Source organism: Vulcaniibacterium tengchongense (assembly GCF_003814555.1).
Lineage (GTDB): Bacteria > Pseudomonadota > Gammaproteobacteria > Xanthomonadales > Xanthomonadaceae > Vulcaniibacterium > Vulcaniibacterium tengchongense.
This window is the reverse complement of sequence record NZ_RKQN01000003.1, coordinates 326413-380743: the sequence shown is the minus strand read 5'-3', so window position 1 is coordinate 380743 and position 54331 is coordinate 326413. Positions and strand designations below refer to the sequence as shown.

General features: G+C 70.8%; 55 protein-coding genes, 3 pseudogenes and 1 riboswitch (1 of these 59 cut by a window edge). Of the genes and pseudogenes, 43 read left to right on the top strand and 15 right to left on the bottom strand.

Annotated elements, in window-relative coordinates; translation table 11 throughout:
- The 11 genes and pseudogenes from EDC50_RS12195 to hutG form a co-directional block, all read left to right on the top strand.
- Positions 1-95, top strand: partial view of a PoNe immunity protein domain-containing protein gene (locus tag EDC50_RS12195; protein WP_158635692.1) — the final stretch only. Its footprint begins 352 nt before the window's first position; 95 of the gene's 447 nt are visible here — the last part of the coding sequence; its start codon lies off the left edge, out of view; it ends in the stop codon at positions 93-95.
- Positions 55-366, top strand: a pseudogene (locus tag EDC50_RS16900) (PoNe immunity protein domain-containing protein); the annotation flags it as partial. The gene EDC50_RS12195 and the pseudogene EDC50_RS16900, both read left to right, overlap by 41 nt.
- Positions 367-639: 273 nt before the next feature.
- Positions 640-1052, top strand: a pseudogene (locus EDC50_RS16895) (hypothetical protein); the annotation flags it as partial.
- A 633-nt stretch (positions 1053-1685) separates the two neighbouring features.
- Complete coding sequence (locus tag EDC50_RS12180; protein ID WP_123770752.1) at positions 1686-2867, top strand: hemagglutinin repeat-containing protein; 1182 nt, start codon at positions 1686-1688, stop codon at positions 2865-2867.
- The gene (locus tag EDC50_RS12175; protein ID WP_123770751.1) at positions 2756-4060 is read left to right on the top strand and encodes a hypothetical protein; all 1305 of its coding nucleotides are present in this window, start codon (positions 2756-2758) and stop codon (positions 4058-4060) included. Before EDC50_RS12180 ends, EDC50_RS12175 begins: the two co-directional genes overlap by 112 nt.
- Positions 4057-4983, top strand: a complete 927-nt coding sequence (locus EDC50_RS12170; RefSeq protein WP_123770750.1) for a hypothetical protein — start codon at positions 4057-4059, stop codon at positions 4981-4983. The genes EDC50_RS12175 and EDC50_RS12170 overlap by 4 nt, the downstream gene beginning before the upstream one ends.
- A 21-nt stretch (positions 4984-5004) precedes the next feature.
- Positions 5005-5250 carry a hypothetical protein gene (locus EDC50_RS16420; RefSeq protein WP_123770749.1) on the top strand — a complete coding sequence of 82 codons (246 nt, stop codon included), beginning with the start codon at positions 5005-5007 and terminating at the stop codon, positions 5248-5250.
- A 502-nt stretch (positions 5251-5752) separates the two neighbouring features.
- Entirely contained in the window at positions 5753-6658 is a 906-nt protein-coding gene (locus EDC50_RS12160; protein WP_123770748.1) for a hypothetical protein, read from the top strand.
- A gap of 107 nt (positions 6659-6765) precedes the next feature.
- Positions 6766-7332, top strand: coding sequence for a DUF2145 domain-containing protein (locus EDC50_RS12155; RefSeq protein ID WP_277872346.1), 567 nt, complete (start codon positions 6766-6768; stop codon positions 7330-7332).
- 126 nt (positions 7333-7458) lie between these two features.
- The gene (gene gorA, locus EDC50_RS12150) at positions 7459-8802 is read left to right on the top strand and encodes a glutathione-disulfide reductase (RefSeq protein ID WP_123770746.1); all 1344 of its coding nucleotides are present in this window, start codon (positions 7459-7461) and stop codon (positions 8800-8802) included.
- A 63-nt stretch (positions 8803-8865) separates the two neighbouring features.
- Positions 8866-9642 (top strand): N-formylglutamate deformylase, encoded by a 777-nt coding sequence (gene hutG / locus EDC50_RS12145; protein ID WP_123770745.1) that lies wholly within the window; start codon positions 8866-8868, stop codon positions 9640-9642.
- A 182-nt stretch (positions 9643-9824) separates the two neighbouring features.
- Here hutG and parE read toward each other — a convergent pair whose 3' ends face one another.
- Positions 9825-11714 carry a DNA topoisomerase IV subunit B gene (gene parE, locus EDC50_RS12140; RefSeq protein WP_123770744.1) on the bottom strand — a complete coding sequence of 630 codons (1890 nt, stop codon included), beginning with the start codon at positions 11712-11714 and terminating at the stop codon, positions 9825-9827.
- A gap of 150 nt (positions 11715-11864) precedes the next feature.
- On the opposite strand from parE, the gene EDC50_RS12135 reads away from it, so the two are divergent.
- The 10 genes from EDC50_RS12135 to EDC50_RS12090 all read left to right on the top strand — a co-directional run bounded on the left by EDC50_RS12135 (position 11865) and on the right by EDC50_RS12090 (position 19854).
- Positions 11865-12125, top strand: a complete 261-nt coding sequence (locus EDC50_RS12135) for a hypothetical protein (protein ID WP_123770743.1) — start codon at positions 11865-11867, stop codon at positions 12123-12125.
- A gap of 243 nt (positions 12126-12368) precedes the next feature.
- Positions 12369-14030, top strand: a complete 1662-nt coding sequence (pyrG, locus tag EDC50_RS12130; protein WP_123770742.1) for a CTP synthase — start codon at positions 12369-12371, stop codon at positions 14028-14030.
- Positions 14031-14086: 56 nt separating this feature from the next.
- On the top strand, positions 14087-14329 hold the full coding sequence (locus EDC50_RS12125) for a hypothetical protein (RefSeq protein ID WP_123770741.1): 243 nt from the start codon (positions 14087-14089) through the stop codon (positions 14327-14329).
- On the top strand, positions 14326-15159 hold the full coding sequence (gene kdsA, locus EDC50_RS12120) for a 3-deoxy-8-phosphooctulonate synthase (protein ID WP_123770740.1): 834 nt from the start codon (positions 14326-14328) through the stop codon (positions 15157-15159). Before EDC50_RS12125 ends, kdsA begins: the two co-directional genes overlap by 4 nt.
- Before the next feature lie 125 nt (positions 15160-15284).
- Positions 15285-16571, top strand: coding sequence for a phosphopyruvate hydratase (eno, locus tag EDC50_RS12115; RefSeq protein WP_123770739.1), 1287 nt, complete (start codon positions 15285-15287; stop codon positions 16569-16571).
- Between the two features lie 20 nt (positions 16572-16591).
- Positions 16592-16945: a cell division protein FtsB gene (gene ftsB, locus EDC50_RS12110; RefSeq protein WP_123770738.1), complete on the top strand. Its 354-nt coding sequence runs from the start codon at positions 16592-16594 to the stop codon at positions 16943-16945.
- On the top strand, positions 16942-17625 hold the full coding sequence (ispD, locus tag EDC50_RS12105) for a 2-C-methyl-D-erythritol 4-phosphate cytidylyltransferase (protein WP_123770737.1): 684 nt from the start codon (positions 16942-16944) through the stop codon (positions 17623-17625). Before ftsB ends, ispD begins: the two co-directional genes overlap by 4 nt.
- 171 nt (positions 17626-17796) lie before the next feature.
- Positions 17797-18276 carry a 2-C-methyl-D-erythritol 2,4-cyclodiphosphate synthase gene (ispF, locus tag EDC50_RS12100; RefSeq protein WP_123770736.1) on the top strand — a complete coding sequence of 160 codons (480 nt, stop codon included), beginning with the start codon at positions 17797-17799 and terminating at the stop codon, positions 18274-18276.
- A complete protein-coding gene (gene truD, locus EDC50_RS12095; RefSeq protein ID WP_123770735.1) occupies positions 18255-19373 on the top strand; it encodes a tRNA pseudouridine(13) synthase TruD in 1119 nt (372 codons plus the stop codon). Before ispF ends, truD begins: the two co-directional genes overlap by 22 nt.
- A gap of 235 nt (positions 19374-19608) precedes the next feature.
- Positions 19609-19854 (top strand): hypothetical protein, encoded by a 246-nt coding sequence (locus EDC50_RS12090; protein WP_123770734.1) that lies wholly within the window; start codon positions 19609-19611, stop codon positions 19852-19854.
- A 22-nt stretch (positions 19855-19876) separates the two neighbouring features.
- Here the strand turns inward: EDC50_RS12090 and EDC50_RS12085 are convergent, their stop codons facing one another.
- Positions 19877-20431: a Smr/MutS family protein gene (locus EDC50_RS12085; RefSeq protein ID WP_123770733.1), complete on the bottom strand. Its 555-nt coding sequence runs from the start codon at positions 20429-20431 to the stop codon at positions 19877-19879.
- 307 nt (positions 20432-20738) lie between these two features.
- On the opposite strand from EDC50_RS12085, the gene surE reads away from it, so the two are divergent.
- The 4 genes from surE to EDC50_RS12065 are packed head-to-tail and all read left to right on the top strand — an operon-like array spanning position 20739 to position 23623.
- Positions 20739-21527: a 5'/3'-nucleotidase SurE gene (gene surE / locus EDC50_RS12080; RefSeq protein ID WP_123770732.1), complete on the top strand. Its 789-nt coding sequence runs from the start codon at positions 20739-20741 to the stop codon at positions 21525-21527.
- Positions 21524-22222: a protein-L-isoaspartate(D-aspartate) O-methyltransferase gene (locus EDC50_RS12075; protein ID WP_123770731.1), complete on the top strand. Its 699-nt coding sequence runs from the start codon at positions 21524-21526 to the stop codon at positions 22220-22222. The genes surE and EDC50_RS12075 overlap by 4 nt, the downstream gene beginning before the upstream one ends.
- A 34-nt stretch (positions 22223-22256) precedes the next feature.
- On the top strand, positions 22257-22874 hold the full coding sequence (locus EDC50_RS12070; RefSeq protein ID WP_123770730.1) for a YqaA family protein: 618 nt from the start codon (positions 22257-22259) through the stop codon (positions 22872-22874).
- A complete protein-coding gene (locus EDC50_RS12065; RefSeq protein ID WP_123770729.1) occupies positions 22850-23623 on the top strand; it encodes a peptidoglycan DD-metalloendopeptidase family protein in 774 nt (257 codons plus the stop codon). Before EDC50_RS12070 ends, EDC50_RS12065 begins: the two co-directional genes overlap by 25 nt.
- Before the next feature lie 171 nt (positions 23624-23794).
- Here EDC50_RS12065 and EDC50_RS12060 read toward each other — a convergent pair whose 3' ends face one another.
- Together EDC50_RS12060 and yhbY are read right to left on the bottom strand one after the other, a co-directional pair.
- Positions 23795-24175 carry an Mth938-like domain-containing protein gene (locus EDC50_RS12060; RefSeq protein ID WP_123770728.1) on the bottom strand — a complete coding sequence of 127 codons (381 nt, stop codon included), beginning with the start codon at positions 24173-24175 and terminating at the stop codon, positions 23795-23797.
- Between the two features lie 138 nt (positions 24176-24313).
- A complete protein-coding gene (gene yhbY, locus EDC50_RS12055) occupies positions 24314-24619 on the bottom strand; it encodes a ribosome assembly RNA-binding protein YhbY (protein ID WP_123770727.1) in 306 nt (101 codons plus the stop codon).
- A gap of 85 nt (positions 24620-24704) precedes the next feature.
- Here yhbY and rlmE point away from each other — a divergent pair, with 85 nt between their 5' ends.
- From rlmE to EDC50_RS12005, 10 genes are all read left to right on the top strand, one after another.
- On the top strand, positions 24705-25352 hold the full coding sequence (gene rlmE, locus EDC50_RS12050) for a 23S rRNA (uridine(2552)-2'-O)-methyltransferase RlmE (RefSeq protein WP_123770726.1): 648 nt from the start codon (positions 24705-24707) through the stop codon (positions 25350-25352).
- A gap of 94 nt (positions 25353-25446) precedes the next feature.
- Positions 25447-27348 (top strand): ATP-dependent zinc metalloprotease FtsH, encoded by a 1902-nt coding sequence (ftsH, locus tag EDC50_RS12045; protein WP_123770725.1) that lies wholly within the window; start codon positions 25447-25449, stop codon positions 27346-27348.
- A gap of 221 nt (positions 27349-27569) precedes the next feature.
- Positions 27570-28469 carry a dihydropteroate synthase gene (folP, locus tag EDC50_RS12040; RefSeq protein ID WP_123770724.1) on the top strand — a complete coding sequence of 300 codons (900 nt, stop codon included), beginning with the start codon at positions 27570-27572 and terminating at the stop codon, positions 28467-28469.
- Positions 28470-29097: 628 nt separating this feature from the next.
- Positions 29098-30075 carry a tRNA (adenosine(37)-N6)-dimethylallyltransferase MiaA gene (gene miaA / locus EDC50_RS12035; RefSeq protein ID WP_123770723.1) on the top strand — a complete coding sequence of 326 codons (978 nt, stop codon included), beginning with the start codon at positions 29098-29100 and terminating at the stop codon, positions 30073-30075.
- 171 nt (positions 30076-30246) lie between these two features.
- Entirely contained in the window at positions 30247-30525 is a 279-nt protein-coding gene (gene hfq / locus EDC50_RS12030; protein WP_123770722.1) for an RNA chaperone Hfq, read from the top strand.
- A 26-nt stretch (positions 30526-30551) separates the two neighbouring features.
- Positions 30552-31859, top strand: a complete 1308-nt coding sequence (gene hflX / locus EDC50_RS12025; RefSeq protein ID WP_123770721.1) for a ribosome rescue GTPase HflX — start codon at positions 30552-30554, stop codon at positions 31857-31859.
- Between the two features lie 186 nt (positions 31860-32045).
- Complete coding sequence (gene hflK / locus EDC50_RS12020) at positions 32046-33155, top strand: FtsH protease activity modulator HflK (protein WP_123770720.1); 1110 nt, start codon at positions 32046-32048, stop codon at positions 33153-33155.
- Positions 33152-34015: a protease modulator HflC gene (hflC, locus tag EDC50_RS12015; RefSeq protein WP_123770719.1), complete on the top strand. Its 864-nt coding sequence runs from the start codon at positions 33152-33154 to the stop codon at positions 34013-34015. Before hflK ends, hflC begins: the two co-directional genes overlap by 4 nt.
- Before the next feature lie 2 nt (positions 34016-34017).
- Positions 34018-34215: a DUF2065 domain-containing protein gene (locus tag EDC50_RS12010; protein WP_123770718.1), complete on the top strand. Its 198-nt coding sequence runs from the start codon at positions 34018-34020 to the stop codon at positions 34213-34215.
- A gap of 170 nt (positions 34216-34385) precedes the next feature.
- Positions 34386-35678: an adenylosuccinate synthase gene (locus tag EDC50_RS12005; RefSeq protein ID WP_123770717.1), complete on the top strand. Its 1293-nt coding sequence runs from the start codon at positions 34386-34388 to the stop codon at positions 35676-35678.
- A gap of 485 nt (positions 35679-36163) precedes the next feature.
- Here the strand turns inward: EDC50_RS12005 and EDC50_RS12000 are convergent, their stop codons facing one another.
- Positions 36164-36802: a glutathione S-transferase family protein gene (locus EDC50_RS12000; protein WP_123770716.1), complete on the bottom strand. Its 639-nt coding sequence runs from the start codon at positions 36800-36802 to the stop codon at positions 36164-36166.
- 97 nt (positions 36803-36899) lie between these two features.
- On the opposite strand from EDC50_RS12000, the gene EDC50_RS11995 reads away from it, so the two are divergent.
- The 3 genes from EDC50_RS11995 to EDC50_RS11985 all read left to right on the top strand — a co-directional run bounded on the left by EDC50_RS11995 (position 36900) and on the right by EDC50_RS11985 (position 39754).
- A complete protein-coding gene (locus EDC50_RS11995; protein WP_123770715.1) occupies positions 36900-37868 on the top strand; it encodes a helix-turn-helix transcriptional regulator in 969 nt (322 codons plus the stop codon).
- Between the two features lie 51 nt (positions 37869-37919).
- Complete coding sequence (locus EDC50_RS11990; RefSeq protein ID WP_123770714.1) at positions 37920-39263, top strand: DUF763 domain-containing protein; 1344 nt, start codon at positions 37920-37922, stop codon at positions 39261-39263.
- Between the two features lie 98 nt (positions 39264-39361).
- Positions 39362-39754, top strand: a complete 393-nt coding sequence (locus tag EDC50_RS11985) for a BON domain-containing protein (RefSeq protein ID WP_123770713.1) — start codon at positions 39362-39364, stop codon at positions 39752-39754.
- 65 nt (positions 39755-39819) lie between these two features.
- On the opposite strand, the gene EDC50_RS11980 is transcribed toward EDC50_RS11985, so the two are convergent.
- Together EDC50_RS11980 and gcvP are read right to left on the bottom strand one after the other, a co-directional pair.
- Complete coding sequence (locus tag EDC50_RS11980; RefSeq protein WP_123770712.1) at positions 39820-40290, bottom strand: MgtC/SapB family protein; 471 nt, start codon at positions 40288-40290, stop codon at positions 39820-39822.
- 102 nt (positions 40291-40392) lie between these two features.
- Entirely contained in the window at positions 40393-43278 is a 2886-nt protein-coding gene (gene gcvP, locus EDC50_RS11975) for an aminomethyl-transferring glycine dehydrogenase (RefSeq protein ID WP_123770711.1), read from the bottom strand.
- Positions 43279-43315: 37 nt separating this feature from the next.
- Positions 43316-43421: riboswitch (glycine riboswitch) on the bottom strand.
- Positions 43422-43685: 264 nt separating this feature from the next.
- On the opposite strand from gcvP, the gene EDC50_RS11970 reads away from it, so the two are divergent.
- Both EDC50_RS11970 and EDC50_RS11965 read left to right on the top strand, forming a co-directional pair.
- Positions 43686-44162 carry a VOC family protein gene (locus EDC50_RS11970; RefSeq protein WP_123770710.1) on the top strand — a complete coding sequence of 159 codons (477 nt, stop codon included), beginning with the start codon at positions 43686-43688 and terminating at the stop codon, positions 44160-44162.
- Positions 44159-45418: a multidrug effflux MFS transporter gene (locus EDC50_RS11965; RefSeq protein ID WP_123770709.1), complete on the top strand. Its 1260-nt coding sequence runs from the start codon at positions 44159-44161 to the stop codon at positions 45416-45418. Before EDC50_RS11970 ends, EDC50_RS11965 begins: the two co-directional genes overlap by 4 nt.
- A 63-nt stretch (positions 45419-45481) precedes the next feature.
- Here EDC50_RS11965 and EDC50_RS11960 read toward each other — a convergent pair whose 3' ends face one another.
- The 8 genes from EDC50_RS11960 to EDC50_RS11925 form a co-directional block, all read right to left on the bottom strand.
- A complete protein-coding gene (locus tag EDC50_RS11960; RefSeq protein ID WP_170167621.1) occupies positions 45482-45706 on the bottom strand; it encodes a hypothetical protein in 225 nt (74 codons plus the stop codon).
- Positions 45703-46290 carry a peroxiredoxin family protein gene (locus tag EDC50_RS11955; protein ID WP_123770708.1) on the bottom strand — a complete coding sequence of 196 codons (588 nt, stop codon included), beginning with the start codon at positions 46288-46290 and terminating at the stop codon, positions 45703-45705. Before EDC50_RS11955 ends, EDC50_RS11960 begins: the two co-directional genes overlap by 4 nt.
- A gap of 534 nt (positions 46291-46824) precedes the next feature.
- Entirely contained in the window at positions 46825-48819 is a 1995-nt protein-coding gene (locus tag EDC50_RS11950) for a M2 family metallopeptidase (RefSeq protein WP_123770707.1), read from the bottom strand.
- 112 nt (positions 48820-48931) lie between these two features.
- A complete protein-coding gene (locus EDC50_RS11945; protein ID WP_123770706.1) occupies positions 48932-49453 on the bottom strand; it encodes a hypothetical protein in 522 nt (173 codons plus the stop codon).
- On the bottom strand, positions 49450-49710 hold the full coding sequence (minE, locus tag EDC50_RS11940) for a cell division topological specificity factor MinE (RefSeq protein WP_123770705.1): 261 nt from the start codon (positions 49708-49710) through the stop codon (positions 49450-49452). The genes EDC50_RS11945 and minE overlap by 4 nt, the downstream gene beginning before the upstream one ends.
- A 2-nt stretch (positions 49711-49712) precedes the next feature.
- Positions 49713-50522, bottom strand: coding sequence for a septum site-determining protein MinD (minD, locus tag EDC50_RS11935; RefSeq protein WP_123770704.1), 810 nt, complete (start codon positions 50520-50522; stop codon positions 49713-49715).
- A gap of 26 nt (positions 50523-50548) precedes the next feature.
- A complete protein-coding gene (gene minC, locus EDC50_RS11930) occupies positions 50549-51310 on the bottom strand; it encodes a septum site-determining protein MinC (protein WP_123770703.1) in 762 nt (253 codons plus the stop codon).
- Complete coding sequence (locus tag EDC50_RS11925) at positions 51307-51918, bottom strand: GNAT family N-acetyltransferase (protein ID WP_123770702.1); 612 nt, start codon at positions 51916-51918, stop codon at positions 51307-51309. Before EDC50_RS11925 ends, minC begins: the two co-directional genes overlap by 4 nt.
- A 150-nt stretch (positions 51919-52068) precedes the next feature.
- Here EDC50_RS11925 and EDC50_RS11920 point away from each other — a divergent pair, with 150 nt between their 5' ends.
- The 3 genes and pseudogenes from EDC50_RS11920 to EDC50_RS11910 all read left to right on the top strand — a co-directional run.
- A complete protein-coding gene (locus EDC50_RS11920; RefSeq protein ID WP_123770701.1) occupies positions 52069-53271 on the top strand; it encodes a sensor histidine kinase in 1203 nt (400 codons plus the stop codon).
- Positions 53268-53909 (top strand): response regulator, encoded by a 642-nt coding sequence (locus tag EDC50_RS11915; protein ID WP_123770700.1) that lies wholly within the window; start codon positions 53268-53270, stop codon positions 53907-53909. Before EDC50_RS11920 ends, EDC50_RS11915 begins: the two co-directional genes overlap by 4 nt.
- A gap of 84 nt (positions 53910-53993) precedes the next feature.
- Positions 53994-54062: pseudogene (locus tag EDC50_RS11910) on the top strand (DNA-binding response regulator); the annotation flags it as partial.
- Positions 54063-54331 lie beyond the last annotated feature (269 nt).

Sequence of the window (54331 nt, the reverse complement as noted above, 5' to 3'; positions counted from 1 at the left end):
TGACGCTCAACATCCCCGACGACCAGTGGCAACGGTTGCTGGTCTTGATGGGCAATGAAGGCGAAGATGCTCTGCTGGGATCGGGTGATCGCTAGCCGTCAAGCAGATAGGCCTATAGGCGAAGAGCTTTGTTTTCCGAAGGCGTATCAGCGTTTATTGGAAGCGGTGAAGGCGCCGCCCGAAGAGAGACCGCAGTTGCTCCGCAACTATCTTGACGATTGGTTCTCCAGCTTAAAAGGCGCAGGCTCGCCAAACTTCCCTCGCGAACATCGCACGCCGTACTGGTGGGATTTCTGTGCGAATAAGGAACTAGGCATGAAAGGAGGCTACTTCGGCTGCTGGTGTATCGAGGCCGTAGTCGCCGCCAAGGTGTTCAATATCGACGACAGTCTGTGCCTTGATCATCCGAATTACCCTGGCGATCTGCTACAGGACGGGCGTGGTCCGCGCCATTCCAATCCCGCCGTGGCGCCGGGACAGTCACAGGATTCAGAACTGGAGTGGAGAGCTTCGACGATGGGCCGCACCGGTATCAAAGGGCTGGTTTGCTCGTATCTTTGGTGGGCGGTAAGGAGATCGCGAAGCGCGCTAAGGCATCGTGGAGGCGTCAGGTTGGGGCCGATGGGCGACGCGACGGCGGTACGCACCGCGGGCGATTCGCCCGACACGATCGTCATGGGCGCGGTGGACACGCGGGCGCCGACCGGCAGCCTGTTCACCGTCCGCCCCGGCGCGGCCAGTACCTGGTCGAGACCGACCCGCGCTTCGCCGACTACCGCAACTGGCTGAGCTCGGACTACCTGCTGGGCCGGATGGGCGTGGATCCCACCTACACGCACAAGCGCCTGGGCGACGGCTTCTACGAACAAAAACTGGTGCGCGAGCAGATCGGCCAGCTGACCGGCCGCCGCTTCCTGGACGGCTACGGCAGCGACGAGGACCAGTACCGCGCCCTGCTGGAGGCCGGCGCCACGTTCGCGCAGACCTGGAACCTGCGCCCCGGCGTGGCCCTGACCGCCGAACAGATGGCGCAGCTGATCAATGGGTTACTGGAGGTGGAAAGTGACATTGAGCTTGTTTGACGTTCGTCCTGATGACTCGATTGGTGCATGGTTCTTGGATACTCCTCATTATGAAAATGGGGAAGAGATCCTGGGTCTTGAGTTCAGGAGGGGGCAACGATGGGATCGTGAAAAGAGGCTGCGCACATCCGTCTATTCTGAGGGAGTGCGAGTGAGTTTTTGTCGCGGTGGTCGTGGAACTTTCTATATTGCATCGCATCTTATGAGGGTATTGCGGTCCGTAATTTCCGACGACCGCTTGGAGGGCATTCCTGTCGAGATATCTGGATGCAGTGAAGAGTATGAGATACTGAACGTTCTAGATATTGTCGATTGCGTCGATGAAGATCGATCTGAGTTTGGTAAGTGGACGGAATCTGGCGGTCGTCCTGAGATGATAGGCCGCTACCGCGGAATTCCGAAGATGGTGCTAGACGGGGGGGCGGTCGCAAGGGCATGACTTGTTTCTAGTGAAGAACTGGGAAGTCGCGATGATCTGCTCAGGGAAGATTCGCGATCTTTTACTCTACCACGGTGTGACGGGCATGCGGTTTTCTCCAGTTGAGACGAGTTGATAATTTCGCATATTGAGCGGCATCGGCAGCAATAAGTCCCCTCCTGGGGGTGAAGAATCACGAGCCCGCTTCTGGTTCCAGCCGGATGGAGTACGAGGCCAGCACCGCGCAGGGCAGCCGCATCGCCAGCGAAGGCGACGTGGCCATCGTGGCGCGCAGCGGCGACCTGAGCGTGATCGGCAGCCGGGTGGAGGGCGACAACGTCGCCCTCGCGGCCGCGCAGGACCTGATCCTGAAAAGCGCGACGGAGACGGCCGAGCAGCGCGAGCGCAACAAGGCGTCCAGCGGCGCGATCGGCGTGACGATCGGCTCGGAAGCGGGCATCGGCGTGTACGTCAGCGCCAACGCGGCCAAGGGCCAGGGCCAAGGCAGCGGCACCACCCATGCCGAGACCACGGTGCAGGCCGGCAATACCCTGACCCTGATCAGCGGCCGCGACACCACGCTGGAAGGCGCGCAAGCCCTCGGCGAGCGCGTGATCGCCGACGTGGGCCGCAACCTGAGCCTGATCAGCCAGCAGGACACCAACGACTACCGGCGCAAGGACCAGGCCGGCGGCATCGACGCGGCGGTCGGCACCGGCGGCGGGCAGGTCAGCGGCTACTACAACCAGCAGAAGATCGACAGCACCTACACCCGCGTGCGGGAGCAGACCGGGATCCAGGCCGGTGCGGGCGGGTTCGACATCCGGGTGGGCGGGCACACCGAACTGGTGGGCGCGGCCATCGCCAGTACCGCCGACCCGAGCCGGAACCGGCTGGACACCGGCAGCCTGTCGGTCGGTGACCTGCAGAACGAGGTGAGCTACCAAGCCAGCAGCGTGGGCGGAGGCTTCGGCAGCGGCGGTAGCGCCGGCAATGCCCTCAGCAACGGCATCGGTGCCGGCCTGAACCTGGCGGTGGGCCAATCGGGCGATGCCAGCAGCACCACGCGCAGCGGCATCAGCGCCGGCACGATCGAGATACGCGACGGCGACACCGCGGCGCTGGCGAGCCTGGACCGCAGCGTGACCCAGCTGCAGCAGGAGGGCCTGCAGGCGATCTTCGACGAACGCAAGGTGCAAGAGCGCCTGGAGATGGGGCAGGTGGCCGGGCAGGTCGGCATGCGTACGGCCGGCGCTTGGCCGACAAGATGGGCTGGGAAGAGGGCAGCAAGGAGAAGGCGATCCTGCACGGCCTGGTGGGCGCTGGCATCGCCGCGTTGGGAGGTGGCGAGGCCTTGCAGGGTCTGACCGGCGCGGCGGCCAACCAGCTGGCGACGAAGGCCCTCCAGGACTACTTGGTACACGACGCCAAGATCGATCCGGACTCGCCGGAGGGCAAGACGCTGATGGAGTTGGCCAGCGTGGCGATCGGCACGGCGTTCGGGGGCGGCAGCGGCGCGGCGACGGCGCTGTATGGCGAGCAGTTCAATCGGCAACTGCATCCAGACGAGTTCAAGTGGATCGACGAGAACGCAGAGAAATTTGCCGCGCAATTGTATGGCTGCGACCAGGCCTGCACGCCCGAGCAAATTCAGACCGCGAAGAACCGCTTGATCATTGAGGCGGGTGCCCGCGTCGATGCCGTCATGGCCGATCGCGCCGGCGGCGTGGACGAGGCGGCGCAGGCGTTCATCAATACCAATCCGGTCAAGTTCGCATGGGGCGAAGGTTTCACCGCCACCCGCGAGCAATACTACGACTTCAAGTACTTCGGCGACCTGCTGAGCCGGGACAAGCAGGCCTTCATTGACTTGGCGGAAGCGCTCGACAGCGCTGGCTGGGGCAAGCGGGAGTTCCAGGCCGCCTATCACGACCAGTTGCTGGCCGCTGCCGATCGGGCACGTGGCGAGTCCGGTCAGGCGATCATCGAGAACTTCACCGGCGATGTCGGGCTGGTGCTGGGTATCGTTCGCAAGTTGACCGAAGGCGACACCGATGGTGCGGCTACCGACAGCATCCTTGCAGCCCTGCCTTGGGGCATCAGCAAAGCGGTTGGCGGACTCCGCCCGATCGCGTCGGCGGGCGAGAACCTGGTCTCGCTCAATGGCAAGGCGATCAGCGACACCTGGGTCAGTGCCAAAGGCGAGTTGACGTGGATCCACCCGCTGACCGGCGCCAGGGAGGTGGTGCCGGACAATGCTCGCGTGCACGTGGATCACATCCTGCCGCAGAATGCGATCAAAGAGATCGACGGTTTTACAAGCTTGCCCAAAGACGTGCAGAAGCAGCTGCTGAATGACCCCGCCAACCTGCAGCCGATGATTGAATCAGCGAACTGCTCCAAGGGGTGCAGGGTGGAAATGGGGAGCGACGGCTGGATGACGTGGAATGGGCAGCCGGTGAGTGATGGATATAGGGAATATCTGGAAGACGCACAGCGCGAATTCCGTAACAAGGTGAACAAGACCATTGCGGCTTATATGGCGGGAGGCGATAAGTGAAGACGCTAGCGCAAGACATAGGCCACCTCATGGAGGTGAAAAGCGTTTCCACTGAGCAATACCTAGCCAAGATGGATGGGGGGGTCTATGTGCATTTCGAAGATGTTCCTGAGGAGTACCGACTTGACATTGAACTGGGGCGTGACCGAACAGGCACGTATGACTATGTGGGCATGCTGCAGCGTAGAAAGGATTGGGTCGTCGAACCACTGAAGGAACTGCAGCCGTACTCGTACCGCGCATTCCAAGAAGCGGTGGGGCCGCTGCTCCTTGGTGTCGTGTTAATCAAGAATTTGATCAGGCCTGAGGATCCGCCTCTGGTGCGGCCTATCATGTTCTTCGATGCCACTGGTCGCATGATCGAGGTGTTTCCTACTTTTCTAGGAGGTTCCTATGAGGACGGCCATGACACCGTTCGCGGAACGCTACAAAGCCTGCCCGCGGCGCTGGCCAGGTCCTGGTTGTGGCGCACGAATGGCTGGCGCATGCCCAGCGAGCCATTCCAAGGCCCCTTGATCAATCGTCGACTGGTATGCCACCCCATGCAAGGCTGGGCGTCGATTGAGGATGTACTCAAGACCTACGACCCAAAGCGCTGGAAGTGGATGATGAACACCATCCTGAAGCGCTTCCCGGACGCGGTGGTGACCCACTACCACCCCGATGACGGTAGCCCTTCGGAGTGGACCCAGATGCGTTGCTTCCTGGATACGCGCCCGCCGGGAGTGAGCGGCCCCGTCGGCGATCAATTCTTCGTGTTCGATGAACATCGCGATCAAACCGTTTACCACATCCATCGCGGCGACATCGACAACATCCGCATCCTGCGCGATCCGGCCGATGCCATCGACCGTTACTGCGCACATACGCTGCGTCGCCATCCCGGCGAGTTCGATTTCTCGCCATGGAGTGAACCGCTTTGAGCAGAGAGGATCCGGCAAGACGTGACCTTGGCAGGCCGGCGAGCCCATCACCGTCGCTGCCGGTCGCGACGTGAGCCTGACCACGGCCAGGAGTACGGCGAGCAGTTCAATCGACAGCTTCACCCGAGCGAGAAGCAGGTCATACGTGACGAGCTTGCGGAGGAGTATGCCAAGGCGCATGGCCCGACGGTCGAGAAGGCTCAGGAGGTCCTGGCAGCGCAGTTGCTTCGTATCTTCCTCAGAAATTCGGTTGGTCTGAGCCGCTGAAGCTTCCTTTCGATCCCGAGTACTTGGAAGCGTTGATCCCGCCAGCTAGGGGTCCCCGGCTCCTTGCGTGAGGCCGCTATCTCTGGAGAGGTCGAAGAGTTGATTAGAGATGGAAGGATGAGACTGTTTGGTGGAAGCGTAGTGGACGGCAGCGCGCCCACGGAGCTTGGTGGGTAGGTTGGCGTCAGACAAACGCGAAGCAAGTCCCGAGCACGCATTCGCGCATTGACGTCGTGGTTTATGAGTCACGCCCAAAGACGTACAGAAGCAGCTGCTGAATGACCCCGCCAACCTGCAGCCGATGATTGAATCAGCGAACTGCTCCAAGGGGTGCAAGGTGGAAATGGGGAGCGACGGCTGGATGACGTGGAATGGGCAGCCGGTGAGTGAACAATACAGGAAATACTTGCAAGAAGCTCAAGATGATTTCCGAGCCAAGATTAGCGAAGTTATCGATGCGTATCGCGCAGGAGGACGGTGAGTGAAAGCGCCAGTGCAAGAAATGAGCCACCTTCTGGAAACAAAGAGCGTCACTTCCGGGGAATTCCGAGCCGGTATGGATGGCGGAATATATGAACGGTACGATGATGTGCCAGATGCCTTTCGTCCGAGGCTGGAGCGCCGTCGAGATGGGGGAAAGACAGAGGACTATGCCGGCATGTTGCGGCGTGGAAAGGACTGGATCGTCGAGCCACTGAAGGAATTACAGCCGTACTCGTATCGCGCATTCCAAGAGGTGGTGGGGCCGCTGCTGCTTGGTATTGTGTTGATCAAGGATCTGAAGAACCCCGATGGACCGCCGTTGGTGACGCCGGTCATGTTCTTCGATGCTAGTGGCCGTATGGTTCAAGTGCGTCCGGCCTTTGCTGGGGGCACATACGAAGACGGCCGCGATACCATTCGCGGAACGCTACAAAGCCTGCCCGCGGCGCTGGCCAGGTCCTGGTTGTGGCGCACGAATGGCTGGCGCATGCCCAGCGAGCCATTCCAAGGCCCCTTGATCAATCGTCGACTGGTATGCCACCCCATGCAAGGCTGGGCGTCGATTGAGGATGTACTCAAGACCTACGACCCAAAGCGCTGGAAGTGGATGATGAACACCATCCTGAAGCGCTTCCCGGACGCGGTGGTGACCCACTACCACCCCGATGACGGTAGCCCTTCGGAGTGGACCCAGATGCGTTGCTTCCTGGATACGCGTCCGCCGGGAGTGAACGGCCCCGTCGGCGATCAATTCTTCGTGTTCGATGAACATCGCGATCAAACCGTTTACCACATCCATCGCGGCGACATCGACAGCATTCGCATCCTGCGCGATCCGGCCGATGCCATCGACCGTTACTGCGCACATACGCTGCGTCGCCATCCCGGCGAGTTCGATTTCTCGCCATGGAGTGAACCGCTTTGAGCAGAGAGGATCCGGCAAGACGTGACCTTGGCAGGCGGCGCAATTGCAGGCCGGCGAGCCCATTACCGTCGCTGCCGGTCGCGATGTGAGCCTGACCACGGCCAGGAATACGGCGAGCAGTTCAATGGGTCTTGGAAGTGATGGCGGCTGCGGCGATGCCAGCCACTGCGGGGCTGCCCAATCGAAAGCGGGTACAGGCATGGCTGCGCTCCAACGGCTACCGACCTTCTGCATTGCATATCAAGTTGCACGAACGGGTCGCCGCGCGGTTCGGCATCGCGAACGCTACGACGGGGGACCATCCTGCGAGCGAGCGTCTCTCCGGCGACTACTCCGTGGTGACCGTCGAGTCGGTGGTCAAGTTTCTCCAGTCGCAAGGTTGGATCGCCCGGGAATGGGTGGTCCGGCGCGAGCCGATAGCGAACGATGCAGGTGGCGGTATCCGAACCGGGGCGAAGCGCGGCGCCACGAGCGAACGCGGGCAAGGTGCCGCCGCTGCGGGTGACGGCGGTTCGGACCCGGCAAGGCGGCGGCCGCGAGGTCGAGCTGGCGGCGCCGGCCAGACGGAACCGATTACGCTGGTCTGGCCGTCTCGTGCGGACGATTCCGCGGCGGGCTTCGTGGTCGGCGAGACCGCCGAGGCCGCACGGCACGCGCGCAGTGAGCGGTGGTGAAGCCCACGGCCTTCGCTGCCCGCTCGGACGAGCGCCTGGCTTGAAGCGCGTGGGTGGCTAGGCCTTCCGGAACCGTCGTCATCGTGGGGCGAGCTACCATTCGATTCCGTTTTTCCGAATGAAGCCATGCAGGATTTCGATCTGATCGTCGTAGGCGGTGGTTCCGGCGGCCTGGCGGGTGCGTTCCGCGCCGCCGAGCACGGCGCGCGGGTGGCCTTGCTCGAGCCGCACCTGCTCGGCGGCACCTGCGTCAACGTCGGTTGCGTGCCCAAGAAGGCGATGTGGCTGGCCGGGGAGATCGCCGCCAAGTTGCAGCTCGCGCCGGCATTGGGGTTTCCCATCCCGCGGGCGCCGCTGCACTGGGCGGAGTTCATCCTGCACCGCCAGCGCTACATCGCGAACATCCAGACCAGCTACCGGCGCCGGCTGGACGAGGCCGGCATCGTGCTGACGCCGACGCGCGGGCGACTGCTGGACGCGCGCACGGTCGAATGCGAGAACGGCGCGCGCCTGCGCGCTTCGCACGTCCTGATCGCCACCGGCAGCCGGCCGATCCGTCCGCCCATCCCGGGCGCGGAGCTGGGCGGGGTGTCGGACGACTTCTTCCAGTGGCGAGCGGCGCCGGAGCGGGTGGCCCTGGTCGGCGGCGGCTACATCGGGGTGGAATTGGCGGGCCTGCTGCAGGCCCTGGGCAGCCAGGTCGAACTGTTCGTGCGCGGCGAGCAGCTGTTGCACGGCTTCGATGGCGAATTGGCCGAGCGCCTGGCGGAGGACTACCGCCAGCTCGGCGTGCGCGTGCATTTCGGCCGCTCCGTGGCCGCGCTGGAACGAACGGAAGGCGGCGTGCGCGTGCGCGATGCGAAGGGCGGGCTGAGCGAGCGCTTCGATGCGGCGCTGTTCGCCACCGGCCGGCGCGCCAACAGCGAGGCGCTGGGTCTCGACGCCGTCGGCGTCGAGGTCGACGGGGACGGGCGGATCGTGGTCGACGAACGCAATGCGACCGCCGCGGCGGGCGTGTACGCGGTCGGCGACGTGACCGCCGACCCGGCGCTGACGCCGGTGGCCATCGCCGCCGCGCGGCGCCTGATGGATCGCCTGTTCGGCGGCCGCGACGCGCCGCTCGACCGCCGCCACATTCCGACGGTGGTGTTCTCGCATCCGCCGCTGGGCAAGGCCGGCCTGACCGAAGTCGAGGCGCGCGAGCGGTACGGCGAAGCGGTGCGTGTGTATCGCGCCAGTTTCCGGCCGATGCTGTACGCGCTCGCCGACCGGCCGCAGACCAGCCTGTTCAAGCTGGTCTGCGTGGGCGACGAGCGGCGCGTGGCCGGGATCCATCTGCTCGGCGAGGCGGCGGACGAGATCCTGCAAGGCTTCGCGGTGGCGCTGAAGCGGGGCATCACCCTGGACGACCTGCGCGATACCGTCGCGATCCACCCGACCAGCGCCGAGGAGATCGTGCTGATGCGGTAGGCGGATCGGCCGGCGCCGGGCGTCTTGCGCCGGCGTCGGGCGGGACCCGCCTACAATGGCGCCATGGACGTCTTCACCCTACACCGCGGCACCGCGCCGCTGCTGGTCAGCCTGCCGCACGACGGCAGCGAGATTCCGCCCGGCTTGGCCGAACGCATGACGCCGGCGGCGCGCCGCGCGCCGGATACCGACTGGCACGTCTCGCGCCTGTACGCGTTCGCGCGCGAGCTGGGCGCCTCGATCCTGTTCCCGCGCTATTCGCGCTACGTAATCGACCTCAACCGGCCGCCCGACGACGCTTCGCTGTATCCGGGCCAGAACACCACCGGCCTGTGCCCGACGGTGCGCTTCACCGGCGAGCCGGTGTATCTCGACGGCCAGGCGCCGGGCGCCGACGAGATCGCGGAACGGGTCCAGCGCTACTGGCGCCCGTACCACGATGCGCTGCGCGGCGAGCTCGACCGGATCCGCGCCGCGCACGGCCGCGTCGCGCTGTGGGAAGGGCATTCGATCAAGGGCAGCGACCTGCCGTACCTGTTCCCGGGGCGCCTGCCCGACCTCAACCTCGGCACCGCGGATGGCGCCAGTTGCGCCCCGGCGCTGCAGGCGCGGCTGGAGGCGGTGCTGGCCGCGCAGGGCGGGTACGACTACGTGGTCAACGGCCGCTTCAAGGGCGGCTACATCACCCGCCACTACGCCGATCCCGGACACGGCATCGACGCGGTGCAGCTGGAGATGAGCCAGCGCGTGTACATGGACGAGGCGAGCTTCGCCTACGACGAGGCCAAGGCGACGCGGGTGCAAGCGGTGATCCGGCGGTTGCTGGAGTCGGTGCTGTAGCGTCATCGCATTCGGCTACCCTCACCCAACCCTCTCCCGCATGCGGGAGAGGGGCTTTGTCCGCACGATGGATCGAGACGGCTTGGGCTCCCTTCGCCAGTGGAAAGGGGCTTCGTCCGGACCGGTCGAGACGGTTGCGCCCCTCTCCCGCCCGGCGGGAGAGGGATGGGCGAGGGCCGCCTTCAGACCTCCAGCGTCGCCAGGTCGCCCTTGCTCTCCAGCCACTGCTTGCGGTCGGAGGCGCGCTTCTTCGCCAGCAGCATGTCCATCAGCGAATGGGTCTGCACGTCGTCGTCGACGGTCAGCTGGACCAGGCGGCGGGTGTCCGGGTGGATGGTCGATTCGCGCAGCTGCGCCGGGTTCATCTCGCCCAGGCCCTTGAAGCGGGTGACATGGACCGCGCCCTTGATCTTCTCGCGCTCGATCTTCTCCAGCAGCAGGCGCTTCTCCTCCTCGTCGAGGGCGTAGAACACCTGCTTGCCCACGTCGACGCGGAACAGCGGCGGCATCGCCACGAACACATGGCCGGCGCGCACCAGCGCCGGGAAATGCTTGAGGAACAACGCCGACAGCAGGGTGGCGATGTGCAGCCCGTCCGAGTCGGCGTCGGCGAGGATGATCACCTTGCCGTAGCGCAGGCCGGTGAGGTCGTCCTTGCCCGGGTCGCAGCCGATCGCGACGGCGAGGTCGTGCACCTCCTGCGAGGCCAGCACGCTGCCCGACGCCACCTCCCAGGTGTTGAGGATCTTGCCGCGCAGCGGCAGGATCGCCTGGAAATCCTTGTCGCGCGCCTGCTTGGCGCTGCCGCCGGCCGAATCGCCCTCGACCAGGAACAGTTCGGTGCGCGAGAGATCCTGGCTGATGCAGTCGGCCAGCTTGCCGGGCAGAGCGGGGCCCTGGGTGACCTTCTTGCGGACGATCTGCTTCTCGGTCTTCAGCCGCGCCGCCGCGCGCTCGATCGCCAGCTGCGCGATTTTCTCGCCGAGCTCGACGTGCTGGTTCAGCCACAGCGAGAACGCGTCGTGCGCGGCGCTCTCCACGAAGCCGGCGGCCTGGCGCGAGGACAGCCGCTCCTTGGTCTGGCCGCTGAACTGGGGGTCGGTCATCTTCAGCGACAGCACGAAGGACACGCGGTCCCACACGTCTTCGGGCGCCAGCTTGACCCCGCGCGGCAGCAGGTTGCGGAAGTCGCAGAATTCGCGCAGCGCGTCGGTGAAGCCGGTGCGCAGGCCGTTGACGTGGGTGCCGTGCTGGGCGGTCGGGATCAGGTTGACGTAGCTCTCCTGCACCAGCTCGCCTTCCGGCAGCCAGGCCACGGCCCAGTCGACCACTTCGGTGTCCTTCTTCAGGCCGCCGACGAACAGCTCCGGGGGCAGCAGCTCGCGGCCGCTCAGCTCGCCCTTGAGGTAGTCGCGCAGGCCGTCCTCGTAGTGCCATTCGTGGCGCTCGCCGCTGGCCTCGTCGAACAGGCGCACGTGCAGGCCGGGGCAGAGCACGGCCTTGGCGCGCAGCAGGTGCTTGAGCGCGCGCAGGGCGAACTTCGGGCTGTCGAAGTACTTCGGGTCGGGCCAGAAGCGCACCCGCGTGCCCGTGTTCTTCTTGCCGACGCTGCCGACGACCTCCAGCGGGCTGGCGCGGTCGCCGTCCTTGAAGCTCATCCGGTATTCGTTGCCGTCGCGCTTGATGTGCACCTCGACCTTCCTGGACAGCGCGTTGACCACGCTGACGCCGACGCCGTGCAGGCCGCCGGAGAAGGTGTAGTTCTTGTTGCTGAACTTGCCGCCGGCGTGCAGCCGGGTCAGGATCAGCTCGACGCCGGGGATCTTCTCCTCCGGGTGGATGTCCACCGGCATGCCGCGGCCGTCGTCGGCCACCTCGCAGCTGCCGTCGGCGTGCAGCGTCACCTCGATGCTGCGCGCGTGCCCGGCCAGGGCCTCGTCCACGGCGTTGTCGATCACCTCCTGCGCCAGGTGGTTCGGGCGCGTGGTGTCGGTGTACATGCCGGGGCGGCGCTTGACCGGATCCAGGCCGGAGAGGACTTCGATGTCGGCGGCGTTGTAGCGGGAACTCATTCGGCGTGCTGCGAAAGGACAAGACCGGCGATGGTCGGCGCGCGGCGGCGGAAATTCAACCGCGGCGGCGCCGGGGGCGGCGGCACGCCGTTCATCGCGGGTGCGGGCGCCGGCCCGTACCCTGTCGGCCGTTTCGAGGAGACCGCCGTGATGAGATCCCGCACCTTGCTCCCTGCTTCCCTCGCGATCGCGCTGGCCGCGGCCCTGGCGGGGCCGGCCGCCTCGGCGCAGTCGCAGGCGGGCGCGCGCGACGAGCAGGCGCCGCAGGCGCACGCGTCGCCGGAGCGCCGCGCGGCCGCCGCGCCGGCCTCCGCCGACGCGCAGCCGCGTCCCGCGCAGGCGGGCCGCCAGGCCAAGCCGACGCAGGGCAAGCGCCCGCAGTACGAACCGGAGGAAGAGGACGAGCGCTGACCTGCCGAGCCTCGCCGCAAGCCCGATGACGCCCCGGCCCGCCGGGGCGTCTTCGTTGGCGCGCCCTTCCCCGGGCTTGCGGGACCGGGCCTGGCGGGCAGCGAACCCGATCCGTTCCGGCGCGTCCGACCGGCGATGCGGCGCAGGACGCGGCGCCGGCAAGCGCGGGCGGCCCGCACGGGCCGCGACTCGCGGCCGCAGGGCCGAGCCGGTAAACTACGGCTTTCCAGCGGCAGCAAAACCATGACTCCCCTGATTTTCGTCACCGGCGGCGTGGTGTCCTCGCTCGGCAAGGGCATCGCGGCGGCCTCGCTGGCGGCCATCCTCGAAGCGCGCGGCCTGCGTGTGACGATGATGAAGCTCGACCCCTACATCAACGTCGATCCGGGCACGATGAGCCCGTTCCAGCACGGCGAGGTGTACGTCACCGACGACGGCGCCGAGACCGACCTGGACCTGGGCCACTACGAGCGCTACCTGCGCACCCGCCTGTCGCGCAAGAACTCGATCACCACCGGCCGCATCTACGAGAACGTGATCCGCAAGGAGCGCCGCGGCGACTACCTCGGCGGCACCGTGCAGGTGATCCCGCACATCACCGACGAGATCAAGCGCTGCATCGTCGAGGCCACCGAAGGCTTCGACGTGGCCCTGGTCGAGATCGGCGGCACCGTCGGCGACATCGAATCGCTGCCGTTCCTGGAGGCGATTCGCCAGATCCGCACCGAGCGCGGCCCGGACAAGGCGTTGTTCATGCACCTGACCCTGGTGCCGTGGATCGCCGCCGCCGGCGAGCTGAAGACCAAGCCCACCCAGCATTCGGTGAAGGAACTGCGCTCGATCGGCATCCAGCCCGACATCCTGCTGTGCCGCAGCGAGCAGCCGCTGCCGGACAGCGAGCGGCGCAAGATCGCGTTGTTCACCAACGTCTCCGAACGGGCGGTGATCTCCGCGGTCGACCTGGACAACATCTACCGCATGCCGCGCCGCTTCCACGAGCAGGGCCTGGACGACCTGATCGTCGAGCGCCTGCGCCTGCCGGCCGGCCCGGCCGACCTGCGCGAGTGGGACGCGGTGGTCGACGCCAGCGAGCATCCGGTCGACGAGGTCACCATCGCCGTGGTCGGCAAGTACGTCGACCATCAGGACGCCTACAAGTCGGTCGGCGAGGCGCTCAAGCACGGCGGCCTGCGCCAGCGCACCAAGGTCCAGCTGAAGTGGCTGGAATCCAGCGACATCGAGCGCGACGGCACCGCCGCGCTGGACGGCGTCGACGGCATCCTGGTGCCGGGCGGCTTCGGCGACCGCGGCTTCGAGGGCAAGGTGCTGACCGCCCGCTATGCGCGCGAGCGCGGCGTGCCGTACTTCGGCATCTGCTACGGCATGCAGGCGGCGGTGGTCGACTACGCCCGCCACGTCGCCGGCCTGGCCGGCGCCAACAGCACCGAGAACGACAAGGCCAGCCCGCATCCGGTGATCGGCCTGATCACCGAGTGGCGCACCGCCAGCGGCGAGATCGAACGCCGCAGCGAGGACAGCGACCTCGGCGGCACCATGCGCCTGGGCCTGCAGGAGCAGCGGATCAAGCCGGGCACGCTGGCGCGCGAAATGTACGGCAAGGACGTGGTCGGCGAGCGCCACCGCCACCGCTACGAGTTCAACAACCGCTACCGCACCCAGCTCGAGGACGCCGGCCTGGTGATCAGCGCCAAGTCGATGGACGACCTGCTGGTGGAGATGATCGAACTGCCGCGCGCGCAGCACCCGTGGTTCCTGGCCTGCCAGGCGCACCCGGAGTTCCTCTCCACCCCGCGCGACGGCCATCCCCTGTTCGTCGGCTTCATCCGCGCCGCGCGCGAGCACAAGGCGCAGGCCGGCGGTCGGCTGCTGAGGGAAGTCCGTTGAGCCCGCCCGGACGTTACGAAACGGCCCGCAGGCGCGCGCGGGCCGGCCGCGACCTGATGATCGCCGCCGCCGTGGTCGCGGCGCTGGTCTTCCTGCTGTACGTGGGCTGGCGCATCGTGACCGGCCTCGACGATGGCTACGGCATGATGGCGATCGCGTGCATCCTGCTCGGGACGCTGGCCGCGGGGCCGCTGGCGCTGATCGGCGCCGTCCTGTGGGTCGCCGGACGCGCGGCGATGGAGCGGGCGCCGGATCGGCCCGGCATGGCCGTCAACGGCAACAACGAGGAGCCACGATGAATCTGTGCGGTTTCGAAGTCGGCCTCGACCGACCCTTCTTCCTGATCGCCGGCCCGTGCGTGATCGAGTCGATGCAACTGCAGCTCGACACCGCCGGCAAGCTCAAGGAGATCGCCTCCGGGCTCGGCCTCAATTTCATCTTCAAGTCCAGCTTCGACAAGGCCAACCGCACTTCGGCCGCGAGCTTCCGCGGCCCCGGCCTGGAGGAGGGCCTGAAGGTGCTGGCCGAGGTGAAGCGCCAGATCGGCGTGCCGGTGCTCACCGACGTGCACGAATACACGCCGCTGGGCGAGGTCGCCGAGGTGGTGGACGTGCTGCAGACGCCGGCCTTCCTGTGCCGGCAGACCGACTTCATCCAGAACGTGGCCCGCACCGGCAAGCCGGTCAACATCAAGAAGGGCCAGTTCCTCTCGCCGTGGGAGATGAAGCACGTCACCGACAAGGCCAAGGCCACCGGCAACCGGCAGATCATGGCCTGCGAGCGCGGCGTGTCGTTCGGATACAACAACCTGGTCAGCGACATGCGCTCGTTGAGCGTGATGCGCGAGACCGGTTGCCCGGTGGTGTTCGACGCCACCCACTCGGTGCAGCTGCCCGGCGGCGCCGGCGGCAAGAGCGGCGGCCAACGCGAGTTCGTGCCGGTGCTGGCGCGCGCGGCGGTGGCGGTGGGCGTGGCCGGTCTGTTCATGGAAACCCATCCGGACCCGGACCAGGCCCTCAGCGACGGCCCCAACGCCTGGCCGCTGGGCAAGATGCGGGCCCTGCTGGAGACGCTGCTCGAGCTCGACCGGGTGACCAAGCAGCACGGCTTCCTGGAATCGGCGCCGTAGCGCCGGGCCCGCCGCGCGGCCGCGCCGGCGGATCCTGCTCGCCTGGCGCGCGCGAGCCGCAGCCCCGGCGCGATCTTCGCTATCGTTCGCCGGCGACTTCTTCCATTGACCTGACACTGCTGACCATGACCACGATCGCCCAAGTCCACGCTCGCGAGATCCTCGACAGCCGCGGCAACCCGACCCTCGAAGCCGAAGTCACCCTGAGCGACGGCAGCGTCGGCCGCGCCGCGGTGCCGTCCGGTGCGTCCACCGGCACCAAGGAGGCGGTGGAGCTGCGCGACGGCGACAAGACCCGCTACCTGGGCAAGGGCGTGCGCCAGGCGGTGGCGAACGTCAACGGGGCGATCGCCAAGGCGCTGGCCGGCTTCGATGCCGCCGACCAGGCCGGCCTCGACCGCCGCCTGATCGACCTGGACGGCACCGAGAACAAGGGCCGGCTCGGCGCCAACGCGCTGCTGGGCGTGTCGCTGGCCAACGCGCATGCGGTGGCGGCGTCCAGGAAAATGCCGCTGTGGCGCTACCTCGCCCAGGGGCGCGAGGCGGTGCTGCCGGTGCCGATGATGAACATCATCAACGGCGGCGCGCATGCCGACAACAACGTCGACCTGCAGGAGTTCATGATCCTGCCGGTCGGCGTCGAAAGCTTCTCCGAGGCGCTGCGCGCCGGCACCGAGGTGTTCCACGCGCTGAAGTCGGTGCTCAAGGGCCGCGGCCTGTCCACGGCGGTCGGCGACGAGGGCGGCTTCGCCCCGGACCTGCGCAGCAACGAGGAGGCGCTGGAGACCATCCTCGAGGCGATCGGCAAGGCCGGCTACAAGGCCGGCGAGGACATCCTGCTCGGCCTCGACGTCGCTTCCAGCGAGTTCTACGACAACGGCAAGTACAACCTCACCGGCGAGGGCAAGCGCCTGACCAGCGAGCAGTTCGCCGACTTCCTCGCCGGCTGGGTGGCGCAGTACCCGATCGTGACGATCGAGGACGGCATGGCCGAGCACGACTGGGCCGGCTGGAAGCAGCTGACCGACAGGATCGGCGGCAAGGTGCAGCTGGTCGGCGACGACCTGTTCGTGACCAACCCGAAGATCTTCAAGCAGGGCATCGACCAGGGCGTGGCCAACGCGATCCTGATCAAGGTCAACCAGATCGGCACCCTGACCGAGACGCTCGAGGCGATCGCGATGGCCGACGCGGCCAGGTACGCGGCGATCGTCTCGCACCGCTCCGGCGAGACCGAGGACACCACCATCGCCGACATCGCGGTGGCGACCACCGCGACCCAGATCAAGACCGGCTCGCTCTGCCGCAGCGACCGCGTGGCCAAGTACAACCAGCTGCTGCGCATCGAGGAACAGCTCGGTTCGGCCGCGCGCTACGCCGGCCGCGACGCGTTCGTCTCGCTCAAGCGCTGATCCGGAGCGAGGGCCTCGGCATGCGCGCACTGCACTGGCTGCTGCTGGCGCTGGCGGCGCTGTTCGCCATCCTGCAGTACCGGCTGTGGTTCGGCGAGGGCGGCGACCGCTCCGTCGCGCGCCTGCAGCGCCAGGTGCAGCAGCAGGCGCGCGAGAACGCGGGCCTGCAGCAGCGCAACGACGCGCTCGCCGCCGAGGTCGAGGATCTCAAGTCGGGCGAGGCGGCGGTCGAGGAACGGGCGCGCAGCGAGCTGGGCATGATCAAGCCGGGCGAGACGTTCTACCGCGTGGTCGAGCCGGAAACGTCGGCGGCGCCGCGGCAGGGCGAGGCGCCGCCGCAGTCGGCGCCCGAACCGTCCGCGACGCGGCGATGATCTGGGCCGTCGTTCCCGCCGCGGGGCGCGGCACGCGCTTCGGTGGCGAGGTTCCCAAGCAGTACCTGCCGGCCGCGGGGCGGCCTCTGATCGCGCACGCGCTGGAGGCGCTGCTGGCGCATCCGCGGGTGGCCGGGGCGATGGTCGCGCTGGCCGCGGACGATTGCCTGTGGCCCGGCTGGGCCGAACTGCGCGGCAAGCCGGTGCTGCGCTGCGTCGGCGGCGGCGAGCGCGCGGACTCGGTGCTGGCGGCGCTGGAGGCGCTGCCGGAATCCGCGGGCGCGGACGCGCTGGTGCTGGTGCACGATGCGGCACGGCCGAACCTGCACGCGGCGGATCTCGAGCGCCTGATCGCGGCGGCCGAAGCGCATGCCGACGGCGCGATCCTGGCGGCGCCGGTGCGCGATACGCTCAAGCGCGCCGGCGAGGATGCGCGCATCGCCGCGACCGAACCGCGCGAGCGTCTGTGGCGCGCCTTCACCCCGCAGGCGTTCCGCCGCGGCGCGCTGACCGCGGCGCTGCGGGCGGCGCGCGAAGCCGGTGTCGCCGTCACCGACGAGGCGATGGCGATGGAGCGCGCCGGCGCCCGCCCGCGGCTGGTCGAGGGCCGCGAGGACAACCTGAAGGTGACCACGCCGGCCGACCTCGCGTTGGCCGAGCATCTGCTCGCGCGTCGCTGAGGGTTCCGGCACGCCGGCGCGCAGGCCCCCGCGCGCACGCCGGCCACCGGCCCGTAAGCACCCGAAGAGCCCGTAAGATGTCGTCCCGGCCCGCCAAGCGGGCAGGGGCCCGCTCATCCGCATCCGCAGCAGCGCCGCCGGCGCAAGACCGACAGCCGCACGAGCCACCGCATGAACATCCGCATCGGCCAGGGATTCGACGTCCACGCCTTCGGCGAGGGCGACCACGTGGTGCTCGGCGGCGTGCGCGTGCCGCACGAGCGCGGCGTGCTCGCGCATTCCGACGGCGACGTGGTCATCCACGCGCTGTGCGACGCGATGCTCGGCGCGCTGGCGCTGGGCGACATCGGCCGGCATTTCCCGCCCAGCGATCCGCGCTGGAAGGGCGCCGACAGCCGCGCCTTCCTGCGCCACTGCGACGCGTTGATCGGCGAACGCGGCTGGCGCGTCGGCAACGCCGACGTCACCGTGGTCTGCGAACGCCCCAAGGTCGGCCCGCATGCGCAGGCGATGCGCGAGCGATTGGCCGAGGACCTCGGCGTCGGCGCCGAGGCGATCAGCGTCAAGGCCACCACCAGCGAGAAGCTCGGCTTCACGGGGCGCGGCGAGGGCATCGCCGCGATGGCGGTATGCCTGCTGGTGCCGAAGTGAACGGCGCCGCGCCGGCCCTGCCGCGCGCGCATGGCGACGCCGTGCTGCGCGCGCGCAGCCGCACGGTCGCGGAGGACTTCTTCGTCGAGGAACTGCCCGGGTTCGCCGCCAGCGGCAGCGGCGAGCACCTGCTGCTGACGGTGGAAAAGCGCGGCATGAACACCGCGCACGCCGCCGAACGCATCGCCGCGTGGGCGGGCGTGCCGGCCGCCGCGATCGGCTACGCCGGGCTCAAGGACCGTCGTGCGCTCACCCGGCAGCGCTTCAGCGTGCACCTGCCGAAGCGGCGCCTGCCCGACCTCGGGGCCTTGGCGCGGGAGCACGGCGACGAGCGCCTGCGCGTGCTCGAGCACGCCTGGCACGCGCGCAAGCTGCCGCGCGGCGCCCTGGCCGGCAACCGGTTCGCGCTCGTGCTGCGCGAGGTGGACGGCGATCGGGACCTCGTCGAGGCGCGCCTGCAGGCGATCGCCGCGCACGGCGTGCCCAACTATTTCGGCGAGCAGCGCTTCGGCCGCGGCGCCGGCAACGTCGGCCAGGCGCTGGCGATGTTCGGCGGCCGCCGCGTGCGCCGCGACGAGCGCGCGCTGCTGCTGTCGGCCGCGCGCTCGGAGCTGTTCAACCGGGCGCTCGCCGCGCGGGTGGCGCGCGGGTGCTGGGACCGCGCGCTCGACGGCGAGGTGTGGATGCTCGACGGCAGCCGCAGCGTGTTCGGGCCGGTGCCGCACGATGCGGAGATCGCGCGCCGCCTGGCCGGATTCGACATCCACCCGAGCGGCCCGCTGTGGGGCCGGGGCGAGCTGCGCAGCGCCGGCGAGGCGGCGGCGCTGGAGCGGGCCGCGCTCGCCGACCCGGACGCGCTGGCGCTGCGCGCCGGGCTCGAGGCGGCCGGGCTGAAGCAGGAACGGCGCGCGCTGCGCCTGCGCCCCGACGGCCTGCGCTGGCACTGGCCGGACGCGCGCACCCTGGCGCTGGAATTCGCGCTGCCGCCCGGCGCCTATGCGACCGCGGTGCTGGCGGAGCTCGGGCAGATCGAAGATGCGCAACGCCGCGCGCCTTCGCGCGAGGCGGGGGTGGCGGAGGCGCCGGGCGAGGGCTGAAGCCGTCGAAGTCGGCGCGCGGCGACGCCGGTGGCGTGGTGCGCGCCAGCCGCGCATTTCGTTCCCGCCCGGCGCGAGCCGCGCGCGTGAACCCGCCGCGACGACCGTTCGTCGGAAAGCGACGCGCGGCACTGGAAGCCGGCCGGGGCGGGCGTATAAGCCGGAATCGCAACGGGCGCGAACCCGCTGCCACCGCTGCGCAGGCAGCGGCGCGACGCTGTCCGGAGATGCCCCCATGAGCGCATCCTTGCTACGCATCGCACTCCCGGCCCTGGCCGCGATCGGCCTGGCCGCCTGCTCCGGCATGCAGGCCAAGAGCAGCTACGTCCCCGAGCCCAAGCCGCCGTCGGTCATGGACGAGGACGAGGCCTACATCGCCCACGTCGAGCGCATCGCACGCCAGCGCGGCATCGAGGTGAGGTGGGTGAACCTGCCGCGCAAGAGCAGCGCCCAGGTCGCCCGGGAGATCGAGCAGAGGTAAGCCGGGGCCGCGTCCGCCCGGCTCAACCCGGGCGGACGCGGCGCGGCGCGAGCAACACCAGCACCGCTCCGGTGCCGCCCTGCGCGGGCGGCGCGGAGTGGAAGCCGAGCACGTCCGCGCGCTGCCGCAGCAGGCGATCGACCAGGTTCTTCAGCACCGGCACGCCGCCGGCGTGCAGCCCCTTGCCGTGGACGATGCGCACGCAGCCCAAGCCGTGTTCGCGGGCGTCGTGCAGGAAGGCGCGCACGAGTCGCTCGGCCGCGCGCGCGTCGGCGCCGTGCAGGTCCAGTTCCTCCTGCACCGCGATCTCGCCGCGCCGCAGCCGTTGCAGCGTGCGCGCCGGCAACTCGGCGCGGCGGTAGCTGAGCGGGTCGCCGGCGGCGAGCAGCCCGGCGTCGAGGGCATGGCGGAATTCCTCGCGCGCATGGGCCTCGTCGCGCTCGGCCATGCGCGCGCGCGGGCGCGGCTTCGGGGCGCCGGGCGGGGGCGGCGCGGCAGGCAGCCGCCGCACCGGGCCGACCGCGGCACGGAACAGGGCGGCATCGTCGTCGCCGTCGCGGTCGCGTTCGTCGGCCATGGCGACAGCCTAACCGGCGACGTGCGGGGCGCAAGTCCGAGCGGGCGCATCCGGTGCCGTGGCGGGCGCGGGAGGGCGACGAACCGTCGCTTGCCGGCGCCGGCGCGTCGAAGGCGCCGCACCGGCGTTCTCCGCGTCACCCCGGCGGTCGGACGATCAGGACTGGGAGAGCGGCCGCAGCGCGTGCGGGCGGGGCGTTCGCCGGGGCCTCGGCATGCCTGCCGGGCGCACGCGCCGCATCGGCTATCATGGGCCCTCGCCGTCGCGTTCGCGCGGCGTTTCGTTCGGCAACCTTCTGCAGGAGTCCATGCGAGTTCTCGTCAGCAACGACGACGGCGTCGACGCTCCCGGCATCCGCGTCCTCGCCGAAGGCCTGCGCGCGGCCGGCCACGACGTGCTGGTGGTGGCGCCCGACCGCGACCGCTCCGGCGCCAGCAACTCCCTGACCCTCGACGCGCCGGTGCGCGTGCAGCAGCTCGACGCCGCGACCTGGCGCGTCTACGGCACGCCCACCGACTGCGTGCACGTGGCGATCACCGGCATGCTGGACGCGGAGCCGGACATCGTCGTCTCCGGGATCAACAACACCGCCAACCTCGGCGACGACGTGATCTACTCCGGCACCGTCGCCGCGGCCATGGAAGGGCGCTTCCTGGGCCTGCCGGCGGTGGCGCTGTCGCTGCAGACGGTCGACCACGTCGGCCGCCACTACGAGACCGCCGCGCGCGCCGCGGTGGAGATCATCGCCCGGCTGCGGGTGGACCCCTTGCCGGCCGACACCATCCTCAACGTGAACGTGCCGGACCTGCCGTGGGACGGGATCCGCGGCTTCGAGGTCACCCGCCTGGGCAACCGCCACCGTGCCGAGGCCTGCATCCCGCAGCGGGATCCGCGCGGCCGCCAGTGGTGGTGGATCGGCGCGGCCGGGCCGGAGCAGGACGCCGGCCCCGGCACCGACTTCCACGCCGTGCGCACCGGCCACATCTCGATCACCCCGATCCATGTCGACCTGACCCGCTACCAGGCACTGGAGCAGGTGGCGAGCTGGGTCGGCGGCCTGGCGGCCTCGCTGCAGCGCGAGGAGGCGCGGGCATGATCCTGCGCATGCGCCTGCAGCCGGAGGCGCTCGGCTCGGGCCTGACCTCGCAGCGCGTGCGCGACCGCCTGGTCGAGCGCCTGCGCGAAGGCGCGCCGTACGGCGAAGGCATCCGCGACGAACGCGTGCTCAACGCGATCCGCACCGTGCCGCGCCACCTGTTCGTCGACGAGGCCCTGGCCACGCGCGCCTACGAGGACACCGCGCTGCCGATCGGCCACGGCCAGACCATCTCCCAGCCGTGGGTGGTGGCGCGGATGACCGAGGCGCTGCTCGACGCGCCGACGCCGCCGGCCAAGGTGCTGGAGATCGGCACCGGCTCCGGCTACCAGGCCGCGATCCTCGCCGCGCTCGGGCTGGAGGTGCATACCGTCGAGCGCATCGGCGAGCTGCTGCGCACCGCGCGCAAGCGCTTCCGCCAGCTCGGCCTGAACGTGCGCAGCAAGCACGACGACGGCCGCATCGGCTGGCCGGAGAACGGCCCGTTCGACGCGATCGTGGTCACCGCCGCGGCGCCGGCGCTGGTCGAGGCGCTGACCGCGCAGCTCGCGCCGGGCGGCACCCTGGTGGCGCCGGTCGGCGCCGGCGCCGGGCAGGCGCTGTTGCGCCTGCGCAAGGGGGCGGACGGCACGATCGAGCAGCGGAACCTGGGCGCGGTCACCTTCGTGCCGCTGCTGTCGGGCATGGTCGATTGAACGCGGATCGCTTGGACACCAACGGAAGACGGCCTTGAAGCTATTCGGACCGCTGTACGACCGGGCGCTGGCCTGGGCCCGCCACCCGCGCGCGCCGACCTACCTGACCGGGTTGAGCTTCGTCGAGGCGATCATCTTCCCGGTGATGCCGGAGGTGATGCTGGCGCCGATGTGCGTGGCGCAGCCCAGGCGCTCGTTCTGGTTCGCCACCCTCAGCATGATCGGCTCGATGGCCGGCGCGCTGGTCGGCTACTTCCTCGGCCACTACGCGTTCGAGGCGCTCAAGCCGGTGTTCGCGGCGCTGGGCATGCTCGGCAGCATCGAGTCCGGTATCCAGACCGTTCAGGCGAAGATGGCAGAATCGCCCTGGGCCGTGTTCACCTTTCTCGTGCTCGGCGGTTTCATGCCGATTCCGATGAAGGTGTTCACCTGGGCCTCGGGCATCGTCGGCGTCCCCATGCTGCAGTACGTGCTCAGCATGCTGATCGGCCGCGGCAAGCGGGTGTACCTGCTGGCGGCGGCGATCCGCCTCGGCGGCCCGCGCGCGGAAGCGGCGTTGCGCCGCTACATCGAGCCGATCGGCTGGGTCGCGACCGCGCTTCTGCTGGCCTTGATCGGCTGGCTGGTATGGAAGACCCGTTTCGCCGCATGAGAGGACGCATGGTTCGCTCCCGCCTGATCGCCGCCGCCCTGCTGACCGCCGCCGTCGTCGCCGGCTGCGCCACCACGCGGGTCATCCGCGAACCCGGCACCTCGTCGACCTCCGCATCGCGGCCGCGTCCCGGCGTCAGCGTGACCGTGCAGCGCGGCGACACCCTGTTCGGCATCGCCTCGCGCCACGGCGTGGGCGTCCAGGACCTCGCGGCGTGGAACGGGCTGGCGCCGCCGTACACGATCTACCCCGGCCAGCGCCTGCGGCTGTATCCGCAGGGCGGCGCCTCGGCCGGCGCGGGCGCGGGCAAGCCGGCCGCGACGCCGCGCCCGGCCGCGGCGCCGCCCGCCGCCGCGCCGGCGGCGCCGGCCGCCAGCGGCATCGCCTGGCGCTGGCCGGCCGACGGCCCGCTGATCGGCCGCTACGCCGCCGGCGACCCGACCAAGCAGGGCATCGACATCGCCGGCAGCGGCGGCGCCCCGGTGCGCGCCGCCGCCGACGGCGTGGTGGTGTACTCGGGGTCCGGCCTGGTCGGCTACGGCGAGCTGATCATCGTCAAGCACAACGAGCAGTGGCTGTCGGCCTACGGCCACAACCGCGCGCGCCTGGTGAACGAGGGCCAGCTGGTCAAGGCCGGGCAGCAGATCGCCGAGATGGGCCGCAGCGGCGCGGCGCGCGACATGCTGCACTTCGAGATCCGCCACAACGGCAAGCCGGTCGATCCGCTGCTGTACCTGCCGAAGAAGTGACGGTCGCGGGCTCCGGCCTCGCGCCCGATCCGCGCCTGCGCCAACGGTTCCGCGCGCCGCCGCCGGCACGCCTGGGGCCAGCGGTGTTCCGTCCCGGCGATCCGGAAAGCACGCAGGAGGCTCGGGTACAACGAGCCCATCGCCCTGCGCGGAGCTTTCCGCGAGGGCGGCTCACCCCTCCGGCTGCAGCACGAAGCCCGCCGCCACTCGCCGGCCTTCGCTCGCCAGCACGTTGAAGGTGCGCGCGGCGGCGGCGTTGCTCATGGTTTCCAGGCCGATCCCCCGGCGCAGGCTGGCGGCCAGCACCGCCGCCGGCGGAAACACCTGGCGCGCGCCGCTGCCCAGCAGGATCACCTCCGGCTCCAGCGCGAACAGCGGCTCCAGGTCCTCCACCGTCATCCGCGCCGCGTCCGCGACCGGCCAATGTTCGATCAGCCGGTCCGGGGCGAGGACGAAGCTGGTGCCGATCCGGCGGCCGTTGACCAGGGCCGCGCCGCCGTCGGCGCCGCGCAGGGTGAACTCGTAATCGGGGTGTTCGAGGTTGAGCTGCATGGGGGGAGTCGGTTCGCGGAGCGGCGCCGCTCGAAGGAATCGCGGCCGGCATGGACAGCCTAGCGGGACCGCGCTTCGTGCGCGTATCGCCGGCGTTAACGCGGGGCGGCGGGCGGTTTCGCGCCGGCCACGCCGCGTTCAGCCTCGCGGCAGCACGATCTGCCGCTTTTCCTTGCTTGGCCGGTACAGCACCGCGGTGTGGCCGATGCGCTGCACCAGGGCCGCGCCGGTGCGCTCGGCGATCTGCCCGATCATCGCGTCGCGGGCCTCGCGGTCCTCGGCGGCGACCTTGACCTTGATCAGCTCGTGGTGCTCCAGGGCCAGGTCGATCTCGGCGATCAGGGCGTCGGTCACGCCCTTGCCGCCGACCTGCAGCATGGCCTTGAGGTCGTGGGCCTGGCCGCGCAGGAAACGGGTCTGGGCGGCGGTCAGGACGGTGGGCATTCGGTCACGCAAACGGGCAGTCGAAGGAGCGCGCAGGGTATCATGGCCGTCCCCGCGTCCCTCACGGCCGCCGCTGCCCTCTTCGATGGCGACCCGCAGCAAATCCAGCCAGCGCTGGCTCAAGGAGCACTTCTCCGACCCCTTCGTGAAGAAGGCCAAGGCGGAAGGGCTGCGTTCGCGCGCGGCGTACAAGCTCGAGGAACTGGTCGAGCGCGACCGCCTGCTCAAGCCCGGCATGACCGTGGTCGACCTCGGCGCCGCTCCGGGCGGCTGGTCGCAGTGGCTGCGGCAGGAGCTGGACCGGCTCGACCCGGCGCGCCCGGGCCGGGTGGTCGCGCTGGACATCCTGGAGATGCCGCCGCTGGCCGGGGTCGAGTTCCTTCATGGGGATTTCAGGGACGATGCGGTCCTATCGCGGCTGGAACAGAGCCTGGGCGGCCGGCCGGTCGACCTTGTCCTCTCCGACATGGCCCCCAATATGAGCGGTGTCGACGCGGTGGACCTGCCGCGGGCGATGTACTTGGCCGAACTGGCGATGGATTTCGCCGACCGGCACTTGCGCACCGGCGGAACCTTCCTGATCAAGCTGTTCCAGGGCGTGGGCTTCGACGAGTACGTCAGGCAGCTGCGCCGCCGCTACGACAAGGTGGCGATCCGCAAGCCGGAGGCGTCGCGCCGCCGCTCGGCGGAGGTGTACGCCCTGGCCCAGGGCAAGCGCGCGGCGATGAAGTAAGGTGTCGGTGCCCGGCGCATGGTGCGCCGGGCGTGCTGAAGCATCCGCACAAGGCGTGCGGGTCGATGCGCCGGAGGCGCGAGTAGGTAGACGAATGAACGACTTGGCCAAGAATCTGCTGCTGTGGGTGATCGTCGCCGTCGTGCTGATGGTGGTGTTCCAGGCCTTCGGCCCGCGCACCGCCGGCACGGAGACGCTCGCCTACGACCAGTTCGTGCAGCAGGTGCAGCAGGACCGGATCAAGGAGGTGAAGATCGCCGACGATCGCACCACCATCACCGGCCAGCGCAAGGACGGCAGCACCTTCGTCACCTACAGCCCGGGCGACGAGTACCTGATCAACGACCTGCTGCGGCACAAGGTCGAGATCGAGCAGGCGCCGCCGCAGAACGGCCCGTCGTTCCTGTACATCCTGATCAACGTGCTGCCCTGGCTGCTGTTCATCGGCATCTGGGTGTACTTCATGCGCCAGATGCAGCAGGGCGGCAGCAAGGGCGCGATGAGCTTCGGCCGTTCGCGCGCCAAGCTGCAGGGCGAGGACCAGGTCAAGGTCACCTTCGCCGACGTCGCCGGCTGCGACGAGGCCAAGGAAGAGGTGCAGGAGCTGGTCGAGTTCCTGCGCGACCCGGGCAAGTTCCAGAAGCTCGGCGGCAAGATCCCGCGCGGCGTGCTGATGGTCGGCCCGCCGGGGACCGGCAAGACGCTGCTGGCGCGCGCGATCGCCGGCGAGGCGAAGGTGCCGTTCTTCAGCATCTCCGGTTCCGACTTCGTCGAGATGTTCGTCGGCGTCGGCGCCAGCCGCGTGCGTGACATGTTCGAGCAGGCCAAGAAGCACGCGCCGTGCATCATCTTCATCGACGAGATCGACGCGGTCGGCCGCCATCGCGGCGCGGGCCTCGGCGGCGGCCACGACGAGCGCGAGCAGACGCTGAACCAGCTGCTGGTGGAGATGGACGGCTTCGAGGGCGGCGAGGGCGTGATCGTGATCGCCGCCACCAACCGCCCGGACGTGCTCGACCCGGCGCTGCTGCGCCCGGGCCGCTTCGACCGCCAGGTGGTGGTCGGCCTGCCGGACGTGAAGGGCCGCGAGCAGATCCTGCGCGTGCACATGCGCAAGATCCCGCTGCACGACGACGTCGAGCCGATGACCATCGCCCGCGGCACCCCGGGTTTCTCCGGCGCGGACCTGGCCAACCTGTGCAACGAGGCGGCGCTGTTCGCCGCGCGCGAGAACGCCCGGGAAGTGCGCATGGAGCATTTCGACAAGGCGCGCGACAAGATCCTGATGGGCGCCGAGCGCCGTTCGATGGCGATGAGCGAGGAGGAGAAGCGCCTCACCGCCTACCACGAGGCCGGCCACGCCATCGTCGGCCGCCTGGTGCCGGAGCACGACCCGGTCTACAAGGTCACGATCATCCCGCGCGGGCGCGCGCTGGGCGTGACCCAGTTCCTGCCGGAGGGCGACAAGTACAGCTACAACAAGACCGCGATCGAATCGCAGCTGTGCTCGCTGTACGGCGGCCGCGTCGCCGAGGAGCTGATCTTCGGGCCGGAGAAGGTCACCACCGGCGCCTCCAACGACATCGAGCGCGCAACCAAGATGGCGCGCAACATGGTTACCAAGTGGGGCCTGTCGGACGAGCTCGGGCCGATCGCCTACGGCGAGGAGGAGGACGAGGTGTTCCTCGGCCGCTCCGTGACCCAGCACAAGAACGTGTCCAACGAGACCGCGCGCAAGATCGACGAGGTCGTCCGCGGCATCCTCGACAAGGCCTATGCGCGCACCACGCAGATCCTCAAGGACAACCTCGACAAGCTGCACGTGATGGCCGAGGCGCTGCTGCAGTACGAGACCATCGACGCGCAGCAGATCGACGACATCATGGCCGGCCGCCGTCCGGGCCCGCCGGCGGATTGGGGCAAGTCCGGCCGCCAGGCCGGCAAGGACGACGGCGAGCGCCCCGGCGCGATCGCCGGGCCCGCCGCCCAGACCTGAGGCCCGGCTCCCCTCGATGCGCGACGACGGCGCCGAAAACCGGCGCCGTCGTTTTTTGCGCGTCATGGGGACTCCGCGGCGGGCCGGTTGCGTGGGCGGGTCGCCTCCGCTCGACCAGGCGGCGCGGCGCGGAAGGGGCAGGACGAAAAGCGGCTCCCTCTCCGCGATCCGGAGGGCAGCGGGTAGGCTTGTCGCCGGTACTGTTTCGACGCGAGCCCGCCATGTTCGACATCGTTCCGACCCTCGACTGCAACGGCCGCCCGCTGGCGCTCGACCGCACCCGCGTGATGGGCATCGTCAACGTCACCCCCGATTCGTTCTCCGACGGCGGCGCGCACGCGACCACCGAAGCGGCGGTCGCGCATGCGCTGCGGCTGGCGGAGGAGGGCGCGGACATCCTCGACGTCGGCGGCGAATCCACCCGGCCGGGGGCGGGCGAGGTGCCGCTGGAGGAAGAGCTGCGCCGCACGATCCCGGTGATCGAGCGCTTGGCGAAGGAAACCGCGCTGCCGATCAGCATCGACACCTCCAAGCCGGAGGTGATGCGCGCGGCGGTGCAGGCCGGCGCCGGCCTGATCAACGACGTGTACGCGCTGCGCCGCGATGGCGCGCTGGAAACCGCGGCGGCGCTCGGCGTGCCGGTGGTGCTGGTGCACATGCAGGGCGAGCCGCGTTCGATGCAGCAGGCGCCGCAGTACGACGACGTGGTCGCCGAGGTGCATCGCTTCCTCGCCGAGCGCATCTTCGCCGCGGAAATGGCCGGCATCGCCAGGAAGCGGATCGTCGCCGACCCCGGGTTCGGTTTCGGCAAGACCACCGAGCACAACCTGCGGCTGCTCGCGCAACTCGAGCGCTTCGCCGAGCTCGGAGTGCCGGTGCTCGCCGGCCTCTCGCGCAAGCGCAGCATCGGCGAGCTGACCGGCCGCGACGATCCGCGCGAGCGCATGCACGGCTCCGTCGCCGCGCACCTGGTCGCGGCGCAGCACGGCGCCAAGATCGTGCGCGTGCACGACGTCGCCGCCACCGTCGATGCGTTGAAGGTGTGGCGGGCGGTCGCGGCGCAGCGGCCATCGCGGCGCGACGCGGCGCAGCCGGCGCCGAAGTGGCCCGACGAGGATTGAGCGCGCCGCGGGCCACGCGGGAGGTGCACGACGCGCCGCGTTGCGATGCGCGTCGCTGCGATCGCCCGGCGCGGTGCGCGGCGGCAATGATCGCCTCGTCGTCGGCGCGCGCGGCCCCAGGCGCCGGAAAGTCAAGCGATTCCGCTGGCCAATAATTCGCCAAACCTCTTGCAAGGCCCGCCGCGCAAGGGCTGCAGCATGTTCGTCACGCCGCTGTCCGCAGGCTTGTCCACAGCTTCTGTGGAAATCGCGGATGGCCCGCAGCGCGCGAGGCGTCCGCCGCCTGCGGGGCATCGAAGCGTGGCGACGCCGAAACCGCTTCGGCTGTCAAGCGTTTCCACCGGCGAAAAAATCGCCAAGTTCGCGCAAGCCCTTGTCGCGTCGGCGTCCGCGCCGCGTCTCCACACGTCTGTCCGCAAGCTTGTCCACAGAGGCTGTGGACAGCGCGGCCCGGGTGGCGAAAATTTCGCCAAACCTTGCCGGGGCCTTGCGGCGCCTGCGCTGCACGCGCTTATCAACAGGCTTGCCCCGGCGGTTCTCCACAGCGGTTGTGGAAAGCGCGCGCGCAGCGGTTCCCGGCGCCGCCGCCGTGTGCGAGGCTAGCCCGATCGTCCGCTTCCGTGCGCGCATGCCTGCCGACCCGCGTCCCATCGCGATCGCCCTGATGGGCCCGACCGCCTCGGGCAAGACCGCGCTTGCGCTGGAGTGGGCGCAGCGCCACGGAGGCGAGATCGTCAGCGTCGATTCCGCCCTGGTGTACCGGCGCCTCGACATCGGCGCGGCCAAGCCGAGCGCGCAGGAGCGCGCCGCGGTGCGCCACCACCTGCTCGATTTGCGCGAGCCGTGGCAGCCGTACTCGGCGGCGGAGTTCGAGCTCGACGCGCGCGCGGCGCTGGCCGACATCGTCGCCCGCGGCCGGCTGCCGATCCTCGCCGGCGGCACCGGCCTGTATTTCCGCGCGCTGCTGCACGGCCTGTCGCCGATGCCCGAGGCCGATCCGGCGCTGCGCGCGGCGATCGCGCGGGAGGCTGCCGAGCGCGGCTGGGCGGCGCTGCACGCCGAGCTGGCGGCGGTCGATCCGGAGGCCGCCGCGCGCATCCACGCCACCGACGCGCAGCGGATCCAGCGCGCGCTCGAGGTGTTCCGCCTGTCCGGCCGCTGCATCAGCGACTGGCAGCGCGAGGCCGCGCGCGCGCCGCGGCTGCCGCTGCGGGTGCTGAAGCTGGTGCTCGCGCCCGCCGACCGCGCCGAGCTGCACGCGCGCATCGCCGCGCGCTTCGACTCCATGCTCGCCGCCGGTTTCCTCGACGAGGTGCGCGCGCTGCGCGACCTGCCGGAATTGCGGGCGCATCCGCAGCCGCTGGACCTGCCGGCGTTGCGCGCGGTCGGCTACCGCCAGGCCTGGGAATACCTGGACGGTCGCGGCGATGCCGCCGGCTTCCGCGAACGCGCGATCCACGCCACCCGGCAACTGGCCAAGCGCCAGCTCACCTGGCTGCGCGGCGAGCTGGACGCGCTCTGGTTCGATCCGCAGCGCCAGCGCGCGGCGTTGGAGCGCGCGCGCGCCAGCTTCATGGCCGGCGCGGGGGCGCGCCCCGGCGGTTGACGCGGCTTGGCCGCAACGACTTGCTAACGAAACGGTCGACCCACGCACGGTTCGGCGTACGCCCACATGGGTTACCATCGGAGCGTCGCTGCTGTGGGGATGGCTTACCGGCGATGCGACCGGGCTCCCGCGCCCGCCGCCCTATAACTAGAACGAGCTGGGGAAAACACGATGTCCAAGGGACAATCTTTGCAGGACCCTTTTCTGAATGCGTTGCGGCGCGAGCGCGTGCCGGTGTCGGTGTATCTGGTCAACGGCATCAAGCTGCAGGGCACGATCGAATCCTTCGACCAGTTCGTGGTCCTGCTGCGCAACACGGTGAGCCAGATGGTCTACAAGCACGCGATCTCCACCGTGGTGCCCGCCCGCAACGTGCGCGTCGGGCCGGGCGGAGGCTACGTGCAGGCCAGCGAAGGCGGCGCGGACGAAGCCGGCCCGGCCGGCGAGTGACCCCGCATCGGGAGGTGTGAGCGGCCTTGTTCGAAAGATCCCGCAAGGGCGAGCATGCCTTGTTGATCCAGCCCCACGCCGGCGGCCCGCCGGACGAAGGGGTGCTGGAGGAGTTCGCGGACCTGGCCCGTTCCGCTGGCGCCAGCGTCGCCGCGACCGTCACCGCGCGCATCGACAGGCCGAGCCCGTCGACCCTGATCGGCAGCGGCAAGCTGGAAGAGGTCAAGGCCGCGGCCGACGCCAGCGGCGCCGACCTGGTCCTGGTCAACCATCCGTTGACCCCGGTGCAGGAGCGCAATCTCGAGCGCGCGCTGCAGCGCCGCGTCGTCGACCGCACCGGGCTGATCCTCGACATCTTCGCCCAGCGCGCGCGCAGCCACGACGGCAAGCTGCAGGTCGAGCTGGCGCAGCTGCGCCACATGGCCACCCGCCTGGTGCGCGGCTGGACCCACCTGGAGCGCCAGCGCGGCGGCGCCATCGGCCTGCGCGGACCGGGCGAGACCCAGCTCGAGACCGACCGCCGGCTGCTGCAGAAGCGCGTCGAGCAACTCGAGCGGCGGCTGGAGAAGGTCGAGGTGCAGCGCACCCAGATGCGCCGCGCGCGCGTGCGCAGCGAACTGCCGCGCGTCGCCCTGGTCGGCTACACCAATGCCGGCAAGTCGACGCTGTTCAACGCGCTCACCGGCGCCGCGGCCTACGCCGCCGACCAGCTGTTCGCCACCCTGGACCCGACCGTGCGCCGCATCGACCTGGCCGGCGGCGGCGCGGTGCTGGCCGACACCGTCGGCTTCGTCCGCGACCTGCCGCACGAGCTGGTCGCGGCGTTCCGCTCGACCCTGTCCGAGGCGCGCGAGGCGGACCTGCTGCTGCACGTGGTCGACGCCTCCGATCCGCTGCGCGACGAGCGCATCGCCCAGGTCGACCAGGTGCTGGGCGAGATCGGCGCCGGCGACCTCCCGCAGTTGCTGGTGTTCAACAAGATCGACCGGCTCGAAGACGCGCAGCCGCGCCACGACCGCCCGGCGGAAGGGCGGATGCGGGTCTGGCTGTCGGCCCGCGACGGGCGCGGGCTGGACCTGCTGCGCGCGGCGCTGGTCGAGGCGCTGCAGCTGCGCCATGTCAGCGGCGAGGTGCGCCTGCCGCCGCAGGCCGCGCGGCTGCGTTCGCGCCTGCACGAGCTCGGCGCGGTGCGCGCGGAAGACCACGACGAGCGCGGCTGGCGGCTGCAGGTGGAGCTGGCGCTGGCCGATGCCCGGCGCCTGTTCGCCCAGGCCCACGGCGAGGCGCTGCGGCCGCTGCTGGAGTCCGCGCTGCCGGGCGAAGACCTGCACTGAACGCACGCCGCGCGCCGGCGCCCTGTCGCGGTTTCGGCGAGCGGTTGGCGGCATTCCGGCGCGCACCCGCGCGGCCGTCGGAAACCGCCTTCGGCACCCCTCTTGCTTGAGGCCCCCCGAGGCCCCACCTAGAATCGACTCACGTCCCGCTCCGGCGCGGGCGCCGATTCCCCTCCTGGAGCAGGCATGGCCTGGAACACCCCTGGCAGCGACAATTCCGGCGGCTCGGACGGCCGCCCACCGCGGCGCAAAGGCCCCGGCAACGGCCTGCTCGACAACCTGCGCGACTGGTTCGGCGGCCTGGGTTCGGGCGGCAACATCCTGCGCTGGGCCGCGCTGGTGTTCGGCCTGTGGCTGGTGTTCAACTGCTTCGTCCTGGTGACCGAGCAGGAGCGCGGCGTGGTGCTGCGCTTCGGCCAGTTCGCGCGCGTGCTGCAGCCGGGCCCGCACCTGAAGGCGCCGTGGCCGATCGAGCGCGTGGTCAAGGTCAACGCGACCCAGATCAAGACCTACAGCGAGACCGTGCCGGTCTTGACCGCGGACGAGAACATCGTCTTCGTCGAGATCAACGTGCAGTACCGCATCAACGACCCCAAGCTGTACCTGTTCGGCACCCGCGACGGCGACCAGATGCTGGTGCAGGCCGCGCTGAGCACGGTGCGCGAGCAGGTCGGCCGCTCCACGCTGGACACGGTGCTGGGCGCGCGCAACGCGCTGGCGGTGTCGGCGCGCGAGCAGTTGCAGAAGTCGCTGGCCGCGTACCGCACCGGCCTGGACGTGACCGAGCTGAACCTGCCCAACGCGCGCCCGCCGGAGGAGGTCAAGCCGGCGTTCGACGACGTCAACAGCGCGCAGCAGGACAAGGATCGCCTGATCAGCGAGGCGCGCGCCTACGCCGCGCAGGTGGTCCCGGAGGCGCGCGGCCAGGCCGCGCGCGTGCGCACCGTCGCCGAGGGCTACAAGACCGCGGCCATCGCCCGCGCGCAGGGCGACGCGGACCGCTTCTCGCTGCTGGTCGACCAGTACCAGGCCGCGCCCGAGGTGACCCGCAAGCGCCTGTGGCTGGAGACCGTGCAGCAGGTGCTGAGCGAGAACCGCAAGGTCGTCGGCGGCGATTCGCGCCAGCTGATCTACGTGCCGATGGCGGAGAAGAGCGGCGCCCGCGCGCCGGCCTCGAACATTCTCGCGCCCGAGGCGCTGGCGCCCACGGTGAACGCGATCGACCCGCAGGCGCAGGAGGTGGCCCGCCCGGGCCGCGAGCCGCGCCCGGCCGGCCGCGAGGAGGTGTCGCGATGAGAACGTCCGCCTGGGTGGCCGCCGCGGTCGCGGCCCTGTTGGCCCTGATGGGCTCGATCTTCGTCGTGGACGAGGGCCAGACCGGCATGGTCCTGAACTTCGGCCGCGTCGTCCGCAGCGACATCGGCCCCGGCCTGCACTTCAAGTGGCCGATCATCGAGAGCGCGCGGGTGTTCGACCGCCGCCTGCAGGTGCTCGACGCCGAGCCGGAGCGCTATCTGACCTCCGAGCGCAAGGACGTCAGCGTCGACTTCTTCGCGGTGGGCATGATCCAGGACGCACGCGCGTTCTACCGCGCCACCGGCGGCGACGAGTCGGTCGCGGTGCAGCGGCTGGCGCCGATCATCAAGGACTCCCTGCGCAACGAGATCAACTCGCGCACCCTGCAGCAGGTGGTGTCCGGCTCGCGCACCGAGGTGGTCGGGCGCCAGCTCCAGGTCATCAACGAGGGCGCGAAGACGATGGGCATCCGCATCGTCGACCTGCGCATCAAGCAGATCGACCTGCCCACCGACAGCCAGGTGATCCAGGACGTGTACCGGCGCATGCGCGCGCAGCGCCAGCAGGTGGCCAGCCGGCTGCGCGCGGAAGGCGCCGAGCAGGCCAACACCGTGCGCGCCGAGGCCGACCGCCAGCAGGCGGTGATCGTCGCCGAGGCCGAGCGCGACGCGCAGCGCCTGCGCGGCGAGGGCGACGCCGAGGCCGCGCGCATCTACGCCGCGGCGGCCAGCCGCGACCCGGGCTTCTATGCGTTCCAGCGCAGCCTCGAGGCGTACCGCAAGGCGTTCGCCGACGGCGAGGGCGTGATCGTGCTCGACCGCGACGACCCGTTCCTGCAGTACCTGCGCTCCGATCGCTGAGCATGGCGGTCGAGCTGTTGTCGGCACTGTGCCTGGTCGCGGTGCTGGAAGGGCTGTTCCTGTTCGTCGCCCCGCGCGGCTGGAAGCGCGCGGCGGAGCAGCTGTACGCGATGCCGGACCGGCAACTGCGCATGGTCGGCGCGGTGGTGGTCGCGCTCGGCGTGCTGGCGCTGTGGTGGGTGCGGCGGCACTGGGAGTAGCCGCCCAAGGGCCCCGCCGAGGCCGGGGTGGCCCCGGCGACCGAAAACCCGGATAATGCACAAAAGCCGGACGGGGCCCACGCCCCGCCGGCTTTCTTGCTGTTTGCGGGTCTCCGCGGCAGCCCGGCCCCGCGCCGGTCCTCAACGCAACGGAGTCAGGAGCTTCGAAAATGGGTCAGTCAGTCGTCGTTCTCGGTGCCCAGTGGGGCGATGAAGGCAAGGGCAAGATCGTCGATCTGCTGACCCAGGACATCGGCGCGGTGGTGCGCTTCCAGGGCGGCCACAACGCCGGCCACACCCTGGTCATCGGCGGCAAGAAGACCGTGCTGCACCTGATCCCCTCCGGCATCCTGCGCGAAGGCGCGCTGTGCCTGATCGGCAACGGCGTGGTGCTGAGCCCGGCCGCGCTGCGCAAGGAGATCGAAGAGCTGGAAGGCAACGGCGTCGAGGTCCGCTCGCGGCTGAAGATCAGCCCGGCCACGCCGCTGATCATGCCGTACCACATCGCCCTCGATCAGGCGCGCGAGAAGGCCGCCGGCGGCAAGGCCATCGGCACCACCGGCCGCGGCATCGGCCCGGCCTACGAGGACAAGGTTGCCCGCCGCGGCATCCGCGTCGCCGACCTGCATTACCCGGAGCAGCTCGCCGAGAAGCTGCGCAGCACGCTGGACTACCACAACTTCGTGCTGACCCAGTACCTCGGGGTCGACGCCGTCGACTACCAGCAGACCCTGGACGAGGCGCTGGCCTTCGGCGAGTACGTCGAGCCGATGAAGTCCGACGTCGCCGGCATCCTCCACGACCTGCGCAAGCAGGGCAAGAAGGTGCTGTTCGAAGGCGCGCAGGGCTCGCTGCTGGACATCGACCACGGCACCTATCCGTACGTGACCTCGTCCAACACCACCGTCGGCGGCGCCTATGCCGGCACCGGCGTCGGCGCCGACGCGATCGACTACGTGCTCGGCATCGCCAAGGCCTACGCCACCCGCGTCGGCGGCGGCCCGTTCCCGACCGAGCTGCACGACGACGTCGGCCAGGGCCTGCGCGACCGCGGCCAGGAGTACGGCGCCACCACCGGCCGTCCGCGCCGCTGCGGCTGGATGGACATCGTCGCCCTGCGCCGCGCGGTGGCGGTCAACGGCATCACCGGCCTGTGCATCACCAAGCTCGACGTGCTCGACGGCATGGAGAAGCTGAAGATCTGCATCGCCTACGAATACCGCGGCAAGCGCACCGAGTACGCGCCGCTGGACGCCGCCGGCTGGGACGAGTGCACGCCGGTGTACCTGGAATTCCCGGGCTGGGAGGAGAGCACCCACGGCATCACCGACTGGGACAAGCTGCCGGCCGCGGCCCGCGCCTACCTGCGCGCGCTGGAGGAACTGGCCGGCTGCCCGCTGGCGATCGTCTCCACCGGCCCGGACCGCGACGCCAACATCGTGCTGCAGGATCCGTTCGCCTGATCCGCGTTCCGCCGGCGATCGCGAAAGCCCCGCACGCGCGGGGCTTTTCGTTTCCCGGGCGGGCGCGGCACCGCGACCGCGCGCGGCCGCGCATCACCGCGGGTTGCGGCCGTCCAGCCCGGTCGCCGGCAGCGCGGCGGCGCGGGCGTAGTCGTCGAACAGGCGCGCATTGACCGCGAGGCGCGGGCGCGCGCAGCCCGTGCCGCTTCGGTCCAGCTGCAGGCGAGTGCGCCGCGGGCCGAGCGGCCGCAGGCGCCGCAGTGATGGTGCCTGTGCCTGCGCGGCTCGGAGGCGCGGCCGGTGGGGGGCGCGGCGGCAGGGACTGTTACCCGCTCGGTAGCCCCACAGCCCGCCGCGCTTGAAGCCGCCGCCGCGGTCGCGCTCGCTCGATCCGGGCGGGACCCGGCGACCTCGATCCCGGGTAACGCCGCCAGGGCAGCCGGCCGTCGGGGGCCTGGCCGGGTTCCCGATCCGGGCGGCAGGGGTCAGACCATCGGCGGGACGGCGCCCCAGGTCTGCAGATAGGCCGGCCGCTGGTAGAAGCGCCGCAGCCAGCCGCGGACATGGCCGTGGCGTTCCAGCGGGACGCCGCAGTAGGCGCTGTAGGTGATCACGCAGGCGACGATCAGGTCGGCGAGGGAATAGGCCTCGCCGAGCAGCCACGGGCGGCCGGCCAGTTCGGCGTCGAGCCGCTCCAGCGCGGCGTCCAGGCGCCGCAGCGCCTCCTCGGCCAGCGGCGGGTGATGCCAGGCGGCGTCGGCGTGCGGGCTGCGCGAGAAATTCAGCACGTTGATCAGCATCCCGTAGCTGACGTAGGCCCAGGTGGTCCAGGACAGCGCGGTCAGTCGCTCCGGGGTGTCCGCCGCCGGCCACAGCCCGCGCTCGACGCCGTAGCGGCCGCCCAGCCACTGCATGATCGCGACCGATTCGAACAGCGGCGTGCCGTCCACCACCAGGGTCGGCACCACGCCGTGCGGGTTGATCGCCAGGTATTCGGGTTTCTTCTGGTCGCCGGCGGCCAGGTCGAGCATCACCGTGCGGCAGGGCACGCCGAGCTCGGCGATCGCACAGGCCACGGGGGTGGCGCTGGACATGGGGGCGGCGTACAGGGTCAGGTCGGACATGGCGGACTCCTTGCGGGGAAGGCCAGGGTGGCCGTGGGGAACAGGCTAGCCGCAATCGAGGACAGTTCCGGTCCTCGATTGCGGCGATACTGCGCCGATGCTCGACACCTCCACCCGCTTGCTGCGCCTGCTCGCCCTGCTGCAATCCCGCCGCTACTGGTCCGGACCGGACCTGGCCGCGCGCCTGGAGGTGACCCGGCGCACCCTGCGCCGCGACGTGGACCGGCTGCGCAGCCTCGGCTACCCGGTGGAATCCAGCGGCGGGGTGGGGGGCGGCTACGCGCTCGGCACCGGCGCCGCGCTGCCGCCGTTGCTGCTGGACGACGACGAGGCGCTGGCGGTGGCGCTGGGGCTGCGCATGGCCGCGACCGGCACGATCAGCGGCCTCGGCGAGGCCGCCGTGCGCGCGCTGGCCAAGCTGGAGCTGCTGTTGCCGACGCGGCTGCGCGCGCAGGTGCGCGGCCTGCACGCGGCGGTAGCGCCGCTGGGAATGGGCGGCCCGGCGGTGGAGGCCGAGCGCCTGGTCGCGCTCGCCGCCGCCTGCCGCGACAGCGCGACCGTGCGCTTCGCCTACCGCACCGTCGACGGCCGCGGCGCGCAGCGCGAGGCCGAGCCGCATGCGCTGGTCTGCGCGCAGTCGCGCTGGTACCTGCTGGCCTGGGACCGCCAGCGCGAGGACTGGCGCACGTTCCGGGTCGACCGCATCGACGGCGGCATCGCGGCGGGCGCGCGTTTCGCGCCGCGGCCGATTCCGGGCGGCGACGCGGCCGCGTACGTGGCGCGTTCGGTCTCGACCGCGCAGTACCCGACCCGGGCGCGGATCGTGCTGCACGCGCCGCTGGAGCGGATGGCGGCGCGGATCCCGCCATTGGGCGGCCAGCTGCAGCGGCTCGACGAGACGCGCTGCCTGCTGGTTGCCGGCGCGCACGAGCCCGAGGCGCTGGCCTTGTACGTCGGCTGGCTGGGGGTCGAATTCGAGGTGCTGGAACCGCCGGAAGTGGCTCGAGCGCTGAGCGCGCTGGCCGCGCGGCTCGCGCGCGCGGCCGCCCGCGCGGGCGTCTCATAGGCTGAGACGCTGCCGGCGCATGCTGCGGTTCGCCGTCTTCGGGAGCCGCCCATGAGCCAGCGTACCGGCAGCGCCGATCTTCCGCTCCACGGCGGGCGCGTGCCGGCGTGGCTGGCGACGCGGATGAGCCGGCTCGGCGCGCTGATCTGCGAGGCGATCGTGCACCACTACGGCCGCGAGGAACTGCTGCGCCGGCTGGCGCATCCGTTCTGGTTCCAGTCCTTCGGCGCGGTGATGGGCATGGACTGGCATTCCTCGGGCATCACCACCAGCGTGATCGGCGCGCTCAAGCGCGGGCTGGCGCCGCGCGCGGGCGAGCTCGGCCTGCACGTTTGCGGCGGCCGTGGCCGGCATTCGCGCAGGACGCCGGAGGAGCTGCTCGCGATCGGCGAACGGGTCGGCTTCGACGGCACCGCGCTGGCGCAGGCCAGCCGCCTGGTCGCCAAGGTCGACAGCGCCGCGGTGCAGGACGGCTTCGACCTGTACCTGCACGGCTTCGTCGTCGCCGACGACGGGCGCTGGGTGGTGATCCAGCAGGGGATGAACGGCGAGCGCCGGCAGGCGCGGCGCTACCACTGGCTGTCCGAGGGGCTGACCAGCTTCGTCGACGCGCCGCACGCGGCGATCGACGGGCCCGCGCAGGGACGCATCGTCAACCTGGCCGACCGCCGCGCGGCGCGCGCGCGGTCGGCGCAGGTGCAGTTGCTGCGCGAGGCCGGGCCGGATGCGATCGCGCGCGAGCTGGCGAAGCTCGGCATGGCCGGCGGAGCCGCGGCGTCCGCAGGTCGCGCCGGCGCGCCGGCGGCGGCCGGGCGCCCCGCGGCCGGCGAGACCGGCCACCGTGCCCCGCAGCAACTCGGCCTGCTGCCGCACCTGAACCTGCCGGACCGGCACGAGGTCCGGGCCGGGGACATCGTGCCGCGGCGGCTGCACGCGGCGCTCGCCGCGGCTGCGGAACGCGGGCCGCGCGATTTCGCCGAGCTGCTGCAGGTTCCCGGCGTCGGCGCACGCACGGTGCGCGCGCTGGCGCTGGTCGCCGAGGTGATGCACGGCGCGCCGTGCCGCTTCAGCGACCCGGCCCGGTTCTCGTTCGCCCATGGCGGCAAGGATCGGCACCCGTTCCCGGTGCCGCTGAAGGTGTACGACCAGACTTTGGGCGTGTTGAAGCGCGCCGTGGCCGGCGCCCGCCTCGGCAACGAGGAGAAGCTGCAGGCGCTGAAGCGGCTGGACGCGCAGGCGCGGCGGCTGGAGCGGCGCGCCTGCGGCCCCCCGGTGGAGGCGCTGCTGGCCCGGGAGCGGCGCGATTCGCACGCCTACGGCGGCCGCAGCGTGTTCGGCTGGGAGCCCGCGCACGACGCCGCGCCCACCGGCGTGACGCCGCGTTCGCATCGGTGAACCGCGGCTCGACGCCGATCCGCGGTGGCGGCGCTTTTCACGCCCCGCTACGTGCGCGGGCCGACACTGTGCGCTGGACCGAAGTGGAGGAAGACGCCATGAAGACGACTCGGACGAATGTTCCGTGGTGGCTCGGTACCGCCTTGGTCGCCGCGCTGGCCGCGCCGGTCGCCCTGGCGGCGCCGCAACAGCAGGGCGCCGACCGCGCGCAATCGGCCGGCATGGCCGAGCCCGAGGAGGAGGGCGACCAGTCGAACCAGCCGATCAACGACACCTGGATCACCACCAAGGTGAAGGCCGAACTGATGGCCGCGGACGACGTCGACGGCACCGACATCGACGTCGACACGGTCAACGGCACGGTCACGCTTTCGGGCTCGGTCAAGGACAAGGCCGAGGCCGACCGGGCCAAGGCGATCGCCAAGCAGGTGCGTGGCGTGAAGAGCGTCAACAGCGCCAACCTGAAGGTCGCCAAGGCGGGCGGCGGCTGAGTCTCTGCAGCCGCCACCGGCGCCCGGGCACCCGCCGGTGCCCGGGCGTTTTGGTTTTTCCGAGGTCATTTCCCGCGCTCGCCGCGTTGCGTCGGCAGGCGCCGTTCGACCGCGTTGAGCAGGGTCAGCACCAGCAGGGTCAGCAGCGTCACCGCGGCGGCCAGCAGGTAATAACTCAGGCCGACCGAAACGCCGATCGCCGCCACCGTCAGCAGCGAGGCCGCGGTGGTGATGCCGGCGACCGCCTGGCCGATCCGGCGCGCGAAGATCGTGCCCGCGCCGATGAACGACACCCCCGCCACCACCGCCTCGACCAGGCGCAGCGGATCCACGCGCAGGGTTTCCATCTGGTAGCGCGGATCGAACATCAACAGCTGGCCCAAGCCGACCAGGAACGCGGCCGCGCCGGCGACCAGCATGTGGGTGCGGAATCCCGCCGGCCGGTTCTTCAATTCGCGTTCGAAACCGATCACGCCGCCCAGCCCCATCGCGTAGGCGACGCCGAGCAGGACCTCAGCTTGTCCGTCGAAATCCATGCGGCCACGTTGGCGGTGCCGCGGTCAAGAGTGCGTCACGGCCGCGGAAAGACGTCGGGCGCGCGCGTGCGGGCCCGACGGCGGAACGGAGGGCGCCGGTGCTCAGGCCTCGACCGCATCGTCCTTGTAGGCGTCGACCGGGATGCAGGCGCACATCACGTTCTTGTCGCCGTAGACGTTGTCGACGCGCGCCACCGGGGGCCAGTACTTCTGCCGCTTCAGGCTGGGCAGCGGGAACGCCGCCAGCTCGCGCGGGTAGGCGTGGGTCCATTCCGAGGCCGAGACCGCGTTAGCGGTGTGCGGCGCGTTCTTCAGCGGGTTGTCCTCGCGGTCGAGGCGGCCGTCCTCGATCGCGCGGATCTCCTCGCGGATCTGGATCATCGCGTCGACGAAGCGGTCCAGCTCGTGCAGCGACTCGCTCTCGGTCGGCTCGACCATCAGCGTGCCGGCCACCGGGAAGCTCAGCGTCGGGGCGTGGAAGCCGAAGTCGATCAGGCGCTTGGCCACGTCCTCGGCGGAGACGCCGGTCGCGTCCTTGAGCGGGCGCAGGTCGAGGATGCACTCGTGCGCCACCAGGCCGTTGCGGCCGGTGTAGAGCGTCTGGTAGTGCGGCGCCAGGCGCTTGGCCACGTAGTTGGCGTTGAGCAGCGCGACCTGGGTGGCCCGGCGCAGGCCGGCCGCGCCCATCAGCGTGATGTACATCCAGCTGATCGGCAGGATGCTCGCGCTGCCATAGCTGGCCGCGCTGACCATGCCGACCGCGCCTTCGCCGCCGAGCGTGCGCGGCAGGAACGGCGTGAGGTGCGACTTCACCGCGCACGGGCCCACGCCCGGGCCGCCGCCGCCGTGCGGGATGCAGAAGGTCTTGTGCAGGTTCAGGTGCGAGACGTCCGAGCCCCACTTGCCCGGCTTGGCCAGGCCGACCAGGGCGTTCATGTTGGCGCCGTCGGTGTACACCTGGCCGCCGTGCTTGTGCACGATCTCGCAGATCTCGACCACGTCCTCCTCGAACACGCCGTGGGTCGACGGGTAGGTCATCATGATCGCGGCCAGGCGGTCGCCGTACTTCTCCGCCTTGGCGCGGATGTCCTCGACGTCGACGTTGCCGTTGGCGTCGGTCTTGGTGACCACGACGGTCATGCCGCACATCTGCGCCGAAGCCGGGTTGGTGCCGTGCGCGGACTCGGGGATCAGGCAGACGTCGCGGTGGCCCTCGCCGCGCGCGCGGTGGTAGGCGCGGATCGCCAGCAGGCCGGCGTACTCGCCCTGCGCGCCGGAATTGGGCTGCAGGCTGACCGCGTCGTAGCCGGTGCACTCGGCCAGCATCGCCTCCAGCTCGGCGATCAGCTGGCGGTAGCCTTCGGTCTGCTCGGCCGGCGCCAGCGGATGGATGTTGGCGAATTCCGGCCAGGTCACCGGGATCATCTCCGCGGTGGCGTTGAGCTTCATCGTGCAGCTGCCCAGCGGGATCATGGTGCGGTCCATCGCCAAGTCCTTGTCGGCCAGCGCGCGCATGTAGCGCAGCAGCTCGTGCTCGCTGTGGTGGGTGTTGAACACCGGGTGCTGCAGGAACGGGCTCTTGCGCAGCAGCGCGGCGGGCAGGGCGTCCGGCGTCGCCGCGTCGAGCGCGTCGATGTCGTCGATCTTCGCCCCGAACAGCGCCGCCAGCGCCAGCACGTCATCGCGCGTCGCGGTCTCGTCCAGGCTGATGCCGAGGCTGCGCGCGTCGATCCGGCGCAGGTTGATGCGCGCGGCCTGCGCCTGGGCGTGGATCGCCTCGGCGTCGACGCCGGTCACGTGCAGGGTGTCGAAGAAATCGCCGCCGACTCCGACCCCGGCCCGGCGCAGCGCCGCGGCCAGGATCGCGCTCAGGCGGTGCACGCGGCGGGCGATGCGGGCCAGCCCTTCGGGGCCGTGGTACACCGCGTACATGCTCGCCATCACCGCCAGCAGCACCTGCGCGGTGCAGATGTTGGACGTGGCCTTCTCGCGGCGGATGTGCTGCTCGCGGGTCTGCAGGGTCAGGCGGTAGGCGGGCTGGCCCTCGGCGTCGATCGACACGCCGATCAGCCGGCCCGGCATCGAGCGCTTGAACGCGTCGCGGCAGGCCATGAACGCCGCGTGCGGGCCGCCGAAGCCGAACGGCACGCCGAAGCGCTGCGTGTTGCCGACCACGATGTCCGCGCCCCATTCGCCCGGCGCCTCGATCAGGGTCAGCGCGAGCAGGTCGGTCGCGACCGCGACCAGGCCGCCGCGCGCGTGCACCGCCTCGGCCAGCGCGCGGTGGTCGCCGATGCGGCCGAAGGTGTCGGGGTACTGCAGCAGCACGCCGAAGCTGTCGATGCTGGCGCCCTCGGCCTCGTCGCCGAACACCAGCTCGATGTCGAGCGCCTCGGCGCGGGTCCGCAGCACCTCGCAGGTCTGCGGATGCACGTTGCGGGAGACGAAGAACACGTTCGACTTGGACTTGGCCGAGCGCTTGGCCAGGGTCATCGCCTCGGCGGCCGCGGTGGCCTCGTCCAGCAGGGAGGCGTTGGCGATCTCCATGCCGGTGAGGTCGGCGCACATGGTCTGGAAGTTGATCAGCGCCTCCATCCGGCCCTGCGAGATCTCGGCCTGGTACGGCGTGTAGGCGGTGTACCAGGCGGGGTTCTCGAGGATGTTGCGCAGGATGACGTTCGGCGTGTGGGTGCCGTAGTAGCCCTGGCCGATGAAGCTGCGGAAGACCTGGTTGCGGTCGGCGAGGGCGCGGATCTTCGCCAGCGCCTCGACTTCGGTCATCGACGGCGGCAGCGCCAGCGGCTCGCTCGAGCGGATGCTGGCCGGCACGATCGCGTCGGTCAGCGCCTCCAGCGAGTCGTAGCCGACCACGCGCAGCATGTGCGCGACCTCGGCGTCGTTGGGGCCGATGTGGCGCTCGACGAAAGCGTCGTGGTGCTCGAGCTCGCGAAGGCGGGAAGTGCGCGGGGAGGGCGTGGCGTTGGTCATGTCGGGGCGTCCGGAAATGGCGTGCGATGCCGCACGCGGGCGCCCCTCTGTCCTTTTGCCTGAGAGTTTGGAAGCGGGCCGGACCGCGCTCGCTTCGTGCCCCTTCGGCGCCGGATCGAACCGGTCTCTCCAGAGTCGTTGCGCACGCGGCGGTAATGGGGCCTGAGCGATTGCGGGCGGTTGCGCCTTCGGCAGCGGGTCGCCCCGCTTCTCCCACCGCGTGCTTGTGCCGGGATTATAGCCGGCGGGGCGGCGCCGGACCGGGACATCGGCGCCCGGCCTGCCGGACCGCCCGGGCACGGCGTCGAGCCGGTTGCCGCGCCGCCAGGCGGGCGGAACGGCCCGCTCGCGGCGGGAGCGCGGCGCCGAAGGCGTAACATCGTGCGCCCCCACCGCCGCGCCCCGCCATGGCCCCCTCCACGCCCCCGCCGCCGTTCCGCCCCTTGCGACTCGATCACATCGTGCTGCGCGTGCGCGACCCCGGCGCGATGGCGGCGTTCTACTGCCGCGTGCTGGGCTGCGCGGTGGAACGGCGGCAGGACGAGATCGGCCTGGTCCAGCTGCGCGCCGGCCAGTCGCTGATCGACCTGGTCGACGTCGCCGGCAAGCTCGGCCGCGAAGGCGGCGCCGCGCCGGGCCGGGAGGGGCGCAACATGGACCATCTGTGCCTGCGGGTGGCGCCGTTCGACCGCGGCGCGATCGAGGCCCACTTGCGCGACCATGGCGTGCGCCTGGGCGAATTCGGCGCGCGCTACGGCGCCGAAGGCGAGGGCCCGTCGCAGTACCTGTTCGACCCGGAGGGCAATCTGGTCGAGCTCAAGGGGCCGCCGGCGCCGCCGCCGGCGGGCGCCGCTTCCGCCACGACCGCCGAGGGCCGCCGATGACCGCTCCCGCTTCCGCGCCGCCGACCCCGTTGCGCCGCCTGGCCCTGCTGCTGGCCGGCCTGGCCATGTTCGGGCCGTTCTCGATCGACACCATCTTCCCCGCGTTCCCGGCGATCGGCGCGCAGTTCGGCGCCGACAAGCTGGCGATGCAGCAGACCATCAGCGCCTACCTGGTCGCCTACGCGCTGATGAGCCTGGTGCATGGCCCGCTGTCGGACGCGATCGGCCGGCGCCGGGTGATCCTCGGCGGGCTGGCGGTGTTCGCGCTGGCCTCGGCGGGCTGCGCGCTGGCGCCGGACCTGCCGACGCTGCTCGCGTTCCGCGTGCTGCAGGGCCTGTCGTCCGGCGTCGGCCTGATCGTCGGCCGCGCGGTGATCCGCGACGTGCTGCATGGCGACGACGCGCAGCGCCTGATGAGCCAGGTGTCGATGATCTTCGGGGTGGCGCCGGCGCTGGCGCCGGTGATCGGCGGCTGGATCCTGGGCTGGAGCCGCTGGCCGGCGATCTTCTGGTTCCTGGTCGTGTTCGCGGTGGCGTTGCTGATCGCGACCTGGCGCATGCTGCCGGAGACGCACCCGCCGCAGGCCCGGCTCGGCCTGTCGCCGCAGCGGCTGCTGCGCGACTACGTCGCGATCGCGCTCAATCCGCGCTTCCAGCGCCTGGCCGCCGCCAGCGCGTTCAACTTCGCCGCGCTGTGGGTGTACATCGCCTCGGCGCCGGCGTTCGTGCTCGACATCCTCGGCCTCGGCGAGCGCCAGTTCGGCTGGTTCTTCGTGCCGATGATCAGCGGCATGGTGCTGGGCGCGTTCGTGTCCGGGCGCGCGGCGGGGCGGATCGGCGGCGAACGGCTGGTGGCGATCGGCTTCGCCTGTTCGGCCGTGGCGATGCTGCTGAACCTGGGCTACAACCTGTCGACCGACGCGCCGCGCGTGCCGTGGGCGGTGCTGCCGATGACGCTCAACGCGTTCGGCATCGCCCTGGTGTTCCCGATCGTGACCCTGGCGATCCTGGAGATGTACCCGCGCCAGCGCGGTTCGGCTTCGTCGCTGCAGGCGTTCACCAGCCTGGTGCTGAACGCGCTGATCGCGGGCGTGCTGTCGCCGTGGATCAGCGACCGCGCGCTGTGGCTGCTGGCCGCGGCGATCGCGTTCCTGGTGCTGGGCTGGTCGTTCTGGCGCTGGGAGGCGCGGGTCGCGCGCCGCCGCGCGCCTGCGGCCGCCGGCGACGCCAACCCGGTGCCGGGCGAGTCGCTCTAGCGCCGCGTGCGGAAAGGGCCGGCCCGGGGCCGGCCCTTCCGGGTACCGCAGAGGTCGCGTTTCTCACCCGCAGCAGTAGCACATCAGCGGCTTGCCGGGCCCGCCGGGGCCGAGCTCGCCGCCGAATTCGCCGCACTCCTCGCGGCAGGCCCAGGCGTCGCAGGCCGCCTGCGGGGCGTTGCCGCGCACGCCGTCGTCGGCGAACACCTGGGCCGCGCCGAAGCCCATCGCGGTCGAGAACAGCAGCGCGGCCAGAGCGGCGCGCAGCGCACGGGTCCGATGCTTCATAGCCTAGTCTCCTTCTCGTTGGGTCGCGCATCCGGAACCTCCGTGCCCCGGACGGCGGTGAGGACGCCGGTGACGCCTTCCCTGGAATTGAGCACGCCCGGGCGCGCGTAGCGCACCCGGCCATCGGCGCCGACGACCAGCAGCAGCGGCACCTTGCGCGCGCGGAACAGCATCGCGGTGCGGCGGTCGCGCAGCGCGACGACGGGGAAGGGCAGCGCGTGCTCGCGCGCGTACGCGGCGGCCGCGGCCGGATCGTCGAGGGCCACGCCGAGCATCTGCGCGGTACCGCCGGAAGCGGCCTCGAGCTGGCGCGCGATCGACCCGACCAGCGGCAGCGAGGCGCGGCAGTACGGGCAGGTGGTGGTGAAGAAGAACAGCACCTGGGAACGCGCCCGCGGCTGGCCGAGGTGGTGCCTGCTCCCGTCGAGCGCGGTCGCGGCGACGCGGGGCACGTACATGCCGGCGTAGGCCTGGCTGGCGCGCTCGACCAGCCAGCGTTGCTCGGCGCGCAACTGGCGCACCTGCAACCCGAGCGCGATCACCAGGGCGGTGGCCACGAGCAGGGCCGCGCCCAGCGCGAACATCGGCCAGCGCGACCGCCCCGCCTCCCTGCGTCCCGAAGAAGCGCTCTCCATGCCGCGAAGCTACAGCGCGGCGGCCGTGCAGACGGTGACCCGCTTCACGGCCGCGCTTGTTGCGCTGCGGCATGTCCGCGGCCATCGCGGCCGGGCGCCGCTACCGCCCCGCGTTCGCGGCGCCTGTTTTTGGCCTCGTCGGCCTTTCGCCCGTAAGCGGGAGAGGGCGCATGGGCGTGTGCATCGCCGGCCCGGGCGCGTTCCGCGCGAGGACCCGGGCGTGCATCCGCACGGCGGCAGCGTTGGACTGCGCCTGCGCCAGCACAGCTCCTGCATGCGCGGCGCGCACGCTCGTGCGCCGACCGGCGCGCCGCCGCTGCCTGCGAGGGCGGCCGGCCGCGCACGAGGAGGGCGGCGGCGATGGAGCGCGCGCGACGCCGCCGCGCGCGGGGCCCGTTCTTCCCCAGGCCGAGGGCCGTGGTGGCTGCGCCAAGCGAAAAGGCCGGCTTGCGCCGGCCTTTCGCCAAGCGTGGAGCGCGTGGCTCAGCCCTGCGCGGGCGCGGCCGGCTGCGGCGCCGCGGGTTGCGCCGCCGCGCTCGCCTGCCAGCCGCAGGCCTGGCCCTCGTTCTGCTGCCTGAGCCAATCCTGCAGCGGCGCGAAGTACTCCAGCACCGCGCCGGCGTCCATCTTCTCGCCGCCGGTCAGCTCCTTCAGCGTCTGCTGCCACGGCTGGCTCGCGCCCTTGCTCAGCATCGCCCAGAACTTCTGCCCGGCTTCCTTGTTGCCGTAGAAGCTGCACTCGTACAGCGGGCCCTGGTGCCCGGCCGCGTCGCACAGCGCCTTGTAGAACTGGAACTGCAGGATGTGCGAGAGGAAGTAGCGCGTGTATGGCGTATTGCCCGGCACGTGGTACTTCGCGCCCGGGTCGAAGAACTCCTCGCCGCGCGGGGTCGCCGGCGCCACGCCCTGGTACTTGGCCTTCAGGTCCCACCACGCCTTGTTGTACTGGTCCGGCTTGATCGAGCCGTCGAACACGCCCCAGCGCCAGCGGTCGATCATCAGCCCGAACGGCAGGAACGAGACCTTCGCGAGCGCCATGCGCATCTGCGCGTTGATCAGCGCCTCGCGGCTCTGCTGCTGGTCGCCGACCAGGCCGATCGACTGCAGGTATTTCGGCGTCATCGCCAGCACGATGGTGTCGCCGATGGCTTCGTGGAAGCCGTCGTGTGCGCCCTGCTGGAAGATCGGCGGCAGCTTGTTGTAGGCCAGGTAGTAATAGACGTGGCCGAGCTCGTGGTAGATGGTGGTGAAGTCTTCCTCGTTCGGCTTGATGCACATCTTGGTGCGCACGTCGCCGGCCATGTTCATGTCCCAGGCGCTGGCGTGGCAGACCACGTCGCGGTCGCGCGGCTTGATGAACTGGGTCTTCTGCCAGTAGCTCTCCGGCAGCTTGGGCATGCCCAGCGAGACGTAGAAGTCCTGCGCGCGCTCGGTCATCAGCTTGGCGCTGGCGAGCTTGGCGTCCTGTTCGACCTGCGCCAGGTCGGCCGGGCCGCGCTGCCCGGGCTGCTTGGCCAGCTGCGCGTCGAAGCTGCGCCGGTACTGGGATTCCAGGGCGCCGGTGACGTCGAGGCTGCCGGCGTCCGGGTACGGCGCCAGGATGTCCCAGAGGTTGCCCCAGTCCTGCTGCCACATGTTGCCCATCAGGTGCGCGGGCAGCATGTTGCCGGCGACATGGCCGCGCTCGACGCCGTACTTGGCTTCCAGGCGGGTGCGGGCGTAGCAGTGCAACTGCTCGTACAGCGGCTTGACCTGGCCCCACAGGCGGTCGGTCTCGGCGGCGATCTCCGCCGGGCTCATGTCGTAGCCGGAGCGCCACATCTCGCCGGCGTCGGCGAAGCCGAGGTCGCGCGCGCCCTGGTTGACCAGTTCGACGAAGCGCACGTAGTCCTGGCGCATCGGCTTGGCCACCCCGTGCCAGCCCTGCCAGGCGTCGAGCTGCTCGTCGTAGTCGCGGCTGCTGCGCAGCACGTCCTCGAGCTCGCCGAGCTGGCGGCACTGCTGCGCTTCGCCTTCGCCCTTGCAGTAGCGGCCGGAGCCGTACATGCCTTCCATCTTGGTGGCGATCCTGGTCAGCTCCTCGAGCTTGGCCGGGTCCTTCGGCGGCGGCATCGCCGCGCCGATCTTCAGCAGGTGGATCGCCCGCGCGCTTTCCGGCGACATCTTCTGGCCTTCGAACTTGCGCGCCTGCTCGATCCAGCTGTTCAGCTGCGCCAGGTAGCGCTCGTTGGCCTTGGCCGCGAGCAGCTGGCTGTCGTCGTTGATGTAGGTCGAGGACAGCCACTGCGCCGCCGACACTTCCGGGTACAGCTTCTTGTACTCGGCGTTGACGCGGGCGACGAACTGGTCGGCGGTCTCGCCTTCCGGCGCCGCGGCGGGCGCGCCGGCGCCGGCGGGCGTGGGTTCCTTCTTGCAGCCGCCCAGGCCGATCACGGCCGCGGCGATGCCGAGCGCGAGCAGGGCGCGTACGGGTTTCATCGATGCTTTCTCCGGTTGGACGCGCACGGGCGCGGTCGAAGCCGGAAGGCTAGAGGCCGGGAACGGGGGGCGCAAGTCGCGGGTTCGGCCGTTCGCGTGGGCGGAACGCGGCTCAGGGCGGCGGAACCAAGGCGCGCGCCTCGGCATCGGCCAGCCCGCGGTCGTGCAGCCAGCGCCAGGCCGCCCCGGCGTCGCGTTCGAAATACGCGCGCGCCGAGCCGAGCCGGAAGGTGTAGCCCCAGGCGTCCATGTCGGCGAGCACGCGCGCGCGGCCGACGCCGGGCAAGGCGTCGCCGAGCAGCGCCTGCAGCACGCACACCGCGTCCTCTTCCTCGACCGAGTCGGTGGCGTCGGTGTGCACCGCCGCGCGCCGCTGCGGCGGCAGCACGATCAGGTGCGCGGCTTCGTGCAGCAGCGAATGCACCGGCGTGTCGGCGCGGGCATAGACGGTGGCGCCGATCAGCCCGGCCTCGCAGTCGCCCCAGTAGCTGCCGGGGATCGGCTCGCCGTCGGCGACCCGCTGCAGGCGCAGGCCGTAGCGTTCGAGCAGGGCGGCGGCGTCGTCCCAGGCGATGTCGCGCAGGCGCAGCACCGCCGTCGCGCCCGGCGTCGCCGCCCCGGCCGCCGCGCTCATGCCCGCGGCGCGGCCTCGGGCAGGGCGACGGAGATGTCCAGGACCTTGTTGTCGCCCTCGTTGAGCAGGTCGACCTTGACCGACTCGGCGTCGACGTTGACGTACTTGCGGATCACTTCCAGCAACTCGCGCTGCAGCAGCGGCAGGTAGTCCGGGCCGTTGCGGCTGACGCGCTCGTGGGCGACGATGATGCGCAGGCGGTCCTTGGCCACGGCCGCGGTCTGCTTCTTCGCCAGCAGGAAATCGAACAGGCCCATCTTCAACCTCCGAAAATCTTGCTGAAGAAGCCCTTCTTCTCCGGGGTGACGAAACGCATCGGACGGTTCTGGCCGAGCAGGCGCGCGACCGCGTCGTCGTAGGCCTGCGCGGCGTCGGAGCCGACCTCGAGGATCACCGGCTCGCCCTTGTTCGAGGCGTTGAGCACGTCCGGCGACTCGGGGATCACGCCGATGGTCTTCAGGCCGAGGATCTCCTCGACGTCGCCGACGCTGAGCATCTCGCCGGTCTCGACCCGCTTCGGGCTGTAGCGGGTCAGCAGCAGGTGCTCCTTGACCCGCTCGCCCTGTTCGGCCTTGCGGGTCTTGGAGGCGAGCAGGCCGAGGATGCGGTCGGAGTCGCGCACCGAGGACACCTCGGGGTTGACCACCACCACCGCCTGGTCGGCGAAGTACATCGCCAGGTACGCGCCCTTCTCGATGCCGGCCGGGGAGTCGCAGATCACGTAGTCGAAGCCGTCCGCGGCCAGCTCGTCGAGCACCTTCTGCACGCCTTCCCGGGTCAGCGCGTCCTTGTCGCGGGTCTGCGACGCGGCCAACACGTACAGGTTGTCGAAGCGCTTGTCCTTGATCAGGGCCTGCTTCAGCGAAGCCTCGCCGTTGACGACGTTGACGAAGTCGTACACGACCCGGCGCTCGCAGCCCATGATCAGGTCGAGGTTGCGCAGGCCGACGTCGAAGTCGATGACGGCGACCTTGTGGCCGTGGCGGGCCAGGCCGCAGGCGAGGCTGGCGCTGGTGGTGGTCTTGCCCACGCCGCCCTTGCCCGAGGTGACTACGATGATTTCGGCCAAGTTGTGTTTCCTCCGGTGGAGCGGCCTCAGTCCAGGGCCGCGATCTTGAGTTGTTGGTCTTCGAGCCAGACCTGCACCGCCTTGCCGCGCAGGTCCTTGGGGATGTCTTCCAGCACCTTGTAGTGCCCGGCGATGGCCACGAGTTCGGCATGGAACTCGCGGCAGAAGATGCGCGCCTGCGGGTTGCCCTGCGCGCCGGCCAGGGCGCGGCCGCGCAAAGAGCCGTAAATATGCACCGAACCGTCGGCGATCACCTCGGCGCCCGCGCCGACCGTTGCGAGTACGGTCAGGTCGCGGTGGTCGGCGTAGACCTGCTGGCCGGAGCGCACCGGCGCGGTCAGCAGCAGGCCGGGCGCGGCGGCGTTCGCCGCGGGCGCCGGGGGCGGCGCGGCTTCGCGCTTCGGTTCCCGCGCCGGGGCCGGCGCGGCGGGCGCCGCCGCGTCGTCGCGCTCGTAGGCGGCGCGGAACTTGGCCAGCAGCGGCAGGCCCAGCGCCTCGGCCAGGCGTTCGATCTCGCTGGTGCCGTAGGCCAGCGCGACCGGCAGCACGCCGGCCGCGCGCAGGCCGTCGATCAGCGCCTGCGCGGTGGCCGCGTCCGGGGCGCGGCTGAGGCCGCCGAAGTCGAGCACCACCGCGGCGCGCGCGAACAGCTTGGGCGCGCGCTGCACGCGGCCGCGCATCTCCTCGGCGAGGCGGGGGATGTCGAGGGTGCGGATGCGCAGGTTGGCGATGCCGACCTGGCCGATCTTGAGCTCGCCGGCCGGCTCGTAGTCCATCGCCGCGCTCATGCGCAGGTCCCCGTGGCGCGGCGGGCGAGCGCGGCCGCGGTGTACGCCGTGCGCGGGCGGGTGATCCACGGCGCGTCCGGCAGCGCGTCGCCGTAGGTCTCGCGCACCCAGGCGTAGCTGCACAGCGGCTTCATCAGCATCGCCGCGCGCACGCCGGTCTCGGCCATCACGTGCTGGCCGACCTCGTGGAAGCCGAAGCTGCCGTGGAACAGCAGCGCCGGGTCGGTGCTGCCCTCGAGGAACACCTCGCAGGCCATCTGTGGATAGCGCAGTTCGGCGTAGCTCTGCGCGTCGGCGTAGAACGCGCGGCCGACGCCGCCGCCGCGGCGGCGGCTGGCGACGACGATGCGGTCGATGTAGAAGAAATCCGGGTAGCGTTCGCGGAACCAGCGGAAGTTGCTGCTGTCGTGCTCGGCGTGGCTGCCGACCCCGATCAGGAAGCCGGCGAGGGCGCCGTCGCGCTCGGCGACGCGGAAATATTCGGCGGTGTCGTAGAAGTGGCGCAGTCTGGCCGCGTCCAGCGGCAGGATCGCAGGTCCGGCGGCGTTGTTGAGGGCAAGGACGGAATCCAGCTCGTGCTCGCGCACGTCGCGGACGACGATCGACATTCCAGGCTCCAGGGTTCGGGCCGGCCGCGCGGGGGCGCGGCCGGCGGCGCGATTATCGCACGCCCGTCCGGCGCGGGCGACCCGCGCGGCCGCGCCAGGACATGACTTTCGGGCGCCCCGGCGCGGCGCGAACCCCGCTAGCATGCGGCCATGCTGGCCCGGCTCAACCACACTCGACTGCTGCGCTACGCGGGCCTGTTCACCTGGGCGGTGGTCGGCGTGCCGTTGCTGTATTCGTGGATCTGGCCGCTGGTGGGGCTGGAGTACGAAGAGGGCACGGCGCCGCCGCGCATGGCCCTGCCGGGCTGGATCTCCTATTTCGCCGCCGGCCTGAGCTACGCCTGGCTGACCCGCGACCTGGGCAAGCGCCGCATCCGCGCGCTCGACCTGGTGCTGCTGCTGGTGCTCACCGGCAGCGCGGTGTCGGTGAGCTATTTCAGCTCCAGCGGCCTGGGCAGCGTGCTGCTGATGGTCGCGGCCAGCGTGCTGCCGTGGTTGCTCTCGGTGCCGGTGGGCGTCAGCTGGCTGCTGCTGAGCCAGCTCGCGGTGGTCCCGCTGTTCGTGCGCGCGCTGGGCTTTTCCTGGGTCGAGGCGGTGATGCAGTCGGTGCTGTACGCCGGCTTCTCCACCTTCGTGTTCGTCACCAGCCTGGTCGCCAAGCAGCAGGCCGAGGCGCGCGAGGAGCAGCGCCGGCTCAACGCCGAACTGCGCGCCACCCGCGCCCTGCTCGGCGAGAGCGTGCGGGTCAACGAGCGCACCCGCATCTCGCGCGAGCTGCACGACCTGCTCGGCCACCATCTGACCGCGCTGAGCCTGAACCTGGAAGTGGCCGGGCACCTGTCCGAGGGGCGGGTCAAGGAGCACGTCCAGCAGGCGCACACGCTGGCGCGGCTGCTGCTGACCGACGTGCGCGAGGCCGTGAGCCAACTGCGCGAGGGCGGGGCGATCGACCTGTCCGCGGCGATGCTGCCGCTGGCCGAGAACGTGCCCTCGCTCGACATCCACATGGACGTGCAGTCGCCGCTGACCCTGGACGACCCGGAGCGCGCGCACGTGCTGCTGCGCTGCACCCAGGAGATCATCACCAACGCGGTGCGCCACGCCGGCGCGCGCAATCTGTGGATCGCCGCGCGCCGCAACGCCGACGGCTGCATCGTGGTCGACGCGCGCGACGACGGCCACGGCGCCGACCTGCTGGTGGCCGGCAACGGCCTGCGCGGCATGCGCGAGCGCCTGCTCCAGCATGGCGGCCAACTTACAATCGAAACCCGGCCGGGGGCGGGCTTCCGCCTGCACCTCACGCTGCCGGCCTCGGCGGCCGCGGCCGCCGCCTGCGAAGGAGCCCCCGCATGATCCGCGTACTCATCGTCGACGACCAGACCCTGGTACGCCAGGGCGTGCGTTCGCTGCTGTCCCTGGCCGAGGGGATCGAGGTCGTCGCCGAGGCCGCCGACGGCCGCCAGGCGGTGGACATGATCCCGCAGGTCAAGCCGGACGTGGTCCTGATGGACATGCGCATGCCGGTGATGTCCGGCCTGGAGGCGCTGCAGGCGCTGTCCCGCCAGGGCGCGCTGCCGCCGACCATCATCCTGACCACCTTCGACGACGACCAGCTGGTGCTGGCCGGGCTCAAGGCCGGGGCCAAGGGCTACCTGCTCAAGGACGTCTCGCTGGAGCAGCTGGTCGGGGCGATCCAGGCCGTGGCCGAGGGCGGCTCGCTGGTGCAGCCGGCGGTGACCCAACGCCTGCTCTCGGGCCTGGAGCACATGCGCAACGACTTCGTCAGCCTCGACCGGCCCGATCCGCTGACCGAGCGCGAGACCGAGATCCTGCGGCTGATGGCCGGCGGCTTCTCCAACAAGGAGATCGCCAATTCGCTCGGCGTGGCCGAGGGCACGATCAAGAACCACGTGTCCAACATCCTGTCCAAGCTCGGCGTGCGCGACCGCACCCGGGCGGTGCTGAAGGCCTTCGAGCTGCAGCTGGTCTGAGCGACAGGATGCCCGGCCCGGCGCTCGCGCGCCGGGCGTTCGCCGCCCTGCGAGGCGGTGCCTCGCAGGCGAGGGCGGCTCACCCTGTCCAAGCTCGGCGTGCGCGACCGCACCCGGGCGGTGCTGAAGGCCTTCGAGCTGCAGCTGGTCTGAGCGACAGGATGCCCGGCCCGGCGCTCGCGCGCCGGGCGTTCGCCGCCCTGCGAGGCGGTGCGTCGCAGGCGAGGGCGGCTCACCCTGTCCAAGCTCGGCGTGCGCGACCGCCCGGGCGGTGCTGAAAACCCTCGAGCTGCAGCTGGCCTGGGCGTGCCGGCTCCCGCCGCGGCGGCAGGAGGCCGGCGAGCGGAAGGGCATCCGAGGCGGCGCGGCGACGCGCCTGCTTTCGATCGCCGTGAGGTGGCGGCGTTGCCGCGCTTCGCGCC

What these genes read in the sequence shown, in the direction of transcription:
- EDC50_RS12160 (WP_123770748.1), top strand. Translation starts at nt 5,753, where the DNA reads ATGAGCCACCTTCTGGAAACAAAGAGCGTCACTTCCGGGGAATTCCGA.
- gorA (WP_123770746.1), top strand. Translation starts at nt 7,459, where the DNA reads ATGCAGGATTTCGATCTGATCGTCGTAGGCGGTGGTTCCGGCGGCCTG.
- hutG (WP_123770745.1), top strand. Translation starts at nt 8,866, where the DNA reads ATGGACGTCTTCACCCTACACCGCGGCACCGCGCCGCTGCTGGTCAGC.
- parE (WP_123770744.1), bottom strand. Translation starts at nt 11,714, where the DNA reads ATGAGTTCCCGCTACAACGCCGCCGACATCGAAGTCCTCTCCGGCCTG.
- EDC50_RS12135 (WP_123770743.1), top strand. Translation starts at nt 11,865, where the DNA reads ATGAGATCCCGCACCTTGCTCCCTGCTTCCCTCGCGATCGCGCTGGCC.
- pyrG (WP_123770742.1), top strand. Translation starts at nt 12,369, where the DNA reads ATGACTCCCCTGATTTTCGTCACCGGCGGCGTGGTGTCCTCGCTCGGC.
- EDC50_RS12125 (WP_123770741.1), top strand. Translation starts at nt 14,087, where the DNA reads ATGATCGCCGCCGCCGTGGTCGCGGCGCTGGTCTTCCTGCTGTACGTG.
- kdsA (WP_123770740.1), top strand. Translation starts at nt 14,326, where the DNA reads ATGAATCTGTGCGGTTTCGAAGTCGGCCTCGACCGACCCTTCTTCCTG.
- eno (WP_123770739.1), top strand. Translation starts at nt 15,285, where the DNA reads ATGACCACGATCGCCCAAGTCCACGCTCGCGAGATCCTCGACAGCCGC.
- ftsB (WP_123770738.1), top strand. Translation starts at nt 16,592, where the DNA reads ATGCGCGCACTGCACTGGCTGCTGCTGGCGCTGGCGGCGCTGTTCGCC.
- ispD (WP_123770737.1), top strand. Translation starts at nt 16,942, where the DNA reads ATGATCTGGGCCGTCGTTCCCGCCGCGGGGCGCGGCACGCGCTTCGGT.
- ispF (WP_123770736.1), top strand. Translation starts at nt 17,797, where the DNA reads ATGAACATCCGCATCGGCCAGGGATTCGACGTCCACGCCTTCGGCGAG.
- truD (WP_123770735.1), top strand. Translation starts at nt 18,255, where the DNA reads ATGCCTGCTGGTGCCGAAGTGAACGGCGCCGCGCCGGCCCTGCCGCGC.
- EDC50_RS12090 (WP_123770734.1), top strand. Translation starts at nt 19,609, where the DNA reads ATGAGCGCATCCTTGCTACGCATCGCACTCCCGGCCCTGGCCGCGATC.
- EDC50_RS12085 (WP_123770733.1), bottom strand. Translation starts at nt 20,431, where the DNA reads ATGGCCGACGAACGCGACCGCGACGGCGACGACGATGCCGCCCTGTTC.
- surE (WP_123770732.1), top strand. Translation starts at nt 20,739, where the DNA reads ATGCGAGTTCTCGTCAGCAACGACGACGGCGTCGACGCTCCCGGCATC.
- EDC50_RS12075 (WP_123770731.1), top strand. Translation starts at nt 21,524, where the DNA reads ATGATCCTGCGCATGCGCCTGCAGCCGGAGGCGCTCGGCTCGGGCCTG.
- EDC50_RS12065 (WP_123770729.1), top strand. Translation starts at nt 22,850, where the DNA reads ATGGAAGACCCGTTTCGCCGCATGAGAGGACGCATGGTTCGCTCCCGC.
- EDC50_RS12060 (WP_123770728.1), bottom strand. Translation starts at nt 24,175, where the DNA reads ATGCAGCTCAACCTCGAACACCCCGATTACGAGTTCACCCTGCGCGGC.
- yhbY (WP_123770727.1), bottom strand. Translation starts at nt 24,619, where the DNA reads ATGCCCACCGTCCTGACCGCCGCCCAGACCCGTTTCCTGCGCGGCCAG.
- rlmE (WP_123770726.1), top strand. Translation starts at nt 24,705, where the DNA reads ATGGCGACCCGCAGCAAATCCAGCCAGCGCTGGCTCAAGGAGCACTTC.
- ftsH (WP_123770725.1), top strand. Translation starts at nt 25,447, where the DNA reads ATGAACGACTTGGCCAAGAATCTGCTGCTGTGGGTGATCGTCGCCGTC.
- folP (WP_123770724.1), top strand. Translation starts at nt 27,570, where the DNA reads ATGTTCGACATCGTTCCGACCCTCGACTGCAACGGCCGCCCGCTGGCG.
- miaA (WP_123770723.1), top strand. Translation starts at nt 29,098, where the DNA reads ATGCCTGCCGACCCGCGTCCCATCGCGATCGCCCTGATGGGCCCGACC.
- hfq (WP_123770722.1), top strand. Translation starts at nt 30,247, where the DNA reads ATGTCCAAGGGACAATCTTTGCAGGACCCTTTTCTGAATGCGTTGCGG.
- hflK (WP_123770720.1), top strand. Translation starts at nt 32,046, where the DNA reads ATGGCCTGGAACACCCCTGGCAGCGACAATTCCGGCGGCTCGGACGGC.
- hflC (WP_123770719.1), top strand. Translation starts at nt 33,152, where the DNA reads ATGAGAACGTCCGCCTGGGTGGCCGCCGCGGTCGCGGCCCTGTTGGCC.
- EDC50_RS12010 (WP_123770718.1), top strand. Translation starts at nt 34,018, where the DNA reads ATGGCGGTCGAGCTGTTGTCGGCACTGTGCCTGGTCGCGGTGCTGGAA.
- EDC50_RS12005 (WP_123770717.1), top strand. Translation starts at nt 34,386, where the DNA reads ATGGGTCAGTCAGTCGTCGTTCTCGGTGCCCAGTGGGGCGATGAAGGC.
- EDC50_RS12000 (WP_123770716.1), bottom strand. Translation starts at nt 36,802, where the DNA reads ATGTCCGACCTGACCCTGTACGCCGCCCCCATGTCCAGCGCCACCCCC.
- EDC50_RS11995 (WP_123770715.1), top strand. Translation starts at nt 36,900, where the DNA reads ATGCTCGACACCTCCACCCGCTTGCTGCGCCTGCTCGCCCTGCTGCAA.
- EDC50_RS11990 (WP_123770714.1), top strand. Translation starts at nt 37,920, where the DNA reads ATGAGCCAGCGTACCGGCAGCGCCGATCTTCCGCTCCACGGCGGGCGC.
- EDC50_RS11985 (WP_123770713.1), top strand. Translation starts at nt 39,362, where the DNA reads ATGAAGACGACTCGGACGAATGTTCCGTGGTGGCTCGGTACCGCCTTG.
- EDC50_RS11980 (WP_123770712.1), bottom strand. Translation starts at nt 40,290, where the DNA reads ATGGATTTCGACGGACAAGCTGAGGTCCTGCTCGGCGTCGCCTACGCG.
- gcvP (WP_123770711.1), bottom strand. Translation starts at nt 43,278, where the DNA reads ATGACCAACGCCACGCCCTCCCCGCGCACTTCCCGCCTTCGCGAGCTC.
- EDC50_RS11970 (WP_123770710.1), top strand. Translation starts at nt 43,686, where the DNA reads ATGGCCCCCTCCACGCCCCCGCCGCCGTTCCGCCCCTTGCGACTCGAT.
- EDC50_RS11965 (WP_123770709.1), top strand. Translation starts at nt 44,159, where the DNA reads ATGACCGCTCCCGCTTCCGCGCCGCCGACCCCGTTGCGCCGCCTGGCC.
- EDC50_RS11960 (WP_170167621.1), bottom strand. Translation starts at nt 45,706, where the DNA reads ATGAAGCATCGGACCCGTGCGCTGCGCGCCGCTCTGGCCGCGCTGCTG.
- EDC50_RS11955 (WP_123770708.1), bottom strand. Translation starts at nt 46,290, where the DNA reads ATGTTCGCGCTGGGCGCGGCCCTGCTCGTGGCCACCGCCCTGGTGATC.
- EDC50_RS11950 (WP_123770707.1), bottom strand. Translation starts at nt 48,819, where the DNA reads ATGAAACCCGTACGCGCCCTGCTCGCGCTCGGCATCGCCGCGGCCGTG.
- EDC50_RS11945 (WP_123770706.1), bottom strand. Translation starts at nt 49,453, where the DNA reads ATGAGCGCGGCGGCCGGGGCGGCGACGCCGGGCGCGACGGCGGTGCTG.
- minE (WP_123770705.1), bottom strand. Translation starts at nt 49,710, where the DNA reads ATGGGCCTGTTCGATTTCCTGCTGGCGAAGAAGCAGACCGCGGCCGTG.
- minC (WP_123770703.1), bottom strand. Translation starts at nt 51,310, where the DNA reads ATGAGCGCGGCGATGGACTACGAGCCGGCCGGCGAGCTCAAGATCGGC.
- EDC50_RS11925 (WP_123770702.1), bottom strand. Translation starts at nt 51,918, where the DNA reads ATGTCGATCGTCGTCCGCGACGTGCGCGAGCACGAGCTGGATTCCGTC.
- EDC50_RS11920 (WP_123770701.1), top strand. Translation starts at nt 52,069, where the DNA reads ATGCTGGCCCGGCTCAACCACACTCGACTGCTGCGCTACGCGGGCCTG.
- EDC50_RS11915 (WP_123770700.1), top strand. Translation starts at nt 53,268, where the DNA reads ATGATCCGCGTACTCATCGTCGACGACCAGACCCTGGTACGCCAGGGC.